53 protein-coding genes, 1 pseudogene and 1 riboswitch (1 of these 55 running past the window's edge) are annotated in these 55,439 nt (G+C 72.9%); of the genes and pseudogenes, 15 read left to right on the plus strand and 39 right to left on the minus strand.

Translation table 11 applies throughout. The annotated features are described in order from the left end of the window. Positions 1-509, minus strand: a 509-nt coding sequence (locus IG94_RS0111850) for an isochorismatase family protein (RefSeq protein ID WP_031034401.1), incomplete at its 3' end; no start/stop codon positions are given. Between the two features lie 214 nt (positions 510-723). Next, positions 724-1,377: a TetR/AcrR family transcriptional regulator gene (locus IG94_RS0111855; RefSeq protein WP_078892271.1), complete on the minus strand. Its 654-nt coding sequence runs from the start codon at positions 1,375-1,377 to the stop codon at positions 724-726. A 168-nt stretch (positions 1,378-1,545) separates the two neighbouring features. Here IG94_RS0111855 and IG94_RS0111860 point away from each other — a divergent pair, with 168 nt between their 5' ends. Beyond that, the gene (locus IG94_RS0111860; RefSeq protein ID WP_052410645.1) at positions 1,546-2,451 is read left to right on the plus strand and encodes an alpha/beta fold hydrolase; all 906 of its coding nucleotides are present in this window, start codon (positions 1,546-1,548) and stop codon (positions 2,449-2,451) included. A gap of 18 nt (positions 2,452-2,469) precedes the next feature. On the opposite strand, the gene IG94_RS0111865 is transcribed toward IG94_RS0111860, so the two are convergent. The 16 genes from IG94_RS0111865 to IG94_RS0111940 all read right to left on the minus strand — a co-directional run bounded on the left by IG94_RS0111865 (position 2,470) and on the right by IG94_RS0111940 (position 21,405). Beyond that, positions 2,470-3,306, minus strand: coding sequence for an ABC transporter ATP-binding protein (locus IG94_RS0111865; RefSeq protein WP_052410646.1), 837 nt, complete (start codon positions 3,304-3,306; stop codon positions 2,470-2,472). A gap of 4 nt (positions 3,307-3,310) precedes the next feature. Next, the gene (locus IG94_RS0111870) at positions 3,311-4,276 is read right to left on the minus strand and encodes a FecCD family ABC transporter permease (RefSeq protein WP_031034410.1); all 966 of its coding nucleotides are present in this window, start codon (positions 4,274-4,276) and stop codon (positions 3,311-3,313) included. Positions 4,277-4,332: 56 nt separating this feature from the next. Further along, positions 4,333-5,382, minus strand: coding sequence for an ABC transporter substrate-binding protein (locus IG94_RS0111875; protein ID WP_031034411.1), 1,050 nt, complete (start codon positions 5,380-5,382; stop codon positions 4,333-4,335). Positions 5,383-5,474: 92 nt separating this feature from the next. Next, positions 5,475-9,902 carry a non-ribosomal peptide synthetase gene (locus IG94_RS0111880; RefSeq protein WP_052410647.1) on the minus strand — a complete coding sequence of 1,476 codons (4,428 nt, stop codon included), beginning with the start codon at positions 9,900-9,902 and terminating at the stop codon, positions 5,475-5,477. Further along, entirely contained in the window at positions 9,889-10,146 is a 258-nt protein-coding gene (locus IG94_RS0111885) for a phosphopantetheine-binding protein (protein ID WP_031034414.1), read from the minus strand. Before IG94_RS0111885 ends, IG94_RS0111880 begins: the two co-directional genes overlap by 14 nt. A 96-nt stretch (positions 10,147-10,242) precedes the next feature. Further along, positions 10,243-11,826: a long-chain-fatty-acid--CoA ligase gene (locus IG94_RS0111890; protein WP_031034415.1), complete on the minus strand. Its 1,584-nt coding sequence runs from the start codon at positions 11,824-11,826 to the stop codon at positions 10,243-10,245. 22 nt (positions 11,827-11,848) lie between these two features. Next, on the minus strand, positions 11,849-12,397 hold the full coding sequence (gene scoD, locus IG94_RS0111895) for a (2E)-enoyl-ACP glycyltransferase (protein WP_052410648.1): 549 nt from the start codon (positions 12,395-12,397) through the stop codon (positions 11,849-11,851). Beyond that, a complete protein-coding gene (gene scoE, locus IG94_RS0111900; RefSeq protein ID WP_031034418.1) occupies positions 12,394-13,284 on the minus strand; it encodes a (3R)-3-[(carboxymethyl)amino]fatty acid oxygenase/decarboxylase in 891 nt (296 codons plus the stop codon). Before scoE ends, scoD begins: the two co-directional genes overlap by 4 nt. Before the next feature lie 44 nt (positions 13,285-13,328). Continuing rightward, positions 13,329-14,708 carry an MFS transporter gene (locus IG94_RS0111905; RefSeq protein ID WP_031034419.1) on the minus strand — a complete coding sequence of 460 codons (1,380 nt, stop codon included), beginning with the start codon at positions 14,706-14,708 and terminating at the stop codon, positions 13,329-13,331. Between the two features lie 81 nt (positions 14,709-14,789). After that, on the minus strand, positions 14,790-15,545 hold the full coding sequence (locus tag IG94_RS0111910) for an aspartyl/asparaginyl beta-hydroxylase domain-containing protein (RefSeq protein WP_031034420.1): 756 nt from the start codon (positions 15,543-15,545) through the stop codon (positions 14,790-14,792). Between the two features lie 223 nt (positions 15,546-15,768). Then, positions 15,769-16,371 (minus strand): sigma-70 family RNA polymerase sigma factor, encoded by a 603-nt coding sequence (locus IG94_RS0111915; RefSeq protein ID WP_052410649.1) that lies wholly within the window; start codon positions 16,369-16,371, stop codon positions 15,769-15,771. Positions 16,372-16,609: 238 nt separating this feature from the next. Beyond that, on the minus strand, positions 16,610-17,356 hold the full coding sequence (locus IG94_RS0111920; RefSeq protein ID WP_031034425.1) for a hypothetical protein: 747 nt from the start codon (positions 17,354-17,356) through the stop codon (positions 16,610-16,612). 134 nt (positions 17,357-17,490) lie between these two features. Then, complete coding sequence (locus IG94_RS0111925; RefSeq protein ID WP_031034429.1) at positions 17,491-18,033, minus strand: copper chaperone PCu(A)C; 543 nt, start codon at positions 18,031-18,033, stop codon at positions 17,491-17,493. Further along, on the minus strand, positions 18,030-20,324 hold the full coding sequence (locus tag IG94_RS0111930) for a heavy metal translocating P-type ATPase (protein WP_031034431.1): 2,295 nt from the start codon (positions 20,322-20,324) through the stop codon (positions 18,030-18,032). Before IG94_RS0111930 ends, IG94_RS0111925 begins: the two co-directional genes overlap by 4 nt. Beyond that, positions 20,324-20,587: a hypothetical protein gene (locus IG94_RS0111935; protein ID WP_031034433.1), complete on the minus strand. Its 264-nt coding sequence runs from the start codon at positions 20,585-20,587 to the stop codon at positions 20,324-20,326. Before IG94_RS0111935 ends, IG94_RS0111930 begins: the two co-directional genes overlap by 1 nt. Positions 20,588-20,781: 194 nt before the next feature. Then, on the minus strand, positions 20,782-21,405 hold the full coding sequence (locus IG94_RS0111940) for a TetR/AcrR family transcriptional regulator (RefSeq protein WP_052410650.1): 624 nt from the start codon (positions 21,403-21,405) through the stop codon (positions 20,782-20,784). 57 nt (positions 21,406-21,462) lie between these two features. Here IG94_RS0111940 and IG94_RS0111945 point away from each other — a divergent pair, with 57 nt between their 5' ends. Beyond that, entirely contained in the window at positions 21,463-22,422 is a 960-nt protein-coding gene (locus IG94_RS0111945) for an NADP-dependent oxidoreductase (protein ID WP_043483456.1), read from the plus strand. A 141-nt stretch (positions 22,423-22,563) separates the two neighbouring features. Here IG94_RS0111945 and IG94_RS0111950 read toward each other — a convergent pair whose 3' ends face one another. Next, positions 22,564-22,980 (minus strand): (2Fe-2S) ferredoxin domain-containing protein, encoded by a 417-nt coding sequence (locus IG94_RS0111950; RefSeq protein WP_224326104.1) that lies wholly within the window; start codon positions 22,978-22,980, stop codon positions 22,564-22,566. Between the two features lie 42 nt (positions 22,981-23,022). Then, a riboswitch (cobalamin riboswitch) is annotated at positions 23,023-23,211 on the minus strand. 107 nt (positions 23,212-23,318) lie between these two features. Here IG94_RS0111950 and rpmF point away from each other — a divergent pair. Then, on the plus strand, positions 23,319-23,489 hold the full coding sequence (gene rpmF, locus IG94_RS0111955) for a 50S ribosomal protein L32 (protein WP_031034442.1): 171 nt from the start codon (positions 23,319-23,321) through the stop codon (positions 23,487-23,489). A gap of 6 nt (positions 23,490-23,495) precedes the next feature. Further along, complete coding sequence (locus IG94_RS0111960; RefSeq protein ID WP_031034444.1) at positions 23,496-24,683, plus strand: GTP-binding protein; 1,188 nt, start codon at positions 23,496-23,498, stop codon at positions 24,681-24,683. 37 nt (positions 24,684-24,720) lie between these two features. Here the strand turns inward: IG94_RS0111960 and IG94_RS0111965 are convergent, their stop codons facing one another. Continuing rightward, the gene (locus IG94_RS0111965) at positions 24,721-25,032 is read right to left on the minus strand and encodes a hypothetical protein (RefSeq protein WP_051159975.1); all 312 of its coding nucleotides are present in this window, start codon (positions 25,030-25,032) and stop codon (positions 24,721-24,723) included. Positions 25,033-25,123: 91 nt separating this feature from the next. On the opposite strand from IG94_RS0111965, the pseudogene IG94_RS0111970 reads away from it, so the two are divergent. Next, a pseudogene (locus IG94_RS0111970) lies at positions 25,124-25,351 on the plus strand (VOC family protein); the annotation flags it as partial. A gap of 82 nt (positions 25,352-25,433) precedes the next feature. After that, positions 25,434-25,703, plus strand: a complete 270-nt coding sequence (locus IG94_RS0111975; protein WP_031034456.1) for a DUF5132 domain-containing protein — start codon at positions 25,434-25,436, stop codon at positions 25,701-25,703. An 8-nt stretch (positions 25,704-25,711) separates the two neighbouring features. Here IG94_RS0111975 and IG94_RS0111980 read toward each other — a convergent pair whose 3' ends face one another. The 4 genes from IG94_RS0111980 to IG94_RS0111995 all read right to left on the minus strand — a co-directional run bounded on the left by IG94_RS0111980 (position 25,712) and on the right by IG94_RS0111995 (position 31,383). After that, on the minus strand, positions 25,712-26,767 hold the full coding sequence (locus IG94_RS0111980) for an oligopeptide/dipeptide ABC transporter ATP-binding protein (protein ID WP_224326102.1): 1,056 nt from the start codon (positions 26,765-26,767) through the stop codon (positions 25,712-25,714). After that, positions 26,764-28,626: a dipeptide/oligopeptide/nickel ABC transporter permease/ATP-binding protein gene (locus tag IG94_RS0111985; RefSeq protein ID WP_031034460.1), complete on the minus strand. Its 1,863-nt coding sequence runs from the start codon at positions 28,624-28,626 to the stop codon at positions 26,764-26,766. Before IG94_RS0111985 ends, IG94_RS0111980 begins: the two co-directional genes overlap by 4 nt. Positions 28,627-28,747: 121 nt before the next feature. Beyond that, a complete protein-coding gene (locus tag IG94_RS0111990; RefSeq protein WP_031034462.1) occupies positions 28,748-29,734 on the minus strand; it encodes an ABC transporter permease in 987 nt (328 codons plus the stop codon). Between the two features lie 50 nt (positions 29,735-29,784). Further along, positions 29,785-31,383 (minus strand): ABC transporter substrate-binding protein, encoded by a 1,599-nt coding sequence (locus tag IG94_RS0111995; protein WP_031034464.1) that lies wholly within the window; start codon positions 31,381-31,383, stop codon positions 29,785-29,787. A gap of 444 nt (positions 31,384-31,827) precedes the next feature. Between IG94_RS0111995 and IG94_RS0112000 the strand changes: the two genes are divergently transcribed. From IG94_RS0112000 to IG94_RS0112005, 3 genes are all read left to right on the plus strand, one after another. Further along, positions 31,828-32,142 carry a DUF5132 domain-containing protein gene (locus IG94_RS0112000; RefSeq protein WP_031034466.1) on the plus strand — a complete coding sequence of 105 codons (315 nt, stop codon included), beginning with the start codon at positions 31,828-31,830 and terminating at the stop codon, positions 32,140-32,142. A 129-nt stretch (positions 32,143-32,271) separates the two neighbouring features. Next, the gene (locus IG94_RS44060; protein ID WP_263443780.1) at positions 32,272-32,394 is read left to right on the plus strand and encodes a hypothetical protein; all 123 of its coding nucleotides are present in this window, start codon (positions 32,272-32,274) and stop codon (positions 32,392-32,394) included. Further along, positions 32,391-33,200, plus strand: a complete 810-nt coding sequence (locus tag IG94_RS0112005; RefSeq protein ID WP_031034468.1) for a thioesterase II family protein — start codon at positions 32,391-32,393, stop codon at positions 33,198-33,200. The genes IG94_RS44060 and IG94_RS0112005 overlap by 4 nt, the downstream gene beginning before the upstream one ends. Here the strand turns inward: IG94_RS0112005 and IG94_RS0112010 are convergent. Continuing rightward, complete coding sequence (locus IG94_RS0112010) at positions 33,167-33,820, minus strand: hypothetical protein (protein WP_031034471.1); 654 nt, start codon at positions 33,818-33,820, stop codon at positions 33,167-33,169. The genes IG94_RS0112005 and IG94_RS0112010 overlap by 34 nt on opposite strands. A 267-nt stretch (positions 33,821-34,087) precedes the next feature. Between IG94_RS0112010 and IG94_RS0112015 the strand changes: the two genes are divergently transcribed. Further along, positions 34,088-35,311 carry a sensor histidine kinase gene (locus IG94_RS0112015; protein ID WP_248783066.1) on the plus strand — a complete coding sequence of 408 codons (1,224 nt, stop codon included), beginning with the start codon at positions 34,088-34,090 and terminating at the stop codon, positions 35,309-35,311. Further along, a complete protein-coding gene (locus IG94_RS0112020) occupies positions 35,312-35,989 on the plus strand; it encodes a response regulator transcription factor (RefSeq protein WP_031034474.1) in 678 nt (225 codons plus the stop codon). A 61-nt stretch (positions 35,990-36,050) separates the two neighbouring features. Here IG94_RS0112020 and IG94_RS43435 read toward each other — a convergent pair whose 3' ends face one another. From IG94_RS43435 to IG94_RS0112060, 8 genes are all read right to left on the minus strand, one after another. Beyond that, complete coding sequence (locus IG94_RS43435) at positions 36,051-38,438, minus strand: SWIM zinc finger family protein (protein WP_224326098.1); 2,388 nt, start codon at positions 38,436-38,438, stop codon at positions 36,051-36,053. After that, entirely contained in the window at positions 38,435-41,380 is a 2,946-nt protein-coding gene (locus tag IG94_RS0112030) for a DEAD/DEAH box helicase (RefSeq protein ID WP_031034478.1), read from the minus strand. The genes IG94_RS43435 and IG94_RS0112030 overlap by 4 nt, the downstream gene beginning before the upstream one ends. A 123-nt stretch (positions 41,381-41,503) precedes the next feature. Next, positions 41,504-42,085 carry a hypothetical protein gene (locus IG94_RS0112035; protein WP_031034481.1) on the minus strand — a complete coding sequence of 194 codons (582 nt, stop codon included), beginning with the start codon at positions 42,083-42,085 and terminating at the stop codon, positions 41,504-41,506. Continuing rightward, positions 42,082-43,230, minus strand: coding sequence for an ROK family glucokinase (locus IG94_RS0112040; RefSeq protein ID WP_031034483.1), 1,149 nt, complete (start codon positions 43,228-43,230; stop codon positions 42,082-42,084). Before IG94_RS0112040 ends, IG94_RS0112035 begins: the two co-directional genes overlap by 4 nt. 116 nt (positions 43,231-43,346) lie before the next feature. After that, the gene (locus IG94_RS0112045) at positions 43,347-44,159 is read right to left on the minus strand and encodes an ATP-binding cassette domain-containing protein (RefSeq protein WP_031034486.1); all 813 of its coding nucleotides are present in this window, start codon (positions 44,157-44,159) and stop codon (positions 43,347-43,349) included. After that, complete coding sequence (locus IG94_RS0112050) at positions 44,156-45,196, minus strand: ABC transporter permease (RefSeq protein ID WP_031034488.1); 1,041 nt, start codon at positions 45,194-45,196, stop codon at positions 44,156-44,158. The genes IG94_RS0112045 and IG94_RS0112050 overlap by 4 nt, the downstream gene beginning before the upstream one ends. Next, positions 45,193-46,197, minus strand: a complete 1,005-nt coding sequence (locus IG94_RS0112055; RefSeq protein WP_031034490.1) for a sugar ABC transporter substrate-binding protein — start codon at positions 46,195-46,197, stop codon at positions 45,193-45,195. The genes IG94_RS0112050 and IG94_RS0112055 overlap by 4 nt, the downstream gene beginning before the upstream one ends. A gap of 258 nt (positions 46,198-46,455) precedes the next feature. After that, a complete protein-coding gene (locus tag IG94_RS0112060) occupies positions 46,456-47,193 on the minus strand; it encodes a GntR family transcriptional regulator (protein WP_107060526.1) in 738 nt (245 codons plus the stop codon). 129 nt (positions 47,194-47,322) lie between these two features. Here IG94_RS0112060 and IG94_RS0112065 point away from each other — a divergent pair, with 129 nt between their 5' ends. Next, entirely contained in the window at positions 47,323-48,357 is a 1,035-nt protein-coding gene (locus IG94_RS0112065; RefSeq protein ID WP_031034494.1) for a Gfo/Idh/MocA family protein, read from the plus strand. 123 nt (positions 48,358-48,480) lie between these two features. Here the strand turns inward: IG94_RS0112065 and IG94_RS0112070 are convergent, their stop codons facing one another. The 3 genes from IG94_RS0112070 to IG94_RS0112080 all read right to left on the minus strand — a co-directional run bounded on the left by IG94_RS0112070 (position 48,481) and on the right by IG94_RS0112080 (position 50,694). Further along, positions 48,481-49,140 (minus strand): hydrolase, encoded by a 660-nt coding sequence (locus tag IG94_RS0112070; protein WP_031034496.1) that lies wholly within the window; start codon positions 49,138-49,140, stop codon positions 48,481-48,483. Positions 49,141-49,343: 203 nt separating this feature from the next. Continuing rightward, positions 49,344-49,682 carry a GNAT family N-acetyltransferase gene (locus IG94_RS0112075; protein ID WP_031034498.1) on the minus strand — a complete coding sequence of 113 codons (339 nt, stop codon included), beginning with the start codon at positions 49,680-49,682 and terminating at the stop codon, positions 49,344-49,346. A 22-nt stretch (positions 49,683-49,704) separates the two neighbouring features. Beyond that, the gene (locus tag IG94_RS0112080; protein WP_031034499.1) at positions 49,705-50,694 is read right to left on the minus strand and encodes a pirin family protein; all 990 of its coding nucleotides are present in this window, start codon (positions 50,692-50,694) and stop codon (positions 49,705-49,707) included. A gap of 125 nt (positions 50,695-50,819) precedes the next feature. Between IG94_RS0112080 and IG94_RS0112085 the strand changes: the two genes are divergently transcribed. Beyond that, positions 50,820-51,317: a carboxymuconolactone decarboxylase family protein gene (locus IG94_RS0112085; protein ID WP_031034503.1), complete on the plus strand. Its 498-nt coding sequence runs from the start codon at positions 50,820-50,822 to the stop codon at positions 51,315-51,317. Positions 51,318-51,331: 14 nt separating this feature from the next. Here IG94_RS0112085 and IG94_RS0112090 read toward each other — a convergent pair whose 3' ends face one another. Further along, a complete protein-coding gene (locus tag IG94_RS0112090; protein ID WP_031034506.1) occupies positions 51,332-51,640 on the minus strand; it encodes a GNAT family N-acetyltransferase in 309 nt (102 codons plus the stop codon). A 178-nt stretch (positions 51,641-51,818) separates the two neighbouring features. On the opposite strand from IG94_RS0112090, the gene IG94_RS0112095 reads away from it, so the two are divergent. Together IG94_RS0112095 and IG94_RS0112100 are read left to right on the plus strand one after the other, a co-directional pair. Further along, entirely contained in the window at positions 51,819-52,286 is a 468-nt protein-coding gene (locus IG94_RS0112095) for a MarR family winged helix-turn-helix transcriptional regulator (protein ID WP_031034508.1), read from the plus strand. 141 nt (positions 52,287-52,427) lie between these two features. Then, positions 52,428-53,717: a glutaminase gene (locus IG94_RS0112100; protein WP_031034510.1), complete on the plus strand. Its 1,290-nt coding sequence runs from the start codon at positions 52,428-52,430 to the stop codon at positions 53,715-53,717. A 133-nt stretch (positions 53,718-53,850) separates the two neighbouring features. Here IG94_RS0112100 and alc read toward each other — a convergent pair whose 3' ends face one another. Beyond that, a complete protein-coding gene (gene alc / locus IG94_RS0112105; protein ID WP_031034514.1) occupies positions 53,851-54,981 on the minus strand; it encodes an allantoicase in 1,131 nt (376 codons plus the stop codon). 61 nt (positions 54,982-55,042) lie between these two features. After that, positions 55,043-55,439, minus strand: the final stretch of a protein-coding gene (allB, locus tag IG94_RS0112110; protein ID WP_031034516.1) for an allantoinase AllB. Its footprint extends 941 nt past the window's final position; the window shows 397 of its 1,338 coding nt (coding positions 942-1,338); its start codon lies off the right edge, out of view — the gene reads right to left on this strand; the stop codon is at positions 55,043-55,045.

Genomic DNA, 55,439 nt, shown 5'->3' on the forward strand with positions numbered 1-55,439 from the left:
AACTCGGCCGCCACGGAGAACCAGGTCACCGGCACGGCACCGGCCTGGATCATGCGCTGCACCGCAGCGTTGTGGGCCTCCGGCGAGGGGCTCCCGGAGGCGTCGACGACGACGTGCACGCGGTAACCCTCCCGCAGGCCGCCGAGCACGGTCTGCAGCACGCACCCGTCGGTGGCGACGCCGCCGATCACCAGGTTCGGCCGGCCCTCCGCCCGGACCGCCCGGGCGAACGACGCGTCGAGGAAGGAGTTGAAGTCGACCGCCCTCTCGATCACCGGCTGGTCGCCAAGGGCCTCCAGCAGCTCCGGGTAGAGCGGACCGGACGGCTTGCCGGACTCGCCGTTGGTCACGACCAGGCCGCTCCCGTACCACTTCGCCGTCTTGGCCAGTCCGACGACGTTGTTGAGGTGCTCGGCAAGGGGATGGGACCGCAGCAGATTGGCGAAACCGACGGCGTAGTCGACCAGGACGACGGTGGTGTTGTCGGGACTGAGGGGTTCAGGGGTCATGGCGGAACTGCCTTCTCAAGGAGGGAGGTTGGACCTGGCGCGAGGCCGCGCACTTCTTAGTGACCACTTGGACACTAGTGAGGTTACGGCGATTGCCGACTAATGTCCATGTGGTTACTTAGCGACAAGCGCCGACCCGCTCACCATCGCGTGTCCCGTGGCGGCGTCCGAGCACCTGAGAGTGCCGCCCCCTCCCCCCCTGACAGTCAGGGCCTCACCCTCCGGGCGCGGAGGCCCCGTCGGCCGGGTGGACGATCGGGCGCAGCAACTCGGCCAGATGCCGGGCCAGTTCCGCCGGTTCCATCGCGGCGAGCGCTCCGGCGCGGACCACGTACCGGCTGAACGTGACGCCCAGCAGCACCGAGCCGAGCAGATCGACCCGCTCCTCGACGTCCGGTCCGGTCAGCACCACGCGATAGGCGCGCGCACTCTGCGCCTGCATCGTCAGGTACAGGTCGGTCGCGAGAGGATCGTCCGCCGCCGCGCTGCGGATCAGGGCCACCATCGGATCGGAGCTCCTCGCCGCCTCCATCCGCTCGACGAACGCCGTCGCGATGCGCTCCGGCAGCCCCTCCGCATCACCGGCCAGGACCGCGTCGAGCTCGCCCGGCCCCTGGACCGACGCGCGGAGCAACCCCTCCTTCGAGCCGAAGTGACGCATGACGAGTCCGTGCGTCACACCGGCACGGGCGGCCACACCGCGGATCGTCATACGGCTGTAGCCGCGCTCGTACAGCTCACGGCGGGCGGCATCGAGGATCGCCCGCCGACTCGCCTCGGGATCGCGCCGCCGACGGGCAGCCGACGGTTCATCCGGCGACTCCGCCGCGCGGCCGGGAGCCCGCCCGCCTTCCTCTGAGGGGTTCATCCTCGAAGTATACGACTGGTCATCAATGCGGACGCCGCGTACGCTCCTAATGACCATTTGGTCATTAGCGACTCGCCATCATGCGTTCACCCAGCTCACCGCGCTGATCCTCCATCGCGTACCGGCAGTTGTGACCACCACGGCATCTGAGAGAAACGGAGCATCGTCATGGCACAGGGGCACTCCTCGCCCGTCCTCCACCCGGCAGTTCACCGCCTCACCGGCATGGACCGCCACACGGTCACGGTCGACGGGCACCGGCTGAACGTCTTCACCGCGGGGACCGGCCCGGAGACCATCGTTCTGGTCCCCGGCATCCCCGACTCGTCGGCGGTCTACCGCGGCCAGATCCCCGGGCTTCTGGAAGCCGGGTACCGGGTCGTCGCCCCCGACCTCCTCGGGCAGGGGGACTCGGACCTGCCGGCCGAGGCGGCGAACTACACGATCGCGAAGGACCAGGAACGCCTGTGGGCGATCGTCGACGAACTCGGCGCGGAGACCTTCCATCTCGTGGGTCATGACCGCGGGGCGGCGTCGACATGGGCCATGGCCGCCCACCGCCCCGACCGGGTCAGGTCCTACGTGGCGCTGAGCATCGGCCACCCCGGCGCGCGGAGGTACGCGGCGTACGAGCAGAAGCAGTTGTCGTGGTACATGCTGCGGCTGCTGTTCTCCGACGCCGAGGACTGGTTGCGCAGCGAGGCAGAGGGCGAGGGCGGCCCCTGGTCGACGTTCCGCTGGTGGGTGGGCAACCACCCCGAGGCCGACGCCTGGATCGCCGATCTGGAGAGGCCCGGCGCGGTGCGGGCGATGCTGAACTTCTATCGGGCCAACGTCCACCCCGTGCACGCGAAGATCAGCCCGGTCCCCCGGGTTCAGGTGCCGACGCTCGGAATCTGGCCGGAGGGAGACGTCTACAGCAGCCTCGAACAGATCGCGCGCTCGGGCGAGTGGGTCGACGGCCCCTGGCGCTTCGAGCGGCTGCGGGGCGCCGGCCACTTCCTCCAGCTCGACCGCCCCGCCGCGCTGACCCGCCTGATCCTGAGCCACACCGAGGCGTACCGCGCCGAGTAGTGCTCCGGGCGCTGAGCGCTAGCCGAGGGCCCGACCCGGACGGTCCTCGTCGTGCTGCCCACTCCAGCCGTGGGCGAGGCCGTGGGCCAGGGGGTGGGCCGCGTAGGTGATGCGGATGACACCGTCGGCGTGCCGTTCGGTGCCGGCGCTGACGCCGAAGACGGCGGCGAGGAGATCCGGGGTCAGCACCTCCAGAACGGGGCCGGCCGCCGCCACCGTCCCCTCGCTCAGGACGACCAGGTGGTCGCAGAGCCGGGCGGCGAGGTCGAGGTCGTGCAGGACGGCGAGGGTGGTGACACCGGTGGCGCGGATGAGGTCGAGGAGCTCGAACCGGGCACGGATGTCGAGGTGGTTGGTGAGTTCGTCCAGCACGAGGAGTCCGGGCTCCTGGGCCAGCGCGCGGGCCAGCAGCACGCGTTGGCGTTCACCGCCGGACAGGGAGGCGTAGTCGCGGTCGGCGAAGGGCCGCACTCCGCAGCGGTCGATGGCGTCGGACACGGCCGCGTGGTCCGCCGGCCCGTCCCGGCCGAGCAGACCGTGGTGGGGGGCGCGGCCGAGGGCCACGATCTCGGCGACGGTCAGGCCGGCGGTGCTGCCGCCCGCGTCCTGGAGGACGGCGGCCGTTCGGCGGGCCGCGGCGCGGGGCGGCAGTTCCCATACGTCGTCGTCCCCCACTCTGACGGCTCCGTCCGCCGGGCGCAGCGAGCGGTAGACGGTGCGCAGCAGGGTGGACTTGCCGCTGCCGTTGGGGCCGACGAGGCCGACGATGTCGCCCTTGCGGGCCTCGAGAGTCACGCCACGCAGGACCGGGGTGCGGTCCAGCGTGACGTGGAGCCGGTCGACGACGAGTTTCATGCGGTCAGTCCAAACCCTTGTTGCGGCGCAGCAGCCACAGGAAGAAGGGGGCGCCGAGGAGAGCGGTGAGGATGCCCAGCGGCAGTTCGTTGGGGCGGTTGACGGTGCGCGAGAGCAGGTCCACGAGGACCAGGTAGAGGGCTCCCAGCAGGGCGGTCAGAGGCAGCAGGCGGCGGTGGTCGGCGCCGGTGGTGAGCCGGACCAGGTGGGGGATCATCAGGCCGACGAAGCCGATGCTGCCCGCGACGGCGATGACCGTGCCGGTCAGCAGTGCGCTGAGGACGAGCAGGACGGCCCGCAGCCGGTTGACGTCGACCCCGAGCGCGGTCGCCGACTCGTCCCCGGCCAGCAGGACGTTGAGGCGTCGGCCGAAGAGGGCCAGCAGGGTGGTCGTGACGAGCACGACCACGGTGACCGTGGGGATCTGGTCCCACTTGGCCCCGGCCACGCTGCCCAGCATCCAGAACATGACCGTGCGCAGTTCGGTCGGCGTCGCCCGCAGTTGGACGAAGCTGGTCGCGGAGAGGAAGACGTAGCCGATGGCGACGCCCGCCAGTACGAGGCGGACCGGGGCCAGCCGTCCCCGCCGCTGCCCGAGGGCGAAGACCAGCGCACCCGCCGCGACCGCGCCGAGAAAGGCCGCCGCGGACACTCCGAGGCCCGCGAGTACGGCGCCGCCGCCGAGGGTGATGACGAGGACGGCGCCCAGCGTCGCGCCGTAGGAGAAGCCCAGCACGATGGGGTCGGCGAGCGGGTTGGACACCACGGTCTGCAGTACTGCCCCGGTCACCGCCAGGCCCGCGCCGACCAGGGCCGCCAGGACCACCCGCGGCGTGCGGAAGTTCCAGACGATCTGGTCGAGCGCGGGGTCGGAGGGCGCCGTACCCGCGCCGGTGACGTGGTGGAGGACGACTCCCCACACGTCACCGAGGGGGACGTTGACCGCGCCGATGCTGATCGCCACGATCATGGTGGCGGCCAGTGCGACGGGGAGGAGGACGAACGCCAGTGCGCCTTTGAGACGGCTCAGAGGGCGTCGGGGTGCAGCATCTTCGCGATCTTCTCCACCGCCAGGTCGTTGCTGGGGCCGAGGTACATCGAGTCGGAGAGCGTCACGTACGTGCTGTTCCTGGCGGCCGGCCACTGGGGGAACTCCTTGAGCAGCTTCTCGGCGTAGGCCGCCGGGTCCGGGTCGTTGTAGCCGATGACGACGAGGGCGTCGACGTCGGTGGCGGCCACCTTCTCCTTGCTCAGGTCGGCGAAGGAGCCCTCGGAGGCGTTCTCGAAGGCGTTGGCGCCGCCGGCCTCGGCGAGGATGTCGTTGTAGATGCCCTTGGCGACGACCGAGCTGAAGTCGTTGCCGCCCATGGACATGTTGGAGAACAGCACCATGACCTTGGGCTTCTTCTCGCCCTTCGCCTTGTCCTTCACCTTGTCCGCGACGGCAGCGATCTTCTTCTCGGAGGCGGCGATCAGCTCCTCCGCCTTGTCGCTCACGTTGAAGACGTTGCCCATGTCGCGCAGCAGCCGGTAGCTGTCGGCAATGGTCATCTTCGAGGTGTCCTGGTCGCAGCCCTGCGGGGACACGTAGCTGCGGGCGCCGACGTCCTTCAGCTGGTCGCGGGTGGCGAAACCGTTCTTCTCGTCGAAGCCGTACGCGGTGGTGGACAGCACCAGGTCGGGGCGCAGGCCGATCATGGTCTCGCGCGGTACGTCGAAGGCGTCGTTCTGCTTGACGCCGCCGTCGGGGAGCTTCTCTATGGCCTCGGCGCGGCCGGGGACCTCGGAGTTCCCGTAGGTCTGCTGGTTGGCGACGATCCTGTCTCCCAGGCCCAGCGCGAGGAGCGTGGAGACCTCGGCGACGGAGGCGCCGTTCATGACGACGACGCGGCCGGGGGCCTTGTCGAAGGTCTCCTTCTGTCCGCAGTTGTCGAGGGTGACCGGGTAGCCGGTCTTCGACGCGGCAGCCTCGGCCGTCGCGTCACCCGCCTTGCCGTCGGAGGAGGAGCCGCATGCCGCCGTGAGGAGGCAGAGGGATGCGGCCAGGGCGGTGGCGACCGGCCGGTTCATCGGCATGCGGGCTCCTAGTGCGAGGGACGTGCTCTGGGCTGGCGGGTTCCGTTGCAGTAGTCGGGGGGAAGTGGCGGCGGGTTCCTGGCCGTTGCGGACTATTTCGCGGCCGGGGCGGGCAGCACACCCGCCGTCACGCAGTGGTCCAGGTGGCGGAAGAACAGGGCGCGGTCGACGGGCGGGCAGGTGATGCCGCTTCCCGCCAGCCCGGCACGCACTCGGTCCGCTCGGACGTGGCCGAGGCGCAGTTCCGTGGCAGTCGTCCGGTCGTGGGAATCGAGCCCGGTGGAGTCGGGCCCCGCGGCGTTGGGTTCGGCGGCGTCGAAGAAGGCCAGCGTCGTGGCCGCGACGTCCGCCGAGCGGGGCAGTCGCTCCCGCCAGCGCGCCAGCGGCAGGGCGCGTACGGGATACCCGTAGGCGCGTACCCAGTCGTAGACGTCCGCGAGCCGTACCCGGGGCAGGGTGGCGTGGTGGAAGACCGGGCCCGTGGCCGCCGTCTCCGGGGTGAGGGACAGGTGGACGAGGGCACGGGCGACGAAGTCCACGGGGGTCCAGATCTCGTCCTCGAACAACTCCGGGACGATGCCTTCGGGTATGCCCGCGCGCAGCACGCTCCACAGGAAGTCCCGCTCGTTGACGCCTCCCGTGCCGGCCCGTCCGATCACGCGGCCCAGTCGGTGGACGGTCACCGGCAGACCGCGCTCGGCCGCCTGCTGGAGCAGCCGTTCGGCGGCCCACTTGGACTGCTGGTAGCCGTGGCGCAGGCCCTCGTGGGGCGGCAGGAACGCCTCCGGGACCTCCGGAGCACGGCTCGCCGGCGGCGCCACGGACAGGGTGGAGACGTAGTGCAGGGGTGTCGCGTGGACGGCGGCGAGTCGCACCAGCCGCCGGGTCGACTCGACGTTGGCGGCGCGCAGGGTGGCGTAGTCGCGCATGATGCTGACGGTCGCGGCGTTGTGGAAGACGGCGTCGCAGCTCGCGGCGAGGCCGGCCAGGGTGTCCGGGGGCAGGCCGAGGCCGGGGTGGGCGAGGTCGGCGGGCAGGGCCGTCAGGCGGGCCGACGTCCGCTCGTCGAGTGTGATGCCGTGCCGGGCGAGTGCCGCGTGGACGCGGCCGGTCGCCTCGGGTACGTCGGCCGCCCGTACCGTGCACACGATCTCGGCCCCCGTGTCGGACAGCAGTTGGGCCAGCAGGTGCGCGCCCACGAATCCGGTGGCTCCGGTGAGCAGGATGCGCCGGGGTGCGTCGCGGGGAGCGCTCCTGGTGCCGGGCCGGATGTCCGGGTCGAGCCGGGCGTCGGCCAGGAGGGCCGGCGGGAGCCCTGCGGGGCCGGCGGCGCGCGGCTGTTGCCCCTGGGCGAGGAACCGGGCCAGGCCCCCGGCGGTGGGGTGCTGGAAGAGCCAGGCGACCTTCACGTCCCGGCCGAGTTCCGTGCCGAGCCGGTTGGCGGCCTGGATGGCCTGGAGGGACTGGGCGCCCAGGTCGAACACGTCGTCGTCGACCGCGACGGCGTCGATGCCGAGGATCCGGCACCAGACGCCGGTGACGGTCTGCTCCAGCGGACTTCCGGTGGTCGGTGCCCGGCGTGCGGGCGGCGCGGCGAGCGCGGCCCGGTCGATCTTGCCGGAGCCGGTGCGGGGCAGCCGTCCGACGAACTCGACGGCGGACGGGACCATCGCGGCGGGGAGTCTGGCCCGCAGGTGTTCCCGGACGTCGGCGGCGGACGGCGCCGGGCCCTCGGGCACGAGGCGGGCCACCAGGCGCCGGGTGCCGTCCGGCAGGACCTGCCCGGCGACGGCCGCCTCCCGGACCCCGGGATGGAAGAGCAGCGCGCTCTCCACCTCGGCGGGCTGCACCCGTTGCCCGCTGATCTTGAACTCGTCGTCGGCGCGGCCGAGGTGGCGCAGTTGCCCGTCCTCGCCGATGCGGACCAGGTCCCCGGTGCGGTAGGCCCGGGGGCCGTCCGGCAGGGCGGTGAGCGGGGCGAAGCGCGCGCTGTCCGGCACCTCGGGCCGGTATCCGTCGGCGAGGGCGGGGCCCAGCAGGTACAGCTCGCCGTCGAGCACGGCGGCGCGGGTGCCGGGCAGCGGCAGGCCGACGGGGACGTCTCCCGTGCCGAGGCCGGGGTCGTGCAGGCCGGCGACGGTGGCGACCACGGTGGCCTCGGTCGGCCCGTAGGTGTTCAGCAGGGCGACCGAGGTCCCGACGGCCTTCCGCCAGCGCTCGACGCGCTCCGGGAGGGCCGGCTCGCCGCCGACGACGACGGTGCGTACGGCCCGGGGCAGGGCGGCGGCTCCGGTGGAGACCGTGTGGGCGACCTCGTGCCAGTAGGCGGTGGGCAGGTCGAGCACGGTCACCCTCAGCCGGGCGCAGGCGTCGAGGAAACCGGGCACCGACTCGGTCATGTCGTCGGGCCGGATCACCAGGGTGGCGCCGGCGCAGAGGGTCAGGAAGATCTCCTCGACGCTGGCGTCGAAGTGCAGCGGGGCGAACTGCAGGACACGGTCCTCGCGGCGCAGCCCGTAGCGGTGGGTGGCCGCGGCGACGAAGTGCGCCAGGGCGCCGTGGGAGACCTGCACGCCCTTGGGACGCCCGGTGGAACCCGAGGTGTGCAGCACGTACGCGGGGTCCTCGACGGCGGGCGCGGCGAAGTGGCGGGGGCCCGGTCCCTGGGACTCGTGGCCGTCGAGGGGCCCGAGTTCGGACCGGCGCCGCGCGGTGCTGCCGGCCCCGGCGGAATCCCCCTTCGCGGACGACGTGTGGGCACCGGCCGGGGCGGGGTCCGGTTCGTGGAGGGGAAGCACGGTGTGGTCCGCGAAGTCGGCCGCACGGTCGGCGGTGGTCAGGACGAGTGCGGGAGCGGTGTCGGCCAGCAGGCGGGCGGTGCGCTCGGCGGGCGCCTTCGGGTCGAGGGGGCAGTACGCGGCGCCGGACATCAGCACGCCGAGGACGGCGGTGACGGCGTCCGTGCCCCGGGGCAGCGCGACCGCCACCACGTCGCCCCCGCCGACGCCCAGGGCGGTCACCCGGCGGGCGACGTCCCGTGCCGCGCCCAACAGCCGGGCGTAGGTGAGGCGTTCTCCGGCGTGCTCGACGGCGACGGCCCCACCCCCGCGGGTCGCGTGGTCGGCGATCAGGCTCAGCACCGGTCGGGCGGGGGCGGGCAGCGGCCCGCCGTCGAGGACGGCGACGGTCCGGTGCGCCCGCGGTCCGCCGAGCGGCCGGCCGGGGTCGGTGAGCGCCTGTTCCAGCAGGGCGAGCAGACCCTCCTGGAAGGCTGCCGTCTCCGCCTCCGTGTACAGGTCGGGGTTGGCGTCGACCGCGACGCGCAGTCCGGTGCCGTCGCCGCGGTCGTAGACGTTGACCGCGAGGTCGTCGACGGGGCCCGCGGACACGTTGTGGACGGTGCTGGGGTGCCCGGCGAACCTCAGGTCGTACTCGAACGGCATGATGTTCACGCCGGGCCCGGAGAGCCTGCGCCCGCCCCCCACCAGTTTCAGATCGCGCCGCAACCGCTCGTAGCGGTAGCGCTGGTGGGGCAGTCCGGCGCGCAGTTCGCGCGAGACGCGGGGCGCGAGGTCGCGCAGGCCGTCGTCGGGAGCCACGGGGACGCGCAGGGGCAGGATGTTGCGCACCGTCGCGGGCACGCGCAGGGAGACCGAGCCGAGGCGGCCCGTCGCCGGCAGGCTCAGCACGATCTCCGGTGCCCCGGTGAGCCGGTGCAGGTGGGCGGCCGTCACCGCGAGCAGCACCTCGGACCAGGTGACGGACAGCTCGCGGGCGCCGGTGCGCAGCCGGTGTGCCGCGGCCGGGTCGAGGTCGGTGACGTGGCGGTGGAAGGTGTGGGCGGGCAGGGCCGAGCGGTCCGCCGGGGTGGCGACCGGCGGGTGGTCGGCGTAGCGGTCGGTCCAGTAGGTCCGGTCCTGGGTGTGCCGCGCGGAGGCCAGGTAGGCGGCTTCCTCCCCGCGGACGGAGTCCAGGGTGCCGAAGCCGCTCTCCGGTACGGGGTCGCCCGCCATGAGGCAGCTGTACACCTCGGCCACCCTGCGGGCCACGAGGGAGAGGCCGAAGCCGTCGAGGGCTATGTGGTGGACGCGGTGGTACCAGAGGTGCTCCTGAGGTCCGGTGCGCAGCAGGGCGTGGCCGAAGACCGGGCCCCGCGTGAGGTCGACGGCGCGGGCCGTGTCCCGGTCCATCCAGGCCAGGGCCGCGGCGTGCGGATCGGGCTCGGCGGTGAGGTCGGCGATGTGGGTGCGCCAGTCGCCGGCCGGAGTGGGGATCTGCCGGGGGCGGCCGGTGTCGTCGGTGTCGAAGGTGGCGTTCAGGGCCTCGGTCTCGGCGACGACGCGGTGCAGGGCCCGGTCGAAGACGGCCGTGTCGACCGGACCGGCGATGCGCAGGTACTCGGCGGTGTTGTAGGCGGGGCTCTCCGTGTCGAGCTGCTGGCCGGCCCAGATGCCCTCCTGGGCGGCCAGCAACGGACGGTGCGCGGGCGGCGGTGCGGACCGGCGGTCAGGCGTCGGCACGGTTCGCCCCTTGCGTGCGTTCGGTGAGCAGCTGCCACCACTGGGCGAAGGAGGTGCGCTCGGCGAGGTCGACGAAGCTGATGTCGGCGCCCGCCGCCTGCCAGCGCTCCAGCAGGGTGACGATGCGCAGGGAGTCAAGACCCGAGTCCAAAGGGCTGTCCTCCAGGTCGACTTCGCCGGGCTCCAGGAACAGGCACTCCGCGAGGTCCGCGCGGAAGCCGTCCAGGGTGATGGGTTCGGGCATCTTGGCTCTCTCTTCAGTGACTCGTCCGGTGAGGGGCCGCGGCTCGCCGGCCCGCCCGTGTCGTGGCCGAGTCGGGCGGCCGTGCGGACGGGCCGGTCAGTTGACCTTGCGCGCGGAGTCGTTCCAGAAGCGGTCGCGCAGCTCCCGGCGCAGGATCTTGCCGCTGGGGTTGCGCGGGATACGGTCGGTGAACTCGTAGCTCGCGGGCAGTTTGAACGCCGCGAGGCGCGGGACGAGGAACGTGTGCAGGTCCCGGGGGCTGGGCCGCTCGCCTGCCGCGGGTACGACGAAGACGTGCACCTTCTCTCCCCAGCGCGCGTCGGGGACGCCGACGACGACCGCCTCTCCCACCCCGGGGTGGTGTTCCAGCACGTTCTCGATCTCGGCGGGGTAGACGTTCTCACCGGCGACGAGGATCGCGTCCTTGATCCGGTCGCGGATGAAGACGTAGCCCTCCCGGTCGACGTACCCCGCATCACCGGTGTGGACCCAGCCGTCGACGAGCGTCTCGGCCGTCTTCTCGGGCAGTCCCCAGTACTCGACCATCCGGGCGGGCGTGTGCAGGCAGACCTCCCCCACCGCCCCCGGCGGCAGTTCACGTCCCCGGTGGTCGATCACCTTGGCACGCACGCCGGGGTAGGGGCGGCCGGCGGCCTGCATGAGCGGTCCGCCGGGGACGTGGGCGGCCGGTGGCAGGCAGACGGCGGTGTTGCCGGTCTCGGTCAGCCCGTAGATCTGGGCGAACTCGCAGTCCAGGACGGTGAGGCTCTCCTCGAGGAGGGCCTCCGAGATCGGTGAGCCGCCGTAGACCGTCTTGCGCAGGGTGCTGAAGTCCTGCGCGCTCACTCCGGGTTCGTTCAGCATCATGCGGAGCATGGCGGGCACCACGCAGGCGGTGGTGATGCCGAGGTCGCGGATCAGGTCCACGGCCTGCCGGGCGGCGAAGGCCCGCATCGCCACCACGGTCGTACCGGCGTTGAAGTTCTGGGTGGCCCACCACAGCCCTCCGACGTGGAAGCCGGGAATCCCGATCAGCGCGAGGTCGCCCGCCCGCCAGTCGATCCAGTCCAGTCCCTCGCTCGCGAGGCCGTCGCGGATCGCGAAGAAGCTCCGGTGGGCGAGGACGACGCCTTTGGGCAGACCGGTGGTGCCGCTGGTGTAGAGCTGGGCGACCGGCGTGTCGGGAGTGGCCTCGAACTCCGTTTCGCCGTCAGGGTGTTGCGCACGCCAGCTGCGGATCGAGGTCACCGGTACGACGGTCTCCGGCGGCTCGGTCGGCATGCCTTCGACGATCGGGGTGAACTCGTCCTCCAGGAACAGCAGCCGGGTGCCCGAGTCCTGGAGGATGTGGCTCACCTCGGGTGCGGTGAGCCGCCAGTTGACCGGGACCAGCACGGTGCCGGTCTTGGCGCAGGCGAAGAGGACCTCGTAGTAGTGCTCCGACTCCTTGCCCAGGTAGGCCACCCGGTCGCCCTCGCCGAGGCCCGCGGTGCGCAGGGCGTGGGCCATGCGGTTGCTCTCGCGGTGCAGGTCGGCGTACGTCACGGTGCGGCCCTCGCAGATCACCGCCGTGGCCTCGGGCTGCCGTGCGGCGTGGAAGCGCGCCGTGTGGACGAGGGTGCCAGGTTCGGGGTGGTGGACCCTCGCGCTTTGCGGCCGGGGCGCTGTGGATGTCTCCATGAGAGCTCTGCCTCCGGTGTGTTCAGGTGATGTTGACGAACGCGAGGGTCGCCTCGCCGTCGCACCGACCGCCATGGGCGTCCTGGTAGCGGAAGGCGGTCCGGGCGTGGAGGAAGGGGCTGCCGCCGCCGGGGGCGCGCCGGGTCACGGAGCGGAACTCCAACTCCCCGGTGAACGCACGGGGGTCGACGGGCCGCCTGAAGTGGGACGCGAGGCGGGCGATGAGGATGTCCGGGAGCTGGTGGCGCCAGAAGTCGTCGAGGGTCCAGTCCTCGAAGCCGGTCAGCAGTCCTTCCTTCACGGACTTGGCGACCAGGTAGTACATCATCTGGTTGTAGGCGATGTTGGCTTCGACCGAATTCAGGTGGCCGGTGTCGTCGATGTAGCAGGACTCGGCGATCGTGAACGCGCAGCGGGCGGCGGCGAGTCCGCCGGCCGCCGTGGTCTCGGCGGACTTCAGGTACTTGCAGTGCGGTTTGTAGGGCTCCAGGACCCGGGCCAGCAGTTCCTCGTCGGTGGGGTACGACGGGGCGGACGGAGCGTCGGTGCGGTCGGTGGCGGAGGCGTTCACGCGGCGGGCATCCCCTCGTACAGCTTGCACTCGTCGTGGACGGTGACGCGGTGGGAGACGGTCGGTTCCGGGGTCGTGGTGTGGCGGGCGCGGTGGATGAGGCTGCGGTTGTCCCAGACCAGCAGGTCGCCCTTCTCGAAGCTCTGGAGATGGATGCCCTCGTGCTCGAAGGTGTCGTCGAGCTGGCCGGTGGCCTCGAAGAGGCGCTTGAGCAGTTCCTCGTCGAGCGGTGCGCCGTCCGCGTCCTCGATGCCGACGGTGAAGCCCTCGCTGAGGTAGAGGACCGTTTCGCCGGTCATGGGGTGGGTGAAGGCGGTGGGCCGGACGACGGGTGGGGTCCTGGTCTCGACCTCTTCGAGGATCTCGGAGATCGGGCGGTAGACGTCGTGCGGGCGGATCTTGAAGTACTTGCGCACGGAGTGCCGGCAGCGCGTTCCGGCGATCTCCTTCTTCAGCTCCCCGGGCAGCCGTTCGTACGCCCGTCCCATGTCGATGAAGTAGGTGCCGCGGTTCTGCTCCGGAACGACCTGCGGATGGATCAGGGTGATGCCGAAGGGGTCGGGCATGAACTGGTAGTCGGCGTGCCAGAACTTGCCGGTCTTCGGCACTCCGATCTGCTTGCCGTTCTCCGGCACGTTGGAGGAGACGAATATCTCCGGGACGTCCGGGTGCTGGTACATCGGTTCGTAGTAGGTCTCGGGGCGGCCGAGGCGCCGGCCGAGGGCGAGGAACTGCTCCGGGGTGAGGTCCTGGCCCTTCAGGACGGCGATCTTCTTCGTGTAGACGGTCTGCTTGAGCGTCCCGATGTCCGTGTCGGACGCGGTGGTGTGGTCGAAGTCCTCGACGGTGACGCCGAGTACGGCGCCTGGCTGGTCCGTGATCTGCATGACTGCCGGTCCTCTCGTGGAGCTCAGACGTTGGTGGGCGGTGTTCATACGACGGCGTTCGTGGTTCTGCGCAAGGTCAGGGTCAGGGTGAGCGGTACGCCGCAGCACAGGACGGCCGCGACCGCGAACACGGCTCCGCGTATGCCCGCCAACAGGGCTTCGTCCGACGGGCCTTGCCCGACGCCCGACGACAGGGCGATCAGCAGGGCGAGGCCGACCGCGCCGCCCGCCTGGAGGGCCGTGGAGGCCATGCCGGAGGCCACGCCCTGGTCGTCGGCGGCAATTCCCGACGCGGCGACGATCCACATGCCGGTCCAGGCGGCGCCCTGACCCAGTCCCAGCAGCACGATCCCCGGCAGCAGCAGTACGTACGGGCCGTCCCCGGTGAGCGCGAGCCCGAGGGCGGCGGCCCCCGCCCCGCCCAGCGCCATGCCGCCGACCAGCATGGCCCGCACCCCGACGCGGGCCACGGCCCGTGCACCGGCCTGGGTGCCCAGGGCGGTCACCACCGCCGGCACGAGGAACGCCAGGCCGGTCGCCAACGCGCCGTAGCCGCGCACGTTCTGGAAGTACAGGGTCAGGAAGTAGGGCAGCGAACTGAAGGTGGCGCTGTACAGGGCGGTGATCGCCATCGCGGCGACCAGCCTCCGGTGGGCGAAGAGCCGGGCCGGGACCAGGGGGTCGCGCGAGCGGGTCTCGACGAGGACGAAGACGCTCAGCAGCGTGACCGAGAGCGCCGCGCTCAGCAGGGCGGACGGGCCGGCCCAGCCCGCGTCGGGCGCGTGCACCAACAGGAACACGAACAGGGTGATTCCGCCGGTGGCGGCCAGCGCGCCGGTGACGTCGAACCGTCGGGCGCCACCGCGCGGACCGTCCGCGGGGAAGAGCCGCAGCCCCGCCCACGCCAGCCCCGCCGCCACGGGCACGTTGACGAAGAACACCGACGGCCAGCCGAACGCCTCCACGAGCACTCCGCCCAGCAGCGATCCGAAGCAGAGGCCGCCGGCCCCCGCGGCACCCCAGACCGCCAGGGCCCGGTTCCGGGCGGGTCCCTCGGCATAGAGCGTGTTGATCAGGGCGAGGGTGGCCGGGAACAGCAGCGAGCCGCCGACTCCCTGCAGCGCGCGGGCCGCGACCAGCATCCATGCCGACTCCGTCACTCCGCCCAGCAGTGACGACCCGGCGTAGACGAGGGCCGCCGCGACGAAGGTGCGGCGCCGGCCCAGCAGATCGGCCGTCCGGCCGCCCAGCAGCAGGAAGCCGCCCGTCGTCACGACGTAGGCGCTCACCACCCACTGCAGGTTGTGCGGTGAGAAGCCCAGACCGGCGCCGATCTCGGGCAGGGCCACGTAGACGATGTTGTAGTCGAGAGCGATGACCAGCTGGGCCAACGCCAGAACCAGAAGCGACCGTCGTGCCCGCACTGGTCGAGATCCCTCCCCTGCACAGAAAAATACCGGCGGCAAGACGACTGCCGGATGGCGCGCGGTGCCGTTGTCAGGCGGTCAGAGGTCTTCCATGAGTCGCCGGACCTCCGTGATGAGAACCGTGAGGGCCCGGCGCTCCGGAACAGTCGTCTCCGGGTGCCACAGGTCTACGAGCAGGCATGTCCGTGGCCTGTCGCCGCTGTTGCGCGCCTCATGCTCGAAGGAGTAGTCGAAGAGGAGGCACTTCCCCTCTTCCCAGGAACGGGTTTCGCCCGCCACGGTGATACTGCAGCCGTCCGGGATGTCGACGGCGAGATGCAGATTGATGCTGAAGTTCCACAGGTCGCAGTGCGGCGCGATGACCGCCCCCGGCAGCAACGTCGAGAAATGGCATTCCAGCAGAGGACATATCTTCTCGGTGCCGACGGCGAATTCTTCGAGGACCCGGTACGCCGTGGGCACGGTGTCCGCCGACTCCGCGACGAGTCCTCCGCCCCGGTAGAGGTAGAGGGCCTGCCAGTTCTCCTGCCGGGTCAGATAGTGCTCGTAGTCGGCGAACACGTCCCGGCGGCCCGACCAGGCCGCGGTCAGCTCGTCCTTGATCACCGGGTGCGCGGCCTCGAACGCCGCGACGACCGGGGCCAGTTCCGGATGCCCCGTCGGCTCGTGCCAGGGGGTCGGGGAGATTCCGGGCAGGATCCACCTGGCTCCCGCCTGGAGGGGGCGCCGTGCCGGGCCTCCCCCGGGCTCCAGCATCCGCTCCACGCGGCTGAGGGAGTCCGCGCCGTACTCCGCCCTGATCGCCTGGAAGGCGTGCTCCGTCTCGGGTGTCATGCGGCCTCTCCTGTGTCGCGCCCACCGTGGCCGGTTGCCGGGCCGGTGTCGCATCAGTAGTCGGGGGGCGAGGCCGCAGAGTTCCCGCTGCGTCCGGTCGGTTTCTGGCCGGTGCGGATACGGGTGCGGGTCGTTCCGCCGGTGCGGGGTCGTCCGGTGCGCCGTCGGGCTCCCGGCGGCACGGCCGTTGCAGGCAGGCGTGCCGCCGGGAGTTCCTCCGTGGTCAGGCCGCGACGGCGCTCAGCGCCTCGGCCTCCCGCAGCAGCCGCTCCAGACTGACGCGGGCGCGGGACACCCTGGAGCGGACCGTGCCGACGGGACAGCCGACGAAGCCGGCCGTCTCCTCGTACGACAGTCCGACGACCTGGGTCAGCAGAAACGCCTCCCGGCGTTCGCCGGGCAGGCTCTCCAGGAGTTCGAGCAGCGCCACGCCGTCGTCGAAGCCCGGCAGGCCGCGCGGCTGGGCGCGTTCCTGTGCCGCGTGCCAGTCGACGGCGTCCGCGATCCGGGGACGGGCCGAGGCGCGGCGCAGGCTGTCCACCACCGCGCGGCGGGCGATCGACAGCAGCCACGTACGGGCCGAGGACCGGCCCTCGAAGTGGTGCAGGCTGCCGAACGCCCGCACGAAGGTGTCCTGGGTCAGGTCGTGGGCGGCCTGGGGGTCGCCGCTGAGGTAGGTGACGTAGCGCAGCACGTCGCCGTGGAGCGCGCGGACGAAGCGGTCGGCGGCGTCGGGATCGCCTCCCCGGGCAGCCAGTGCCCAGGCGGTCGCCGACGCGTCCGCGGAGGCACGGCCCGCCCCGGAGGCGGGCAGGACGGAGATCATCACGTGATGTCCTTCTCGGGTCTTCCGGCGTCCGGCCGCCAAGGGGCACGGTTCACCGGGTACTTGGGTGCGTCCGTACGCGAGAGGTACGGCGATGCCCGGAGCCCCCAGGGGGCCGACCGCTCGCGGCGGCACAAGAGCGCGGCGAGACGAGGGACGGGGCCGCCGGCCGGGCGCTGCGTGCGCGCGAGGGCGGCGCAGGCTCGTGGCGAGGTGGCTCCGGGTGACTCCTGCTGTCTCAGACGACAGCGGCACCCACGGGTGGCCCGCGGAAGGTAAGGGAGGAGCACAGGAGCAGCCGCACCGTGGCGTCGACGACGGCGGTACGGCGCCTGCGGACGGACGGACGGCCCACGGGGGTCGGCAGAGCCAGCAGCAGTCGCAGCGGCGCCGCCAGCCAGGCCGCCGCCGCCCGCAGGACCCGGAAGACGGCCCGTTCACCGTGGGCCAGCCACAGCCCGCACAGCACCGCGGCCAGCAGGTGCGCGGCGAACATGCCGACCGAGGAGGCCCCGCTCATGGTGTGCACGTGGCCCAGGCCGGGCATGCCGTGGCCCGCGTGGGCGGCGCCGCCCATGTCCATCCCGCCCATGGAGCCCGTGTGCAGGGAGTGGGTGCCCAGGGAACCCGTGTGCATGGAGTGGGTGCCCAGGGACCCCGTGGGCATGGAGTGGGCGTGCGGGGAGCCGGTGCCCGTCGGGGCCGGCGGGTGGGAGAGCGGCGGCGCGGCGAGCGTCTGCGCCTTGGAGAAGGTCTCGTGCAGTACGAGCTGCGCGGCGGTCACGACCGTGACGACGAGCGGGAGTCCGCGTTCCCGCCCGGCGAGCAGCCAGCCCACCGCGCCGGTCGCAGCCGCTCCCGCGGCCAGGGTCCACCAGGGGACGGGTTCGCCCGACATGGTCGCGTGCCCGAGGGCGGCGAGCAGCACGCAGACGGCGGCGAAAACGCCGGCCCGCACCGCGCGGCACCACCCTCGGACAGTCATAGCCCGCCCATCCTCGCACCCGGCATCGGCCCGTCGTCAGGGGGTACGTACGAGCACCCGCCCCGCGACTCACCTCGAGCCGGGTGACTCACCTCACACCCGGTGCGCGGGAACTCGGTGTGCACGGGGGACGACTACTGGAAGGAGACAGCACCGGGTCGGACGACGACGGCCGACGCCTCGACGGGGCCGACGCGCCGGAACTCCAGCGTGAACGTCACGAGATCACCCACCTGCCACGGGGCCGAGGGCACCGGCACCGTCAGGTCCACCCCGTGCGGCGACATGATCAGGTTGCCGCCGGCCGCGACCGAGACGGAGTCGGTCTCCGACCGGTAGGCGGAGTTCCCCTTCCCCATCCGGTGCCGGGAGAGGGCGGCTTCGCCGGAGACGCCCCGCGCCGTGACCCGGACCAGGGTGTCGGCCGAACCGCCCTCGTTGGCGAGGTCGAAGAACGCCGCGGTCTCCGGTACCCCGGCGGACGGCAGGAGGACGAGACCATGGGTGACCTCCATATGCGCCGGGCTCCCGGCCCGGCCGGTGCCGGCCCACGCGGTGAGGCCGGCCAGCGTCAGGCTGCAGGCCGCGACCGGGACCAGGGCCGCCAGCGCCCCGTCCCGCAGCCGTCGCCGGTCGAGACGCCCGAGCGCCGGCATCCTGTCCGTGATCCTCTTCATCGCAGGCCCGCCTTCCCGCCACGCCCGCCCCGGTGTCCGCTGCCCCAGCCCGGCGAGGGCTCCCAGCTGCGCAGCCGCAGGCTGTTGGCCACCACCAACACCGAACTCGTCGACATCGCCGCGGCGGCGACCATCGGATCGAGCAGCCCCACCATCGCCAGCGGCACGGTGACGACGTTGTAGCCGAACGCCCAGACCAGGTTGACCCGGATGGTGCCCAGGGTGCGCCGGGCGAGGCGGACCGCGTCGACGAGCGCCTCGATGTCCCCGCGGGCCAGCGTCAGGTCCGCCGCGCCGATGGCCGCGTCGGTGCCGCTGCCCATGGCGATCCCCAGGTCGGCGGCGGCGAGCGCCGCGGCGTCGTTGACCCCGTCGCCGACCACCGCGACCCGGCCGCCCTCCTCCTTCAACTCCCGTACGAGGGCGGCCTTGCCCTCCGGTGTGCACCGGGCGTGCACCTCGTCGATCCGCAGCGCGGCGGCGACGGCGTCGGCGGGTGCCCTGCGGTCGCCGGTGGCCAGCACGGGACGTACGCCGAGCCTGCGCAGTCGCTCCACGGCCCGGTAGCTGTCGGGGCGCAGGAGATCACCGACGGCGATCAGCGCCTTCGGCCGGCCGTCGACCTTCACCAGGACGGGCGTGTGCGCGGCCTCCTCAGCCGCGGCCAGCGCCTTGGCCAGGGCGCGCGGCAGGCTGCCGTCCGGCGCGCCCACGTCGACCGCGTGGCCGTCGACCCGGCCGCTGACCCCGCGGCCCGGGGTCGCGGTGAAGCCCGAGACGCCGGGCAGCGGTCCGGCGGTCGGCGTGCGGCGGGCGTACGCGACGACCGCCCGTCCGATCGGATGCTCGGATCCCTGCTCGACCGCCGCCGCGAGCCGCACCACGTCGTCCTGCCCGGGCGTGCCCGGCAGCGCGGTCACCCCGGCCACCGTCATGTGTCCGGTCGTCAGCGTGCCGGTCTTGTCGAGGACGACGGTGTCCACGTGCTGGAGCGCCTCCAGTGTCTGCGGTCCGCTCACCAGCACGCCCAGCTGGGCTCCGCGGCCGGTGGCGGCCATCAGGGCGGTCGGCGTCGCCAGACCGAGGGCGCAGGGGCAGGCCACGACCAGGACGGCCACGCAGGCCGTGAGGGCCGCCTGCGGGTCGGCGCCGGCGCCCAGCCAGAATCCGAGGACGGTCACGGCGACGGCCAGGACGACGGGGACGAACACCCCGGCGACGGCGTCGGCGAGCCGCTGCGCCCGCGCCTTGCCGGCCTGGGCCTCGGTCACGAGCCGGGTGATCCGGGCCAGCCGGGTGTCCGCGCCGACCGCGGTGGCCGTGACGAGCAGCAGGCCGCCCTCGTTGACGGCGCCGCCGACCAGAGCCGAGCCGGGGGACACCTCCACGGGCTTGCTCTCGCCGGTGACCAGGGACAGGTCCACGGCCGAACTGCCCTCCGCCACCCGCCCGTCGGTCGCGACCCGTTCGCCGGGCCGCACCAGGAAGAGCTGTCCCACCCGCAACTGCTCGACGGGGATCGACCGTTCACCGTATTCGTCCCGTACCGAGACGCGCTTGGCCGCGAGTTCGGCCAGGGAGCGCAGTGCCGCGCCGGTCCCCCGCTTGGCGCGCGCCTCCAGGAAGCGCCCGGTCAGCACGAACAGCGGCACGCTCACGGCGACTTCGAGGTACAGGTGGGTCATGCCCTCGGAGGCCGAGGGCACCAGGGTGAACGACATCCGCATCCCGGGCTCGCCGGCTCCGCCGAGGAACAGGGCGTACACCGACCAGGCGAAGGAGGCCACGACCCCGAGCGAGACCAGCGTGTCCATGGTGGCCGAGGAGTGCCGCAGCCCTCGCAGCGCCCTGATGTGGAACGGCGAGGCGCTCCACACGACGACCGGGGCGGCGAGCACGAAGCACAGCCACTGCCAGTTGGGGAACTGCAGGGCCGGAACCATGGAGAGCACCAGCACCGGCACCGCCAGCAGTGCGGTGACCAGCAGCCGTTCCCGGTCACGGCGCGTCTCGGTGTCCTCCTGGTCCGTCCCTTCGGTGTCCGCGCCCCCGTCGGGCGGTACGGGCAGTTCTGCCCGGTATCCGGCCTGCTCGACCGCGGTGACGAGATCGCCGGGGGCGACGCCGGCCGGGTGGCTCACCCGGGCGAGTCCCGTGGCGAGGTTGACCGTGGCCGTGACGCCCTCCAGTCTGGCGAGTTTCTTCTCCACCCGGCGTACACAGGCCGCGCAGGTCATGCCGCCCACGGTGATGTCCGTGACCACGGGGCTCGCCGTCGTTTCGCCCGCCATCACTCGCCGCTCCCGTGCCGCATGCCCGGCATGTCCTCCATGCCTCCGCCCGTGCCGGACGGGTCGTCACCGCCTCCTCCTCCGCCGCCGGACCCGCTGGTGCCGTGCATGCCGGGCGCCACGGGACCGGCCGCCGAGCCGGCGGCGTAGGACAGCGCGAACACCAGCACGAGCAGCAGCACGAAGCCGCAGAGCGCGGAAGGGGGAAGAAGACTGCGGGCGGTCACCCCGGAGGGGCGGGGTACCTGCGGAGCGTCGGCCATGTCCGGCCTTTCCTGGTCGCTTCCTGGTCGCTTCGAACCGGCCGTACGGCGATGACTGCCGTGGCCGTGTCGCTCCAGTAGTCGGACGGACGGAGCGCCGAGTTCCGCCGGCCCGGACGTGACACCCGTCTCACCGAACCGCAGGCGGCCGACGGCCGACAGGCGACAGGCGGCGGGCAGCGGGCAGCGGGCGCTTACCGCGGGGTCGGCCGGGCGGCGGGCCGGAGGCCGTCCATGAGCAGGTTCAGCAGGCGATCGGCCCTGGCCTCCTGCTCCGGCCGGGGGAACACCGTGAAGATGCCGATGAGGGAGGCGGCGATGTCCTCGGCCGTGATGTCGGAACGGAGGTCGCCCGCCGTGCGGCCCGCGTCGAGGATCGTGGTGATGGCCGTCAGCAGCTCGGTCCGGGTCTGCGCGTGGGCGATCTCACCCGATTCGATCATCGCGCGCAGTGTGCCGAGCATGCCGTTCTTGGCCGCCGTCCAGTCCCCGAACAGGTCCATCCAGCGCCGCATCGACTCCGCCGGGGGCAGGTGGGCGAGCAGTTCGCGGGCGCCGCTCGTCAGCCGCACGATCTGGTCCTGGTAGACCGCGTCGACCAGCGACTCCCGGGTCGGGAAGTGCCGGTAGAGCGTCGCGATACCGACCCCGGCCTCACGGGCGATCGCACGCATGGACGGTTCGCCGTCCGCCGACATGAACACGCGGGTCGCCACCGCGAGCAGCTGGTCGCGGTTGCGCGCCGCGTCCGCCCGTGGTGCGCGGACACCCGTGTCACCAGAAACGGAACGCGCTCCGTTTGTGTTACGGTCACTCATGTAAACGGAGCATAGTCCGTTTCGAGGCTCCCTTCGCCCGCGAGGAGACAGGCGCACATGCAGACGCAGAGCGAACAAGCACGCACCGCCGCCGGCAGGGCGGTCCGGATGGAGTCCTTCGGCGGCCCCGAAGCCCTGGACGTCCGGGAGGTCACGGAACCGCCGCAGGCCGGCCCGGGGCAGATCCGGGTACGGGTCACCGCTGCGGGTCTGAACCCGATGGACTGGTTCATGACCGCCGACGCGGACACCGCCGCCCGGTTCGGCCTGACCCTGCCGGTCGGGTTCGGGACCGACTACGCGGGTGTGGTCGACCAGGTCGGCGACGGGGTGAGCGGTTTCGCGCCCGGTGACCGGGTGTTCGGCGGTGCCCTCTCCCGCGCGGTAGCCGACTCCGTGGTGGTCGACGCGTCCGGGACGACCGCGGCGAACGAGGCCCACCACACGCCGGACGGCGTCGACGACCGCACCGCCGCCACCCTCACGATCGCGGGCCGCACGGCAGCCGCCGCCCTCGACGCGATCGGCCCTGGCCCGGGCGACACGGTCCTGATCGGCGGCTCCGGGGGCGGCGTCGGCGTCTTCGCCGTCCAACTGGCCCGCATCGCGGGAGCGCGCGTGATCGGGACGGGTTCGGCGGCGTCGGCCGACCACTTGCGTGACCTCGGAGCCGAACCGGTCACCTACGGCGACGGCCTGGCCGAGCGGGTCCGGGCCCTTGCTCCCCACGGAGTCACCGCCGCCCTCGACCTCCACGGAACAGACACCGTGCGCGTCGCACGGGACCTCGGCGTCCCCGACAGCCGCATCTGCACCATCGCCGCACAGGTCGACGGAGTGGTCGCCGCCAACGGCGCGAACGCCGCCCCCGGCGCCCTGGAGGAGATCGCCGGCCTGATCGCGGCGGGCCTGCTGAGGGTGCCGCTCGCAGCGAGCTTCCCGATCGAGCAGATCCGCGCCGCGGTCGAGCTCCAGGCAGGTCGCCACGTGAAGGGCAAGGTGGTCATCGACCTCTGAACACCGGCCGCGGTCACCGTCCTTGGCGTACGAGGCGGGCGGCGGTGGCGGACGTGATCGAGACACGGGCGCCACGTCCGGGGTCCCCCCTCCGCCCCTCCCCCCTCCAGCTCTCCTCCCTCCGACGGTCCCGCCGTACGGTCAGGGGGCGTTGCGCCGTCGCGGCGGCGTGATGACGTACAGGTCGAGTATGTCCGGCAGAGGCGCCACGCCCGGTCCGCCCGCGCGCGCCCAGGCCGCGATGTCCTCGGTCGCGTCCGGGTCGTTGACCAGTCCGAGCCAGACCGGCCGGCCACCGGCGGCGCGGCCTGCAGCGGACGGCTGCACGACGACGACGTTGGCCTGGTCGCAGACGTCGAGGCAGTCGGAGACGCGAACCGGTGCCGCGGCGCGCAGCCGTTCCGTCTGGGCCGCGTGGTCGACGCCGGTCACCTTGGGACTGCCACAGCAGCAGTCGCGGCAGACGACGATGCGGCACGGCGCGGGGCCGGCCGCCGTTCCGGGCCTCGTTGCGGGCCTCGTGCCGGGGGCCGTGCGTCCGGTCGGCGTTGCGGGCATGCGGTGCCGTCCCTCTCTCCGGGGAGATCCGCCCCGGTGGTCCGTCGAGGTGGCGACCGCGTGAGTCTCCTGGCTCTCGGGTCGATGCTCGTCCCGGCCTTCCCGCCCGCTGCCGGGCAGTGGCCTGTCGGGATCCGCTCGCCGATCACAGTGGCGGGACCGCGCCGGATTCACACCGGCTTCCTCGTTCCGCCGTCGCCCTGTCGGCGGACATCATCCCATCGCACGGTCTTGCCCGGCAGACCCTCCCGCACGGGCCGGATCAGGACAGGCCACGTCGTAATGACATCCATTTCCATGTAGAGTCGGAGCCGCTCACCGTCACACCGGAGGTCCCCATGGCCGTGCCCAAGCGCAAGATGTCCCGCAGCAACACCCGTCACCGTCGCGCCCAGTGGAAGGCCACGACAGCCCAGTTGGTGACCGTCACGGTCGACGGGGTCGCCCACCGGGTGCCCCAGCGGCTCGCCAAGGCCTACGAGCGCGGCCTGCTCCGCCCCGAGGGCTGACACCGCATGGACCACGCCTCTTCGCCGCGCCTGCCCGTCACCGTTCTGTCGGGGTTCCTCGGCGCCGGCAAGACCACTTTGCTCAATCACGTCCTCGCCAACCGCGAGGGCCTGCGCGTCGCCGTCGTCGTCAACGACATGAGCGAGGTCAACATCGACGCCGCCCTGGTGCGCGGCGGCGACGCCGCCCTGTCGCGCACCGAGGAACGCCTGGTCGAGCTGACCAACGGATGCATCTGCTGCACCCTGCGGGACGACCTGCTGGACGAGGTGGACCGGCTGGCACGCGAGGGGCGGTTCGACTACCTCCTCATCGAGTCCTCCGGCATCTCCGAGCCCATGCCGGTGGCCGCCACCTTCGCCTTCGCCCGCGACGACGGCGCCACCCTCGGTGAACTGGCCCGGCTGGACACGATGGTCACCGTGGTCGACGCGGCCAACTTCCTGCCGGAACTGGCCGGGGGCGACGAGCTGACCGACCGGGGCCTGGACCAGTACGAGAACGACGAACGCACGGTCAGCGACCTGCTGATGGACCAGATCGAGTTCGCCGACGTCATCGTCCTGAACAAGCTCGATCTCGTCGACGCCGCCTCCGCCGAACGGCTGCGGGCCACCCTGACGCGACTCAACCCCGCCGCCCGCGTGGTGACCGCCGTGCGGGGCCGCGTACCGGTCGGCGAGGTCATGGGCACCGGCCGCTTCGATCTGGAGCGGGCGCAGCAGGCACCGGGCTGGGTCAGGGAACTCAACGGCGACCATGTGCCCGAGACGGAGGAGTACGGCATCTCCTCGACCGTCTTCCGCTCCGGCACGCCTTTCCACCCCGGACGGCTGTGGGCGTTCGTGACCGAGTCACTGGACAGCGGCGTCCACGGACAGGTCCTCAGGTCCAAGGGCTTCTTCACGCTCGCCAACCGCCCGCGGGTGACGGGGCTGTGGTCCCAGGCCGGCTCGGTGGCACGCTTCGAGCCCTCCTCGGCGCGTGACGCCGACAGCCCGTTCGCGCAGGAGCTCGTGTTCATCGGCACCCACCTGGACGCCGGGTCCCTGCGGGCGGCGCTGACCGACTGCCTCGTACGGGAGGGCGAGCGGCTCCCTCGCTCCGACCCATTCCCCGCCTGGGACACCTACGGCTTCGACGAGGCCTGCGCGCACGAACACGAGCCCCTCACCGCCGCCACGGGCCACTGAGGAACCCCGCCCCCCCCCGGCCCGACGGCAGGACCGCTCAGTGGTCGTCCCAGTGGCCGTCGTGTGCCGCGTGGCGGTGACCGTCGTGCACGTAGTCCATGTGGTCGCCGTGCGGCACCGCCACATGCCCGCAGCCCTCCCCGTGCGCATGGTCGTGACCGTCGTGCGCCCGGTGCTCGCCGGCCTCGCACTCGTCCGTGTGCCCCTGGTGGTCTCGGTGCAGGTGACCGTCGTGCACGTAGTCCACGTGATCGCCGTGCGGCACCGCCACATGCCCGCAGCCCTCCCCGTGCGCATGGTCGTGTCCGGGGTGCGGCCGGTGTTCCAAGGCTGTCGCCACGCTGATCATCTCCGCATGTTCGTGCCGCCGCGCACTACGCACGGCGCGTCCGGAACTCCTTACTATCCGTGCGCACCACGTTTCCACAGCAGACACGCTCCTGGGCAACGGCGTGACACTCGACTTCTACGAGAAGTGTGACGAGCCGATCCAGTCGCAGCACTACGCGTTCCTCGTGCCCGACGACCGGTTCGACACCGTGATCGCTCGCCTGGACGCGGTCGCGGTCACCTGCTACGCCGAGCCCGGCCGGATCAACCGCCTCTTCGGCGGCCGCGGCGCCTACTTCTGCGCGGGTACGAGAAGGTCCGGGCACTCGCACGAGTGAACTCCGGGAGACCCCTCGGCCTCGGCGCACGCGGCTCGTTACGTTGGCGTACGAGCCCAATGCGCAGTGAGGATGCACCACCATGACGCTCGCAGTACCGCCCTCCTTCCTCGTCGGTCTGGTCGCCGCGCCGCTCGCCAAGCGCGTCCTCAAGCCCTTGTTGCGCGGCGTCGTCAGGGCGTCCGTCGGTGTCGCGTACGAGATCAGGAGGGCGACCGCCGAGGCCGAGGCGCACATGCACGGCCTCGCGGCCGAGGTGGCCGCCGAGACGGCGGCCGCCTCGGCCGGCGACCGGAGTGCGGCCAGGGTGCCCAAGGCCCGCGCGGACACGGGCGCCGGAAACCAGCCCTGAGGCACGCCTCAGGCTCCGTCGGCGTCCGGACGGGCACCGTACGCGGGGTCCGCGCCGTCTCCTGCGGGATACGGGAAGTGGCAGGCGACGCGGGCTGACTCGTGCCAAGGGTCCTGTACGGCGCAGACGTCCCGGCCCGGGCGCCGGCTCGGCCCGACGGGGCACCGCGGATGGAAGCGGCATCCGGTCGGCGGCGACGCGGGGTCGGGTGCCTCTCCCGACAGCGGAAGCGGCTCCCCCGCCGGCCGGCGTCCGCCGTGCAGGCTCGGCACCGCGGACAGCAGGGTCCGGGTGTACGGGTGCCGGGTGCCGTCGGGCAGTGCGTCGGCGGGGACGGTCTCGACGATCCGGCCGAGGTACATCACGGCGACGGTGTCCGACACCCGGCGCACGGCGGCGAGGTCGTGGCTGATGAAGAGCATGGCGAAGCCCATGCGTCGCTGCAGGTCGCGGAGCATGCCGAGGAGCGCCGCCCGGACCGACCCGTCGAGGGCCGAGGTGACCTCGTCGGCGACGAGAACGGCCGGGTCCACGGCGAGCGCGCGGGCGACGGCCACGCGTTGGCGCTGGCCCCCCGAGAGCTGCCCCGGCAGCCGGCCGGCGCAGCCGGCGTCGAGACCGACCAGCTCCAGCAGTTGGGCGATGCGCCGTTCACGGCCGCGGCGGTCCAGCCGGGTGAAGGCCCCCGCCGCCTCCGCGAGCGACTGGCGCACCGTCATGCGGGGGTCCAGGGCCGTGTCCGGGTCCTGGAAGACCAGTTGGACCTGTCGCCCCCATCGGCGCCGCTCGGCCGCCCGGCGCGCCGGGTACTCCCGTCCGCCGACCGTGATCCGCCCGCCGCTCGGGCGGTCGAGGCCGACGATCGCACGGGCCAGGGTGGACTTGCCCGAACCGGACTCGCCGACCAGGCCGACCGTCCCGCCCGGGGCGACCTCCAGTGACACCCCGTCCACCGCCGTGATCGGCCCGTACGGGCCGTGGTGGCGGACCGTCACGTCGTACAGCGCCAGTCCCGCCCCTCGGCTCCCCTCGTGGGTCCGGCGCACTTCGCCCGCTGCGCTCACGTCTCGGCCTCCTCGGTCTCGGGCTGTCCGGGAGGCGCCGCCAGGGGCAGCGGTCGCCAGCAGGCGACCTCGTGCCCCGGAGCGAGCAGGGTCGGCACGGGGCCCTCCACGGCACACCGGTCCAGCCGCTGCGGGCAGCGGTCCAGGAAGGGACAGCCCGGGTCCGTGCCGACGGCGTCGGGCGGGGGTCCCTCCACGGTGGGCGGAGTGCCGTCGCGCTCGGCGGTCAGGTCGAGGACCGAGGCGACGAGCATCCGCGTGTACGGATGCCGCGCGCCGTCCGCCAGTCGGCGCGCGGGGAGGCTCTCGACGATCGTTCCGCCGTACATGACCAGGACCCGGTCGCAGGTGTCGGCCACGAGGGCGATGTCGTGGCTGATGAAGAGGATCGCGGTGGCGTCGTCGCGGCGGAGCCGGCGCAGCAGGTCCATGATCTGCCGCTGCACGGTGACGTCCAGGGCCGTCGTCGGCTCGTCCGCGATGACGAGGTCGGGGCGCAGCATCGAGGCGGCGGCGATCGCCACCCGCTGGCGCTGGCCTCCGGAGAGCTGGAAGGGGCGGGAGCGCAGCAGGCGGCGCTCGCCGGGCAGCGCGACCCGGCGGAGCTGGACCAGGGCCTGTTCGACGGCCTGGTCCCGAGGGGTTCCGTGGTGTGCGCGCACGGCCTCCGTCAGCTGCGTCTCGATCCGGAGCGCCGGGTTGAAGGCGGAGGCGGGGTTCTGGAAGACCATCGCCATTCCGGTCGCCAGCTGCCGGTGCCGTTCCCCGCGCGTCAGCGACCCGACGTCCGCGCCGAGGAACCAGTGGGCGTTCCAGGTCGCGCGGGCGCCGTCGGGCAGCAGGTCGGCGAGGGCGAGCGCGGTCAGGGACTTGCCGGAACCGGACTCGCCGACCAGGCCGACCATCTCACCGCGCCGCAGCGCGAGGCTGACGCCGCGCACGGGCCGGATCGTCCGGTCCCCTGCGGGCAGGGCGACCCGCAGGTCCTCCACCTCCAGTACGTGGTCCGGGGAGGCCGGCCGGCGGCCGGCGGGTGCCGGGGGCGGCGCGGGTCCTTCCGCGTGCCGGGGAGCGGCGTGCCGGGTGGCGGTCTTCGCCAGTACCTCGCCCAGCAGTTGGAAGGCGACCCCGGCGTAGACGATGGCGATGCCGGGTGCCACGGCGGGCAGCGGTTCGGTGTAGACGCGCTCAAGGCCCTGGCTCAGCAGCAGTCCCCAGTCGTACGAGGGGGATTGTGCGCCCAGTCCCAGGAAGCTCAGCCCCGACAGGGCCACGAGTGCCGAGCCCACGGCGACGGTGACGTTGAGCAGCAGCGGTTCGGCGACGTGGGGCAGGACGTGGCGCAGCAGGAGCCGGTGGCGGCGCAGGCCGAGCACCCGCGCGGCCGCCATGAAGTCGGTCCCCGCCACCCCGGCGGCGAGGGTCTGCGTGAGGCGCGCGAAGCCCGGTGCGCAGGCGACGGCGAGCGCGAACACCGCCCCGCGTGCTCCCGCGCCGAAGAGGGCCGCGAAGAACATCGCGATGAGCAGCGCGGGGAAGGCCAGCAGGAGGTTGACGAAGGCACCCAGCAGGCGGCGGGCGCGGCCTCCGACCACGGCGGTGAGCGCGCCGAGGGTGATGCCGGCCGCCGCCCCGAGAAGCGTGGCCGCGACCGCGGGCAGCAGGGACGGCCAGGTGGAGGCGAGCAGCCTGGCGAGCAGGTCGCGCCCGAGGTGGTCGGTGCCGAGCGGATGACGTCCGGTGGGTCCCTGCAGTACCGCCGACGGGTCCGGACGGTCGGCCGCGTGGCCCCACCACAGCGGCCCCGCGACGGCCAGTACGGCCAGCGACCCGAGCATCGCCAGGACGACCACTCCCATGGGCGTGGCCCAGCACGAGCGGGACGGGCGGGACGGGCGCGACCCGCCGTCGCCGTCGCCGCCGCGCGACGGGCGCCGGAGGGAGCGGGACGAGGGGGACGAGGGGGACGGTGCCATCGGATCACGTCTCCCGGATGACCGATCGGGGGTCGAGCAGTGCCAGGGCCAGATCGACGAGGAAGTTCGCCACGAGGACGGCCGAGCCCAGCACCAGGACCGACGCCTCGACGACCGCGTAGTCCTGGGCGACCACGGACTGCGCCATCGCCGAGCCGATGCCCGGCCAGGCGAACACCTTCTCGACCAGCACGGTCCCCGCGATCAGGGCGGGCAGGAGGCTCCCGGCGATCGTCAGCGACGCGGTCAGCGCGTTCGGCGCCACATGGCGGAGGTAGAGGGTGGCGGCGGGCAGCCGTTTCGCGCGGGCGGCCCGCACATGGTCCGCGGTCAGGACCCGCAGGGTCTCCACCCGTACGATCCGCAGGAGGACCGCGGTCGGCGCGAGCGCCAGTGCGAGCACGGGCAGCACGTAGGACTGGGGGCCGAGGTCGCCGGCCACCGGGAAGGCGCGCAGGCCGACCGCCAGGCCCGCGGTGAGCCCGGCCGCCAGCACGAAGTCCGGTACGCCCGCCACGACGGAGGTGGTGGCGGTGAGGGTCAGCTCGGTCCGGGGCCGCCGCCCGCCGCGGGTCAGGACGCCGGCGAGCATCCCGCCGGGAATGGCCACGGTGAGGACGCAGGCGAAGGCCAGGACGGCCAGCCGCAGGGTGGCCGGCAACCGCGACCTGATCAGCTCGGCCACCGGCTCGCCGGTCACCAGCGACACCCCGAGGTCCCCGTGGGCCAGCCGGCGCAGGTACCACCAGTACTGGGCCGTCAGTTCGCGGTCCAGGCCGAGCTCCCTCCGTTTCGCCGCGACGAGGTCCGGCGGGGCGTCCACGCCCAGTGCGGCCCGGACGGGATCGCCGGGCACCAGTCGGATCATCGCGAAGGAGGCGGTGACGACCAGGAGGAGCAGGACCGTCAGCCGCACCGCCCGCCGGCCGCAGAACACCGCCCACGGATGGCGCCGGGCCAGGTCGCCGAAGCGCGCGGACAGGGTCGGCATGGGGAACCTCCTTCGCTCTTCGGTCCCGGGTACGGACAGCGCCGGCCGCGTCATTCGTGCAGGCGGATGCTGGTCGGCACGATCTGGCCGCCTGGCGCGACGGCGAAGGTCGTCCGGTTGCCGTACACCGTGCTCGTGCCGTCGGCGACGGGGAGCGCGTCCGCCGAGCGGAACAGCGCGGCGGCGGCCCGGTTCCAGTCGGCGCAGCTGTCCTCGCCCGGTGCGCGCAGGGCGATGCCGACGTACCGGTCGTAGGCGCTGTTGGTGACACGGGCGAAGTTCAGCCCTCGGGACGGCGCGGGCCCGGAGAAGTACCCGACGAGCTGCGCGGGCAGCGGCGGGCCCGGCGAGCTGCCGACCACGGCGTCGAAGTCGCCGCTCTGGTACATGGCCTGCACCACCGCGTTGCCGCTCTCGCCGACGAGGTCGACGTCGGCGCCCAGCGCCCGCCAGGAGACGGCCATCAGCTCGGCGACCGACGGGAGGGTGGAGCCGAAGTCGGCGCTGCTGAGCAGCCGCAGCCGCAGCGGCCGTCCGTCCTTGGCCAGTCTGCCCCGGGCGTCCTTCGTCCAGCCCGCCGCGTCGAGGGCCGCCACCGGGTCGCCCGAGGGCAGGTTCGCGGCGGCCACGTCGGCGTGGCAGACGGAGTCCCGGGCGGTCAGGTGGCTCGCGGGCGTTCCCTTCCCGCCCATCGCCACGTTGGCGAGGCCCTCGCGGTCCAGGGCGCCCACCAGCGCCCTGCGCAGCGCCGGATCGCTCAGGGGGCGGCCGGGCCGTTCGTTGAAGAAGGTCAGCCCCACCACCGTCGGAACCTCGGCTTCGGCCAGCCCGCGGCCGGTCAGCCGCGCGCGGTCCGGGCCGCTCACCATCGCGATGTTCACTCCGCCCGTGAGCAGCAGGTTCGCCGCCGTGGACTCCTGCGGCACCACCGACACCACGATCCGCTCGGGCTGCCCGGCCGTCGCGTTGGTCGCTCCGCGCGGCCCCCACGCGTACCCCTCACGGCGGGTGAAGGTGTACGGACCACCCGAGGAGTAGCCGCTGAGGACGTACGGCCCGGTGCCCTGCGTCCTCCGGTCCAGCGCGCCGGGATCCGCCAGCCCGGCGGGACAGACGATCGGCACCAAACCGACAGTGCGCAGGACGAAGCTGTACGGCGCCGCCATCCGGACCGACACCGTCCGGGCCGCATCGTCGGCCGACACCGTGAACGGCACACCGGGCAGCACGGTTCGGACGCCGACGAGTCGGTTGCCCGGATCGCTCGCGTACCTCAGTGACCGGGCCGCCGCGGACGCGGTGAGGGCCGAACCGTCGGAGCAGGTCACGCCCTCGCGCAGGGTGAAGCTCGCCGAAGTGGAGTCGGCCTCCCACTTCTCGGCCAGGCCCGACACCGTGCGGCCGTCCGGCGCCGTGCCGACCAACGAGTCGTAGGCGTAACGCGCCAGGCCGGAGCCGAACTGCGAGTACGGGTGGAAGCTCGACGTCTCGGAGGCGGTGGCGATCGTGACGGTGCCCTCCTCGACGACGGGAGTACGGGTCGACGACACGGCGCCGCCCTCGCAACCGGCCGTCAGGGCCGACGCGGCGACGGCTGCCGCCACGGCGACCGACCGGGCCCCGGGAAACGACACGGTTCGGCGGTGCATGGCGCTCATCGTGTCACCGGACGCCGGGGCGCCGGCCGGCATTACCCGGGCCTGCCACGATCGGGCGGAATGTGTCGCTCGTGCGAGTGAGAGAACACGGAAACCGGGTTTGCCCGGGTGTTCCGGGTGTCCTGCCGTGCCCCGGGAAACGGGAGAGAGACTACGAGGAGGCGGTGCAGGGGAGTTGTCGGATTCCGGCCGCCGTGTGTCCTGAACAGAACGACACCGTAGGGCTGTTGTACTCGAATGGGTGAAGGACGCAGCAGAGTATGTACGTGTCTCGTCGCCCTCGGATACCGTCCGTGATGAAGGATTCGAGCAAGGGATCTCAAGGGATCTTCAGGGATCTTGAGTGAAGGATCCTCGAGCAAGAATGACGAGCAAGAGGTTTCCGGCGGACGAGAAGCCGGCAGAGAAATCGGCGGAAGAGAAGGACGTAACGCCATGCCGCCTGTAGTACCCCCCTTCCTGATCGGCCTGGTCGCCGCATCCCTGGTCAAGCGCCTGGGCAAACCCGTGGTCCGAGGGCTCGTGAAGACCACGGTCAGTATCGGAATCGAAGCCAAGAGGGCCGTGACCGAGGCCGGCGAGGGAATTCACGACCTGGCGGCCGAGGCGACCGCCGAGGCCCTCGCCGCCCAGATGTCCCACGGAGCAGAGCCCGCGACCGCCGCCGCCGGCGCACCGCAGGGCGCGAGCCGGACCAAGCCCGCCGGAAAGGCGCGCAGCACCGGTTCGACCCCGGCCAAGGCGCGCTGAACGCGCCGACCGGCGGACGGAATGACGGAAGAAGAAGGCACGTTGACGGAGGCAGGCCAGCAAGCGGTGACCGGAACACCTCTGTATTCCGCCGAACTTGTTCAAGAAGGCGGTACTTACAAACTCGTCGTGACCGATCGCCTGCATCACACGGTGCAGACCGCATACGTGCCCAGAAGAGTGGTGGAGCAGCTGCCCACCTTCCTCGCCAAGCTCAAGTCCCTGCAGCCGGGCGGTCTGCGACAGCGATGACGGCACCCGACGCGACGCCGACGCGCGACGCGAACCCCTGGTTCCGCGTCCGCCGGCGCACGGTGGACCCCCGGCTCCGCCTCCTGTGCCTCCCCCACGCCGGCGGGACGGCACAGCTGTTCCACGGCTGGCCCGCGCTGCTTCCGGAGGACATCGAGGTTCTCGCCGTGCGGTATCCCGGCCGGCAGGACCGGCTCGCGGAACCCTGTATCGAGGACATGGACACGATGGCCGACGCCGTCGACGGCGCACTGCGCCCCTGGCTCGACCGGCCACTGGCGCTCTTCGGCCACAGCATGGGTGCCTGCCTCGCCTACGAGCTGGCGTTGCGGCTGGAGGGCCGGGGCATCGTCCCCGAACACCTGCTGGTCTCCGCACACGCGGCCCCTCACCGGGCCGGGCGCGGCGCGGCACCGCACACGGCGGGCGACGAGGGCCTGGTCGCCCACGTCCGGAGCCTCGGAGACCTCCACTCCGACGCCTACGACATCCCGGAGCTGCGAGACCTGCTGCTGCCCGCCCTCCGCGCGGACTACCGGCTCGTCGAGGGCTACCGCCCCCGGGACCCGGCTCCGGTGAAGGCACCGATCACCGTGTACGCGGGCCGGGACGACGCGAGTTGCCCACTCGACGACGTCCTCGCGTGGTCCGACCTCACCGCTCCCGGCTCCTTCGGAACCGCCCTGTTCCCCGGGGACCACTTCTACCTCGTGGACCGGGAGGCGGACGTGGCCGCCGACGTGGCGGCGCGGCTCGCCCACGCGTCCGCGGGTCAGCCGGCCGCGCCGTCGAGCAGCCGGCTGTAGCGCAGGCGCAGGGCCCGCTCGGTGCTGGCCACCGCCGTCACCACGCCGAGCGCGGTGTTCGCCCAGCCGGAGAGGTCGACCGGCGAGGTGAAGCTCCCGACGTACTGGGCGATCTCCTCCGGCCGGGTGAGCTGCTCCGCGAGCTGGACGAGGAGGAGGAGCAGGGCCACGACGAGGACGACCGCCGAGACGGCGCCGGTCCAGCGGCTCAGCGCGGGGTGGCTGCGGTCGAAGTGGGCGCGGCGCCCTTCGGCCGAGTCACGGTCCGGGACGAGCTGGTTCTCGGTGCCTTCGTCGGTGACGTAGTGGCACCGTTTGAGCCCGAAACCGCTCGCGCGCACCTCGACGGCACCGCCCGGGACGGGGAAGACGGCGGGCAGCCGGGACTTCGCGTGGTGCCTGCCGTCCAGGTACAGGTCGGCGCGGACGTGGCCGTTGGAGTCCTGTCGGCCGTGCCTGACGTCGACCGCGTAGACCGACTGCCGGCCGTCGTCGGCCGCCAGCCGGAGATAGAACAGGGCGCGGGACAACGACTGCCACCAGCGGAACGGCTTCAGCGCCCGCCCGTCCCCCGGCGTGACCCGCTTGAGCGCCCGTTGCCGCCTGAGATCCTTGAACATGCCTCGCACTTCCTCCGGTCGTCCGTCCGGACTTCGCGGTCGTCCGTCCGGACTTGTCGGTCACTCTCCGGACTTGTCAGTCGCTCGTCCGGACTTCTCGGCCGTCCGGACATGTCGACGAGTCTGCGGGGCGCTGCGCGGCCGGCACATCGGCCCAGCGGCCCGGCCTGCCCCCGACCGCGGGCGGGCCGGCGGTTCGACCTGGGTCCAGGGCCCCTCCGACCTCGGTATGACCCGGCGGCCACGCGGTTTCGCGATACTGGCCCGGTGAACATCGACACTGGCCGCGGGAACACCGACGTCGCGCCGCGGCTCGGGTGGTGGCAGCAGACCTGGCGGCTGGCCGCGGCCGCGGCGGTGGGCGCGTCGGGCTGGTTCTCCACCGGCGTGGTACTGGGCCGGGAGAACGGGACCGGCGGCGCGGGCACCTGGTTCCTCGTCGGCGATCCGCTGGTGGCGCTCGGCTGCCTGGCGCTCCTGCTGTGGCGGCGGCGGTTCCCGGTGACGGTCGCCCTGATCCTCACCGCCGCCTCGATCCCTTCGGCCATGGCCGCGGGCCCCGCCCTGTTCGCGCTGGGCTCGGTCGCCGCCCGCCGCCGTCCGGTGGAGATCGGTGTGGTGGCGGCGGTGCATGTGGTCACCTCGCAGTTCGCGCTCTCGTTCTACCCGATCGAGAGCACGCCGGACTCGTGGTGGCTCCAGATCTCCTTGCCGGTGCTGACGGCGGGCATGGCGGTGGCGCTGGGCATGGCCGTCGGCGCGCGGCGGGTCGAGGTCCGTTCGCTGCGGGACCGTGCCGAGAGCGCGGAGCGGGAACAGACGGCGCGGGCCGCGCAGGCGCGGGCCACGGAACGCAACCGCATCGCCCGCGAGATGCACGACGTGCTCGCACACCGGATCTCCCTCGTCGCCATGCAGGCCGGGGTCCTCGACCACCGCGACAACCTCGGCGCCGAGGAGAGCCGGGTGCTGGTCCGCGGCATCGCCGAGGGCTCCCACCAGGCCCTGGAGGAACTGCGGGACGTGCTCGGCGTGCTGCGCGCCGACCCCGGCCGGCCCGAGGCGCCGCAGCCCTCCCTCGACGGGATCCCCGGCCTGGTGTCCGAGACCCGCGCGTCGGGACTGGACGTCACCCTGACCACCACCGTGACGGAGACGCCGCCCGACCTCGTCGGACGGACCTGCTACCGGGTCGTCCAGGAGGGTCTGACCAACGCCGCCAAGCACGCCCCCGGCGCCCGCGTGCGGGTCACCCTCGACGGGGCGGCGGGCGACGGGCTGGAGGTCGGCGTGCACAACTCCCCGACCGCCTACTCCTCACTCACCGCGAAGCTCGCGCCGCCACCGGCGTCGGGCTTCGGCCTGCTCGGTCTCGGCGAACGGGTCGCACTGGCCGGCGGAGAACTCAGCCACCACCCCACGCCCGGCAGCGGGTACGTCCTCACCGCCCGGCTGCCCTGGCCCCACCCCACCCACGAAAAGAGAGCATGAGTGGACACCGAGCGGGAGCCGGTACGTGTCGTCGTCGTCGACGACGAACAGCTGGTACGCATGGCCCTGCGGCTCGTCATCGACGGCGAGCCGGACCTGAGCGTCGTCGGCGAGGCGGCGGACGGGGACGCGGCGCTCACCGCGGTGGACGAGCTGCGGCCGGACGTGGTCCTGATGGACGTGCGGATGCCCGGCCGCGACGGTCTCAGCGCGACCCGGGAACTGCTCGCCCGGCCGACGCCGCCGCGGGTGCTGATCCTCACCACCTTCGACTCCGACGATCTCGTGCTCGAGGCGCTGCGCACCGGGGCGCTCGGCTTCGTCCTCAAGGACACCCCGCCGCCGCAGCTCCTCGACGCGGTGCGGACGGTCGCCGACGGCAACCCCGTGCTGTCCCCGGCGGCGACGGCCCGGGTGATCGCGGCGGCCACCGGGCCGCAGTCCTCCCACGCCCGTGACTCCTCGCGCGAGGCGGCACGCAGGCGGCTGGCCGCGCTGACCGACCGGGAACTGGAGACCGCCCGGGCCGTCGCGGACGGGCTGGGCAACCCGGAGATCGCCAAGCGGCTGCGGATCAGCGTGGCGACCGTCAAGGCGCACACGGGCAGCCTGTTCGCCAAGCTGGCGGTCGACAACCGGGTGCAGATCGCGCTCCTGGTCCGCGACGCCGACGCCTGACGCCCCGCGCCGTCGCGGGCCGCGTGCGGGGAGGGGCGTGCCTCGTCGGCGGGGCGGGGGGTCATACGTCGCCGGGGCCGCCCAGACCGGTGAGGGCGCCGACCGGGTCCGGGTCGGGGGTGCCGCGCGGCCACCAGTCCTCGCGGCCGGGCTCGGACTCGTAGGCGTACCAGAGTCCCGTCCGGCCGAGTCGGAGCTGGACGTGGCCCCGGGGGTGCGTGAGGTGGTTGCGCCAGGGGCGGAAGGCGGGGAGGTCGGCGGCGAGCAGCAGGGGGCGGGCGCGGTCGAAGCGGCCGGCCGGCGGGTCCCAGGGTTCCTCAAGGACGTCGAGACCGTCCGGGCCGCCCTGGCGCCAGGCGGCCACGGCACGCGCCAGCTCCGCCGGATCGCGGCCGGTCGCCCCGGCCAGGGACGCGTAGAGCGCGCGGGTGCCGGCGGTGAGACCGGAGCCGGGCCGGGCGGCGGCGAGACGGACGGCGTCCTGCCAGAGCGTCAGGCTCCCGACCGGGTCGCGTCCCGTGGCGAGCAGGGCGTGGGCGCGGGCGGCGGCGTCGGTGGCCAGCTGGTCCAGGGCGAAGGGGTCGGGGCCGCCCGGCGCCGCCGGGTACGAGGGGGGCTGCTCGGGGTGGGGAGGCGTGGGCAGGGGCGCCGGGAGCGGAGGCAGGGCGCGCCCTGTCAGTGCGGCACCGGCACGGACGCCGGGCAGCGGCGCGGGTCCGCGCTCCTGGGCGGCGCGGGCGGCCCGGGCCGCGTTCAGCCGGGAGAGGGCGTCGAGCAGTTCCCGTTCGCCGCGGCCGCGCAGCAGGAGGAGGACGAAGGGGTCGGCGTCCAGCAGCCGCGCCGTCTGGTAGCAGAGGGCCGCTGCGTGCTTGCAGGGGTGCCCGGAGTCGGGGCAGCTGCACTGCGGCGCCAGGTCGCCGGGGCCCGGGAGCAGGGGGACGCCGCAGTCGGCCAGAGAGTGGGGCAGCTCCTTGTCGAGCAGCGCCGCGATGTGTCCGGGGCGCTCGACGGCCGCGTCCAGGAAGCGCCGCCAGTCGTCGTCGCCGAGGGTGCGCAGGCGCACCTGCACGCGGTACGGCCGCGGGCGGCTGCCCTGTACGTAGGCGAGGACCAGGCCGGGCGTGACGGTGACGGCGTCGACGTGCCCCCGCTCGGCGTAGCCGCGCCCCCGCGCCAGTCGGGCGGCGTCCAGGGCGCCCTCCTCCAGCGCGGTCACCCACGCGTTCCCCCACCAGGTCCCGGCGAGTCCCGCGTCCGCCGGCCGGGGCGGCAGCGCGGGGAAGGTGCGCCGGTGTTCGCCATCACGGCCGGGGGCGGCCATCGTGCGGGGGGTGCGCGGGGACGCGGCCGGGGCGCTCGGCGCGGACGGAGACGGGTACGGGGACGGTGTATGCGGTGCGTGCGGGGTGCTCGGCGCGTGCGACGGGCTCGGTGCATGCGGGGCGGCGGCGTCACGGTGCGCCGCTGCGGGGTCCGGGTCCGGTGCCTTCGGGGTCCGGGTCCGGGGCGAACGCGGCTCACGCGGCAGTACGGAGTCCGGAACCCCACGCGGCGGTACGGGGTCGGGCCGCTCGCGCGGCTGTGCGGGATCCGGAGCCTCGCGGCGGGGCGTCGGGTCGTGGTCCTCCGCTTCCGCCCCGTGGCCCTCCGCTTCCGGCTCGTATTCCTCTGTTTCCGGCCCCAGCTCGTCCCACGGCCTCTTACCCGCCGGGCCGGTGTCGGGCGTGTCCCCGGGCGGGAGGGTCTTCCGCACCCGGGCACTCGCCGGTGCGTGCGTGTCCGTCGCGTCCTGGCCCGCCTCCACCGCGTCCGTCGCTCCGGCGTCCGGTTCCCCGGCACCTGAGTCCCCGGCACCCGGTTTTCCGGCCTCTGGTCTTCCGGCCGCTGGTCTTCCGGCGTCCGACTCCCCGGCGTCCGACTCCGGCGGCAGCCGGAACGCGTCCGCGGCGAAGGCGCGTACCGCGCGGGCGCGGGTTTCGGCGGTGCGGGAGTCGGACGCGACCTGCGGGCGACGGGGTGTGCCGGGGTCGCGCCGTACGCCCGCCGCCGCGTCCGCCCCGGCCCGGCGGCGCGCCGCCCGCAGTGCCTCGCGGGCCACGTCCGCCGGCCGGCTGTCGTCGCCGTGCACGGGGCGGGGGCCGCCGGGGTCGTCCTCCGCCTTCGCCGCGTCGGCACCACCGGTGTCCGTCTCCCCGTGCCGCTGTGCGGTGCGGGTACCGCGCAGTGCCGCGCGGGCGACGTCACCGGGGCGCGGCTGCCGCTCCTGGACGTGGCGCTGCGACGGCTCCGGGTCCGCGGTGCCGGTGTCTGTGCCAGTGTCGGTGTCGGTGTCGGCGGGGGCCTCCTCCGCAGGGTCGTCCAGGCGAGGCGCCGCGTCGGTGTCCGTGTCGCCGCGCAGGCGGGCCTCGCGCAGGGCGCGGCGCGCCTCGTCGGCGGGGCGGGGGGTCATGACGGCCTCCGCAGGGACACCAGGTCGGTCAGTTCACGGGAGGTCAGCTCGGTGAGGGCCGCCTCGCCGGAGCCGAGGACGGCGTCGGCCAGGGCCCGCTTGGACCCGAGCATCTCGGCGATGCGGTCCTCGACGGTGCCCTCGGTGACGAGGCGGTGGACCTGGACCGGCTGGGTCTGTCCGATGCGGTAGGCGCGGTCGGTGGCCTGTTCCTCCACGGCCGGGTTCCACCAGCGGTCGAAGTGCACGACGTGGCCCGCACGGGTGAGGTTCAGGCCGGTGCCCGCGGCCTTCAGGGACAGGATGAGGACGGGGGTCGCCCCGCTCTGGAAGCGGTCCACCATCCGCTCGCGCTCCGGCACCGGTGTACCGCCGTGGAGCAGGTCGACGGGGACGGCGCGGGCGGCGAGGTGGGAGGCGAGGAGGCGGGCCATGCCCACGTACTGCGTGAAGACGAGCGCCGAGCCGTCCTCCGCCAGCACCGTGTCGAGCAACTCGTCCAGCAGGGCGAGCTTGCCCGAGCGGGCGGCCGTCCGGTCGGCCCCGCCCGGCGGGTGCTCCTCCTTCAGGAACAGCGCGGGGTGGTCGCAGATCTGCTTCAGCGAGGTCAGGAGCTTGAGGACGAGACCCCGGCGGCCCATGCCCTCGGCCGACTCGATGGCGAGCATCGACTCCCGCACCACCGCCTCGTACAACGCGGCCTGTTCGCGGGTGAGCGGGACGGGGTGGTCCGTCTCGGTCTTCGGCGGCAGCTCGGGGACGATGCCCGGGTCGGACTTGCGGCGGCGCAGCAGGAAGGGGCGGATCAGCCGGGCCAGGCGCTCCGCGGCCTCGTCGTCCTCGCCGTTCTCCACCGCGCGCGCGTGCCGGGCGCGGAAGGACTTCAGGGGGCCGAGGAGCCCGGGGGTGGTCCAGTCGAGCAGGGCCCACAGCTCGGAGAGGTTGTTCTCCACCGGGGTGCCGGTCAGTGCCACGCGGGCCGGGGAGCCGATGGTGCGCAGGGCCTTCGCGGTCGCCGAGTACGGGTTCTTGACGTGCTGCGCCTCGTCGGCGACGACCATCCCCCAGCGCTGCCCGGCCAGTGTCCCGGCGGCGGACCGCATCGTGCCGTACGTGGTGAGGACGAAACCCGCGGTCAGGTCGTCCAGGGTGCGCTCGGCGCCGTGGAAGCGGCGGACCGGCACGCCGGGGGCGAAGCGGGTGATCTCCCGCTGCCAGTTGCCCAGCAGGGAGGCCGGGCAGACCACCAGGGTCGGTTCGGTGCGGGCCCGCCTGAGGTGCAGCGCGATCACGGTGACCGTCTTGCCGAGACCCATGTCGTCGGCGAGGCAGCCGCCCAGGCCGAGCGAGGTCATGAGGTCGAGCCAGGCCAGGCCCCGGAGTTGGTAGTCGCGGAGGGTGGCGTCCAGGCCCGGCGGCGATTCGGCGGGGCGCACTCCGGCGGTGAGCCGGTCGCGCAGGGCGGCCAGGGCTCCGACCGGCACCACGTCGACGGTCTCGCCGTCCGCCTCGGCGCTGCCGGTGAGGGCCGCGGACAGGGCGTCGACCGGGTCGAGCAGGCCGAGGTCGCGCTTGCGCGCCCGGTGGACGAGTACGGGGTCGACCAGTACCCACCGGTCGCGGAGCCGGACGACCGGGCGGTGCGCCTCCGCGAGGGTGTCCATCTCGGCTTCGGTGAGCGGATCGCCCCCGATCGCCAGCTGCCAGCGGAACTGGAGGAGGTCCTCGCTCTCGAAGAAGCCGGTGCCGTCGGTCGCGGAGCCGGGCGCGGACCGGACCACCGCGGTCGCGGTGAGGTCCTGGGCCAGGTCGCGGGGCCAGTGCACGGCGACCCCGGCGGCGGCGAGCCGGGTGGCCGCCACGCCGAGCAGGTCGGTGACCTCGTCCTCGGTGAGGGCGAGGACGTCGGGCACATCCTGCTCGGTGAGCCGGTCGAGCGGCGGCCAGATCCGCGCCGCGCGCCGCACCGCGAGGGCGGCGTCCACGCGGGCGCGGGTGCCGAACGCCGCGTCGGCCTCTCCCGACCACAGGTCCGCGGCGTCGGCCACGAGGGTGGGGTCGGCGAGGCTGTGCACCTGCACGATCGCCGCGCCCGCGCTGCGGACGCCGCCCGGAGCGGCGTCCGCGTCGAACAGGTCGTACGCCGACAGGTCCAGGCGGAGCGAGATCCGCACGCCCGCGTCCATCCCGGCGGCGACCTCCGCGGCCCACTCGTGCGCACCGGGCAGGTGCTGGGCCGCGCGGGCGGCGAACGGACGCCCCGAGACGTGCGGCGCGGCCGGGCTGCGCGGCAGGGTGTCGGCGACCGCGTCCAGGAAGGCCCGGATCAGCGCCTCCGGCTCGGGCAGCCGGATCGGGCCGGGGCTGTCCAGCGGAACCGCGTGGCCCTCCGGGGGCAGGGCCGCGGCCACGGCGCGCAGGTGCGCGACGTCGTCGGGGTCGAGCGGGCCCGCGCGCCAGGCGTCGTGACCGGTGGGGGTCAGGCCGGGCAGCAGTCGGCCGCGCGCGGTGAGCCGCAGGGCGTGCAGGGCGGCCGCGCCCCAGCAGGCGGTGGCCGGGTGGGCGGCGGGGTCGTGCCGGGCGCGGACCAGGTGCGGCAGCGCCTCGCCGATCGGCAACGACACCGCGGGCGTCGTCCGGCGCCGCGCGCCCGCGCCGTGCCGCCGTACGACGGTGAGCTCGGTGAATTCGGTGAGCTCGGTGGATTCGGTGGGATCGGCCGGCAGGGCGTGCAGGGTGTCCGCCGCGGCCCCGTGGCCGGTGGGGACCGGGCCGTCCTCGGGGTCCCAGAAGGCGACGCGGCCGTCGCGCGGGAGAGGGGCGGGCAGGAAGACGGCCGCGAGCCTGACCGGCACGTCCCCGCCCGAGGCCCCCGGCGCCGCCCGGGGCCGCTCCCCCGCCCGCGCGGCGGCCGTCGTGTCCGCCGCGGCACCGTCGCTCATACGTCCTGTCACCTCCCGCCCGTCCACCGGATCAGATGTCTTCGACTCTACGGGCGGGGTCTGACAATCGGCTCCGGCGGCCTGCCGGAGCCCGGCCGGTGCGGGTCCTGCAGGTCCTGCGGGTCAGGGAACCGTGTGCGAGACGAGGTACACCATCGGATAGTCCGGGTTGTCCAGGTCCACCACGATGTCCTGGGTCGGCGCCGGGTCCGACTGCTCGTTGACGACGCCCCACCAGGTGCTGGACTCGCGGAACTTCCAGCCGGTGACCCGCTGGGCCCGGTCGCTGATGGTGACCTTGTCCTTCTGCAGCGCGTCCCGGTCGAGGTCCAGACCGGCCAGGAAGACGTCCAGTCCGGCGGCGGTGGTCTCGAACTGGACGTAGAGCCGGCTGGTCTTCCAGTTGTTGGTCTCGTAGTACGCGATCTTGTCGGCGGGCACCGGGACCGGCACCTCGTAGATGCGGCGCTGGAGTTTGGACGGCCAGCCCCTGGTCATGCCGGTCGCCGCGTACTTCGCCTCCTTGTCCCGGCCGCTGTCGCGGCTCTGGCCCGCGGAGATCGCGAGGTAGCCGGCGGGGACGCCGATGAGCAGCACGATGGTGATCAGGGTGAGCGCGCGCCGGCGGATCATGTGCCGGCGGTCCTCGCCCGGGGGCCCGGACTCCTCCGGGGACGGCGCCTGGTGCGGCAGGATCTCCGTCACAGCGACTCCCCGGGCGTGCGGCGGGCCTCGGCGTACCGCTCGTACCGCTCGTAGCGCTCCACCCGGCGCCGCTTGGCCCGGCGGAACCGGCGGGCGACCAGCCGGGCCAGGTCGGCGGCGCCCACCATGCCGGCGTCGGGGCCGAGCTGGGCGCGGACGATGCGGGCCTCGGGACGGTAGCCGCGGCCGGTGAGCTGGCGCTTGAAGGCGTCGCGCGCGGGGCCGATCAGCAGGTCGTCGGCGGCGCTGACCCCGCCGCCGATGACGAAGCAGGACGGGTCGAGGGCCGCGGCGAGGTTGGCGATGCCGACGCCGAGCCACTGGCCGATGTCCTGGAGCAGCTCGACGCACATGGCGTCGCCCTCGCGGGCCAGCTCGGTGATCATCGGTCCGGTGATGTCGCCGATGCTGCCCTTGACGTGCTCGATGATGCCGTACGCCACCGGCGAGTCGGCGGCGGCCAGCTCGCGGGCCTCCCTGACCAGGGCGTTGCCGGAGCTGTACTGCTCCCAGCAGCCGCGGTTGCCGCAGGGGCAGCGGTGGCCGCCGGGCACCACCTGCATGTGCCCGAACTCGCCGGCGACCCCGTACTTGCCCCGCTTGACCTGGCCGCCCTCCAGGATGGCGCCGCCGATGCCGGTGCCCAGCGTGATCATGACGAGGTGGTCCTCGTCGCGGCCGGCGCCGAAGCGCCACTCGGCCCAGGCGGCGGAGTTGGCGTCGTTGTCCACCAGGACCGGGACGGCGAGGCGGCCGGCGAGGCGGTCGCGCAGCGGTTCGTTGCGCCAGGACAGGTGGGGGGCGAACAGCACGCGGTTGCGGTCGGCGTCGACCCAGCCGGCCGCGCCGATGCCGACGGCGTGCACGTCGTGCCGGTCGGAGAGGTCCAGGACCAGCTCGACGATGGTGTCCTCGACGACCTTGGGGCTCTTGGACTTGTCCGGGGTCTCGGTGCGGAGCCGTTCCAGGATGTTCCCGTCGGCGTCCACGACTCCCGCCATGACTTTCGTGCCGCCGATGTCGATGCCGACCGTCGGCACGCGGGGTGCCGTCAGGTGCGAGCGGCGTTCCCTCGTGCCCACGGTGCGCAGGACCGGGGCACGGCGGGATCCGATGGGGGCGGTGAAGTCGCGGTAGGTGCTCATCGGGTGCGATTGTGCCGCACGGCTCCGCCGGGTGCCGAATGGGACAGGGGGTGGTGTGACCGGTTCGTTGCCGGGCGCGGGTGCGCCGTGGTTACGCGCACCGTTCCCCGCGCCCCTTATCGGCGCCGCAGTTCATGGCGTAGATCGTCCAGCTCGTTCCCGCCCGCCATCTGCCCGGTGAGCTCGTCCAGCGTGATGCCCTCGCGGGTGTAGGCGCCCGTCATGGTGCCGCGTTTCAGCAGGACGAACCGGTCGCCCACCAGGTACGCGTGGTGGGGGTTGTGGGTGATGAGGACGACGCCCAGACCCTGGTCGCGGGCGGCCGCGACGTACTTCAGGACGACTCCCGACTGCTTCACACCCAGGGCCGCCGTCGGCTCGTCGAGCACCAGGACCTTCGCGCCGAAGTGCACCGCGCGGGCGATGGCCACGCACTGGCGCTCGCCGCCGGAGAGGGTGCCGATGGGCTGGTCGACGTCGCGCAGGTCGATGCCCATGCGCAGGAGTTCCGCGTGGGTGGTGCGGCGCATGTGCTCGACGTCCATGCGCCGGAACGGCCCCCTGCCCTTGCGCGGCTCGGAGCCGAGGAAGAAGTTGCGCCAGACCGGCATGAGCGGGACGACGGCGAGATCCTGGTAGACGGTGGCGATGCCGCGGTCCAGGGCCTCGCGCGGGGAGGAGAGGCGGGTCTCCTCGCCGCCCAGGGCGAGGGTGCCGCCGTCGTGCTGGTGCAGACCCGCGATGATCTTGATGAGCGTCGACTTGCCCGCACCGTTGTCGCCCAGCACGCAGGTGACGTCGCCGGCGTACACCTCCAGGGACACGCCTTCGAGGGCGCGGACGTTGCCGTAGTTCTTGCTGACGCCGGACAGCTCGACGAGCGGCGTACGGCTGCCCCCGCGCGGTGCGGCGTTCTCGGGCTGCGTCACTTGGTGGCCTCCGCGCGCTTGCGGACCCAGGCATTCAGCAGGGTCGCGAGGAGCAGCATCGCTCCGAGGAAGAACTTGAACCAGTCGGGGTTCCACTCGGCGAAGACGATGCCCTTGCTGGTCATGCCGAAGATGAGGGCGCCGACCGCCGAGCCGACGGCGCTGCCGTAGCCGCCGGTGATCAGGCAGCCGCCGATGACGGCGGCGATGATGTAGATCAGCTCGTTGCCGACGCCCTCGCCGGACTGGACGACGTCGTAGGAGAAGAGCAGGTGCTGGCCGGAGATCCAGGCGCCGAGAGCCACTCCCATGTAGAGGCCGATCTTGGTTCTGGTGACCGGGACGCCCACCGCGCGGGCGGCGTCCTTGTTGCCGCCGACCGCGAGGATCCAGTTGCCGGCGCGGGTGCGCAGCAGGATCCAGCTGGCGACGGCGACCAGGGCGAGCCACCACAGGATGGTGACCTTGAAGCCGACGCCGCCGACGGTGATCGTGGAGGCGAAGACGTCGCGGGCGGACGGGAAGCCCTCCATGTCGGCGATCGACTTGGTGGAGACGGTGCCGCCCACGAGCTTGGTGAAGCCGAGGTTCAGGCCGGTCAGCATCAGGAAGGTGCCCAGCGTGATGATGAAGCTGGGGAGTTTCGTGCGGGTGAGCATGAAGCCGTTGAAGGCGCCGATCGCCAGGGTGACCAGCAGCGACACGCCGACGCCGACCCAGACGTTCGCGGTCGCCTGATAGCTGAACATCGACGACACCAGGGCCGACGACGTCACCATGACGCCCGCGGACAGGTCGAACTCGCCGCCGATCATCAGCAGTGCCACCGGGACCGCCATGATGCCGATCGTGGAGGCGGCGTAGAGCACCGTGCTGAGGCTGGAGGCCCGCAGGAAGCTGTCGGCGAAGAAGACGAAGAACACGAAGACCGCGATCGCGCCGACGACGGAGCCCAGCTCGGGGCGGCCCATGAGTTTCCGCAGCGGAGAGGCCTGCAGAATCCTTTCGTCAGCGTCTCTCGCCCGCGTGGCGCTCATCGCGTGCCCCGCTTGGTGTAGTCGGCCAGCGCGTCGGCGTCGTCCTTGGTGACGATCTCGGGTCCGGTGAGCACCGGCCGGCCGCCGCCGAGGACGTCGGCGTTGTACTTGTTCAGCCACAGCAGGTCCACGGCCTCGTACCCCTGGAGGTAGGGCTGCTGGTCGACGGCGAAGCCGAGGGTGCCGTCCGCCAGTCCGGCGGCCACCTTGGCGTTGAGGTCGAAGGTGTCGACCTCGGCCTCGCTGCCCGCGCCCTGCTTGGCCTTGACCGCGGTGTCGGCGTAGGGGGCGCCGAGGGTGACCACGGCGTCGACGGACTTGTCGGTCTGGAGCTTGGCCTCGATGGCGGACTGCACGTCCGGCATGCTGGTGCCGTTGACGTAGAGCCGCTGGACCTTGCCGTCGAAGGACTTCTCGACCCCGTCGCAGCGCTGCTCGTGGCCGACGTTGCCCTGCTCGTGCAGGACGCACAGGGCCTGCTTGCGGCCTCGCTGGTTCAGCTCGTCGCCGACCGCCTCGCCCGCGATCGACTCGTCCTGGCCGACGTGGGTGAGGGCGCCGAACGCCTTGGACTCCTCGGACCCGGAGTTCACGGTGATCACCGGGATACCGGCCTTCCGCGCGCGGGCCAGCGCGGACTTCATCGCGTCGGGCTTGGCGAGCGTGACCACGATGCCGTCGACCCTCTTGTCGATGGCCGCGTCCACGAGCTGGGCCTGCTGCTGGGCCTCGTCGTCGTGGGAGTAGAGGAAGTTGATGTTGTCCTTGACGGCGGCCTGCTCGGCACCGCTCTGGACGATGTCCCAGAAGGTGTCTCCGTCACCCGAGTGAGTGATCATCGCGAAGGTCCAGCGCGGCGTGTTCACCGCCGCCTTCCCCTGGGCCGACGCGGCCTTGCGGGCGTCCTCGGCGCGCTTGCCGCCGGTACTGCTGCAGCCGGCCAGGGACACCGACAGTGCCCCTGCCAGTGCGATGCCCACCCATGTCCGAAACCGTGCCACGAGGCCGTGCCCTTCTTGCTGTGCCGTGCTGTGCGCGCCGGGCGCCCGGCGCCCGGCCGGGATCCGCGGATCCCAAACGCCCCATTGTCCGACACACAAGCGGAGCGCGTGCTTCCGGGGACCGGTCACGGGTCACATTGTCCGGACATGGCGAGAAACCCGCACGGCGCGGGCGACCACTCGGCTGAGCCGCAGACACCGGCCGGCCTGGCCGAGCACCTCACCAGTACGGACGCCGGTCGGTGCGGGCCGAGCCCGTCAGGACCGTACGAGCAGCTGGAACTCGAAGGAGTAGCGGGACGGCCGGTAGGTGTGCGTCCCGAACTCGACGGCGCGTCCCGTGTCGTCGAACGTCGCGCGCTCCATGGTGAGCAGCGGGGCGCCCTCGTCCTCGCCGAGCCGGTCGGCCTCGTCGGCGGTGGCGGCGCGGGCGCCGATGGTCTGGCGGGCGCTGTGCAGGGTGATGCCGACGGCACGCATGAGCCGGTACAGGCCGGTGGCCTCCAGTTGCCCGGTGTCCAGGTCGAGGAGGCCGGGCGGCAGGTAGTTGCACATGTACGCCATCGGTTCGCCGTGCGTCAGCCGCAGCCGTTCGACGCGGTGCACGTCGCTGTCCTCGGCCACCGAGAGCGCGGCGGCGACCTCCGCGGTGGCCGGGACGACGGTGTTGACCAGGACCTTCGTGGCCGGACGCTGCCCTGCCGCCTCCAGGTCGTCGAAGAGGCTGCTGAGTTCCAGCGGGCGCCTGACCTTGCTGTGCACGACCTGGGTGCCCACGCCCCGGCGGCGCACCAGGAGGCCCTTGTCGACCAGTGACTGGATGGCCTGCCGGACGGTGGGCCGGGACAGACCGAGCCGCGCGGCCAGCTCGATCTCGTTGCCCAGAAGGCTGCCGGGTGTCAGTGCGCCGTGCTCGATCGCGACCTCCAGTTGCTGCGACAGCTGGAAGTACAGCGGCACGGGGCTGCCGCGATCCACGCTGAGGTCCAGCGACACGGTCGGGTCCACTTCTGGTTTCGGCACGCGCCGAGCGTAGCTCCGCGCACTGACGACGGGAAGTTGCGCGGTCCGATTGTCCGGACATACGGATTGACAGTGCGCGGGCTGTGAGCCCACTTTGATTCCATGCGCATCGGGGTCATCGGTACGGGCCGCATCGGCACCGTTCACGCCAACACGCTCAGCCGCCATCGCGACGTCGGATCACTGATCCTCACGGACGCCGACCTCTCCCGGGCCCAGGACCTGGCCCACCGTCTGGGCGAGACCGCGGCGCCCGGAGTGGACGAGATCTTCCAGTGGGGAGTGGACGCGGTGGTGATCACCACGGCGACGCCGGCCCACGCCGAGCTGATCGGCCGGGCGGCGCGCTCGGGGCTGCCCGTGTTCTGCGAGAAGCCGATAGCTCTCGATCTGCCCGGGACCTTACAGGCGATCGCCGAGGTGGAGAGCGCGGGCACGATCCTGCAGATGGGGTTCCAGCGCCGCTTCGACACCGGCTACACGGGCGCGCGGGAGGCGGTGCGGTCCGGGCGGCTGGGCCGGCTGCACACCGTCCGCGCGGTGACCAGTGACCAGACGCCGCCACCGGCCGAGTACCTGCCGCAGTCCGGCGGCCTCTACCGGGACACGCTCATCCACGACTTCGACGTCCTGCGCTGGGTGACCGGCCGGGAGGTCGTCGACGTGTACGCCGCCGGGTCCGACGCCGGGCCGCCGATGTTCCGGGCGGCGGACGACGTGGACACCGGCACGGCCCTGCTCACCCTGGACGACGGCACGCTGGCCACGGTGACGGGGACGCGGCTGAACGGGGCGGGGTACGACGTGCGCATGGAGCTGGCCGGGGAGCTGGACCAGATCGTCGTGGGCCTGGACGACCGTACGCCGATCGCGTCGACCGAACCGACCGGGCCGCCGGCCGCGGACAAGCCGTGGACGGGCTTCGTGGAACGCTTCGGGCCCGCCTACGAGGCGGAGCTGGCCACGTTCGTACAGGTCGTACGGGGCGAGCGGCCCAACCCGTGCGACGGGCGCGAGGCGCTGCAGGCCCTGCGGATCGCCGAGGCCTGCGACCTCTCCCGCCGCGAGCGCAGGCCCGTACGGCCCGCCGAGCTTCCCGGCGCCCCCACCGGCCGGCATCCGGCCGGCGTCCACTGAGGGCACCGGCCTCACCCGGGTCGGCGATCCCGCACCGACGGGCCCCGGACCGGCGAATTCCGGTCCGACGCCCCCCGGCCCAGCACCCCCGGCCCGCCGCCTCTCCCCCCTTACTGATCCCTGTCAGGCGTCGGCGCCGGTCCGGCCGGTGGCGAGCAGCTGCGTCTCCCAGGCGAAGGCGACACCGGTGGCGCCCCCGTGCTCCGCCAGCACCTCGGCCAGGGCCGGGATGGTCTCCTCGCGGGCGTAGTCGCGCTGCCACTCACTCATCACGGCCAGCCAGGTGATGGGCACGACGCCCGCCTGGATCATGCGCCGCACGGCCATGTCGTGGCTCTCCTCCGAGGCACCGCCCGAGGCGTCGGTGACGACGTAGACGTCGAAGCCCTCGCCCGCCGCCTGTATCGCGGGCATCGCGACGCAGACCTCCGTCCAGAGACCGGCGATGATCAGCTTCTTGCGGCCGGTCGCCTTGACGGCGTCGACGACGCGCTCGTCCTGCCAGGTGTTGACGAGCGTGCGGTTGATCGGCTTCTGGTCCGGAAACACGTCCTGCAGCCCCTTGATGAGGTAGCCGCCGCGTTCCTCCAGCACGGTCGTCAGGATGGTCGGCACACCGAACCCCTTGGCGGCCTTGGCGAGGCCGACGGCGTTGTTCACGATCATCGTGGGCTCGTGGCTGTTCAGGTTGGCGAACTGGAACGGCTGGTGGTCGATCAGGACGACGACGCTCTGCTCGGGCGTCAGCAGCGCCTGCAGTCCGGACTTCGTTCCGTTGCTCATGGTGATCCCTCTCCCGGTATGCGTATCCGCTGTGACCGCGATGCTCAGAGACATCGGCAACGGGCCGCTCAGTCACTCAAGTTGATGACGTGTCACCTATATTAGCGACACTGGTTGATACGTCAACCAATCGGTCGCGAGGCTGCTCCAAAGGGCGGGGAAGGATCATTGACGGCCAGGCGCACGCCCCCCGAACGGGACGCTCAGTCGAGCTGCGCCTTCAGCCAGCGCAGCACCTCGGGCGTGACGGGGTCGGTGATGTCCGCGAACTCGTCGTGCCGCTTGAGGAACTTGGCGACGTAGGGGCAGACCGGGACGATCCGCATGCCGGACGCACGCACGTCGGCGAGCGCCTGCTGGACCAGCTGCGGGGCCAGCCCCCGGCCGGCGAACGCCTCGTCGACCTCCGTGTGGAAGAAGACCCGCTGCGCGCCCAGATCGCGGTAGGCGGTCAGTCCGGCGCGTTCTCCGTCGACCAGGATCTCGTACCGGCGCTCGGCGTCCACCCGTTCGACGACCGTGGTGCTGGAGGACTCGCTCATGGTGTGCCTTTCGTCGGGGGGTTCAGCGGGTCGGCGGGTTGCGGCGCGGCGTGAGGACGGCGTTCGGCAGAGCCGGGGCGGGAAGGCGGCCTCCGGGGTGGTCCCCGATGACGCCGAAGCGGTCGGTGGAGGCTTCCCAGTCCTCGCGGGCCCGCACGATGTCCTCGTGACTGCGGCCGACGAAGTTCCACCACATGACGATCTCCTCACCGAAGGGCGGCCCTCCGAGGAGGACGAGCCGCGCCGGGGCGTCGGTCTCGTTGGCGACCGTCAGGACGTCCGCGCCGCGGGGGACGTAGCCGAGTTCGGCGGGCCGCAGCACGGTGTCGAGCAGGCGGACGTCCCCCCTGTCCACGAGGAGGCCGTGCTCGAACGTCGCGTCCACGGGAAGGGCGAGCGTCCCGTGCGGTTCGACGACGATCTCGGCGCCGAGCAGCGGCGTGAAGCCCCGGACCGGGGAGGTCCGGCCGGCGAGGGAACCCAGGAACACCCTGATCTCGGCCCCGTCGACCCGCGCGGGTTCGGGCACGTAGTGCTGGAAGTCCCGGGCGGCGCCGCGGTGTTCCTCGGGCAGCGCGACCCACAGCTGGACGCCGTGGATGACGGTGGTGTCCGGGGTGGAGACCTCCGAGTGGGCGATGCCGTGTCCGCCGGTCATGAGGTTCATCTCGCCGGGCCGGATCAGGGCGTGGGTGCCGAGGGTGTCGCGATGCTCGATCTCTCCGCTGAACAGCCAGCTCACCGTCTGCAGTCCGGTGTGCGGATGCGGGGGCATGTTCATTCCGCCCAGTGCGGCGACCTCGTGCGGGCCGTAGTGGTCGGCGAAGCACCAGGCACCGATGAGCGAGCGCAACCGCTGGGGCAGCGTCCGCCGCACGCGCATCGCCCGCGGGCCGCCCAGGGGGACCTCACGCGCCGACAGGACGTCGACCCGGGCGGCCCCGGGCGGCCGGTCGCCCTCTACGGGCGCACCGCAGCGCAGAGCCGCGGCACCGGTTTCCGTGTTGCTCACCGAGAGCACCTCCCGCTCGATCTGGTTGTCGCATCAACTAGGATGCCACGAGGGCAGGCCGATGGCCACAGCACCCGCACGGACACAGGAGGCCACCGCGAGCGTGGCCCGAAGGAGGCCCCGACGTGAACGACCACCTCGACAGTCCCCCATCCCGCAGGGTCTTCATCGACAAGCAGAGCCCCAAGGCCTTCCACGCGCTGGTGCAGGTCTCGGAGGCGGTCCGGACGACGGCCGCCGAGGCCGGACTCGACCGGACCGCGGTGGAGCTGATCAACCTCCGGGTGTCGCAACTCAACGGCTGCGCCTACTGCCTGGACGTGCACACCGGGGCGGCCCTGCGCGCCGGTGAATCACCGCGGAGACTCGGCGTCCTGCACGCATGGCGGGACACCGGCCTGTTCACTCCCGAGGAGCGTGCGGCCCTGGCGCTCGCGGAGGCCACGACCGAGCCGGCGGACGCCGCGGCCCAGACGTCCGCCTACGAGGAGGCCCGGCGGGTCCTCTCCGAGGCGCAGATATCGGCCGCGATCTGGGTGGCGATCACCATCAACGCGTTCAACCGCGTGTCGGTCATGAGCAAGCACCCGGTACGGCCGTCCCCCGCCGCGCAAGGGAACTGAACCCCCTGGAGCCTTCAGTCGCTGACCTGACTCCGGGACTGGTACAGCAGGTCCTGGTACTCGGGGTGCCTGGCGATCCAGCCCGCGAAGAAGGGGCAGGTGGCCAGCACCCGCAGACGGGCGGCGCGGGCCTCGTCCAGGGCCGTGCGGACCAGCGCCGACCCGACTCCCGCACCCTCGTACTCCGGCCCGACCTCGGTGTGCACGAAGGCGACGAGTTCCGCCGTACGGATGTACTCCGCGACGCCCGCCACCTCGGGCCCTCCGTCGACCCGGGCCTCGTAGCGCTTCGCCTCGGGCACGTCGCTCACTTCGACCGTCATGAGTCCTCCTCGTGGGGTTCGTTCCCGCCCTGCCCGGCGGGATCCGCCGGGGGACGTCAGCCTAGTCCCGCCAAGTTGATGCATCAACTTGATGAAGGCGTGAAGAGTGCGGGTGCACCGCGGGCCTCGGCACCGTCACCACTAGATGAGCTGTCAACGATTTCGTTAGACTGACCCCATGGACGCACAGCCGCGGTGGCTCGACCCGGAGCAGAAGGCCGCCTGGGACAGCTTCATCCGCATGCAGGAGACCCTCATCGGACGGCTGTCCCGACGCATACAGGCCGACTCCTCGATGTCGGCCGCCGACTACATCGTGCTCGTCAGCCTCACCGAACGGGGCGGCGGACGGCTGCGTTTCCTGGATCTGGCCAAGCTCGTGGAGTGGGAGAAGAGCCGCATGTCCCACCAGGTCACGCGGATGGCGAAGCGCGGACTCGTGGCCAGGGAGGAATGCCCCGACGACGGGCGCGGAGCCTTCGTCGTCGCCACCCCGGCCGGCTACAAGGCCATCGAGGAGGCCGCGCCCCAGCACGTCGAGCACGTGCGCCGCCTGTTCGTCGACGCCCTGACCCCCCACCAGCTCAGCACGCTCGGCCGCCTCTCCCAGCGCGTCCTGGACCACATGGAGAAGCAGCCGGACTGACCGGGCGCGACACGACCGGGCCGGAATCTCCCTGCATCACCCGAGTACCCCCGGCGCCATGCCACGATGTTTTAGTTGACATGTAAACCATGGCAGGCAGTGCGGAACACGGCGTGAGGACATCTCCCTCATGGAGGACGAATGCGGCCCATCATTCCCGACTATCTGGCCGAAGTACTGGGAGATGTCGAGTCGGACACCTCCGGAGAGCCGGCGGGGTACATCCCCGAACTGGCGGCGGCGGACCCCGAGCGTCTCGGCGTGGCCCTGGCCATGACGGACGGCGAGGTCTACGGCGTCGGCGACATCGACGTCGAGTTCACCATCCAGTCGGTCTCCAAGCCGTTCGCCTACGCACTGGCCCTGGCCGATCGGGGATTCGACCCCGTACTCGCCAAGGTCGGTGTCGAGCCGTCCGGAGAGGCCTTCAACGAGATCTCCCTGGAGAGCGGTACCGGACGGCCCCTCAATCCCATGATCAACGCCGGCGCGATCACCGTCCACTCGCTGGCCGGCGCCAAGGACCTGGACCCGGGCGAGCGGGTGGAGCACGTGCTCCAGGGCCTCTCGGCGTTCGCGGGCCGTCGGCTGAGAACGGACGAGGCGGTGTGCGCCTCCGAGATGGAGCACGCCCACCGCAACCTCGCCATCGCGCACATGCTCCGCAGCCACGACGTCCTCACCGAGGACGCGGGAGCCGTCGTGGAGGGTTACACCCGCCAGTGCGCCGTGCTCGTCACCACGAGGGATCTGGCCATGATGGCCGCGACGCTGGCCAACCGCGGGAAGAACCCTCTGACGGGTGAGCAGGTGGTGCCGGAACCCGTGGTGCGCCAGGTGCTGAGCGTCATGTTCAGCTGCGGCATGTACGACGCCGCCGGTGACTGGGCGACCCAGGTCGGCATTCCGGCGAAGAGCGGGGTCGCCGGGGGTCTGATCGGCGCGCTCCCCGGGCAGATCGGCATCGCCACGTTCTCCCCGCGCCTGGACGCCCACGGCAACAGCGTCCGCGGCGTGTCCTTGTTCGAACGCCTCTCGTCGGACATGGGGCTGCACGTGATGGAGGTGCCTGCCACGTCGCGTTCCGTCGTGCGCTCCAGCCATGTCCTCGGCAGTGGTCCGCAGGCACTCAGGGTCCTTGAACTGCAGGGCGGCATCGGCTTCGCCGGAGCCGAGAGAGTCGTCAAGGAAGTCGTGGACGCCCCGCCCGCGGAGACCAGGGTGGCTCTGGACCTGACAAGGGTGCACTCGATCGACGACGTGGCACGGCGCATGCTGCTGGAGATCGTCCGGCGACTGACGCTGACCGGCCACGAGGTCTACCTCGTCGACCCCGAATCGGTCGTCCCCGATCCCGATCCCGGCGACGGTGGCCGCGTCGAAGTCGTGGACCATGTGGACCGCGCCGTGGCTCCGCGAACGGCGCCGTGACTGCCCTCTGCACGACCGGCCGCGGCCACCCGCGACCGCCCGCGACCTTCCCCGGGCGGCCGCTCGCCGCGGGGCGCGCCGGTGCTGTCCGGCCGGTGCGCCCCCGCGGAGCCGGCGGGCGGCGGGCGGCGGGTCAGCCGCCCAGTTCCTGGTGGCGGGCGGCGAGCCGGGCGGCGCCGTCCTCCGTCAGGGAGCCGAACAGGCGCAGCCGGGAGATGCCGCCGTCGGGGAAGATGTCCACGCGCGCGTGCGTGCCCTCGGCCGCCTCGGGCAGGACGAAGCGGTGGTTGGTGTCGGGCTGCAGCCGGGTGCGCGGGAGCACCTCGCGCCATGCGCCGCCCTCACCGTCCCTGACGGAGACCGAGGCCCAGCCGGCCGAGTTGCCCTTGAGGTACGCCGTGTCGATCTCGACGGCGCGGATGCGGGAGCGGTCCACCAGGCGGTACTGGATCCAGTCGTTGCCCCGGTCGCGGCGGCGGCGGGTCTCCCAGCCGTCGTCCATCTTGCGGGAGCGGCCCGGCTGGATGGTGTTGGTGGCCGGCGAGTAGAAGAGGTCGGAGGCGTCCTCGACCCGGCCGCCGTTCTCCAGGGCCACCACGTCGAAGGTGCCGAGGGCGGTGAGCCAGGCCGGGTCGGGCACGACCTCGCCGTACACGCGCAGGCGGGCGATGCCGCCGTCGGGGTGCTGCTTCAGGCGCAGGTGGGTGAAGCGCTGCTCGGCCGGGACGGCGAAGCCGTTGGCGGCGTGGCCGCCGACGGCGGTGCGCGGGACGAGGGTCGTCCACTTGACGTCGTCGGCGAGCAGCTCCTCGGGCGACGGGGAGCCGTCGAGCGAGGTGCCCTCGACGGAGACGGCCTGCGGGTAGTTGCCGCGGAAGTGGGCGGTGTCGACGACGATGCCGCGGATCACGCCGGGGGCGCCGAGGCGGATCAGCGCCCAGTCGTGGTCGTCCTCGGTGGGCCAGGGCTCCCCGGCCGAGGCGCCGCGGCGGCGGCGGGTCTCCCAGCCGTCCATGATCTTGCCCTTGTGGCCGAAGTGCTCGGGGTCGAACTCGGCGCGCCCGGGCACCAGCAGGTTCTCGCGCTGGGCGAAGAACTCGTCGTTGGCGGCGACGACACCGGCGCCCAGTCGCCGGTCGGCGAGGTTGGCGTGCTGGGTGAAGGGGAGGTCGGCCGTGCGGTAGTCCGCGTACGGGTCACCGCCTCCGTAGGGGCGCGCGTCGCCGGTGAAGCTGGCCAACGAGGTGTTCTGCTGGGCCGTCACGGTGATCAGGTGTTCCTTTCGGGTCGTTCGGGAGGGACTGGGTTCAGGGGGTCCGGGCGCGTCAGGCCCGGTCGAGGAGCTGTCCCTTCGGTTTGGTGAACGCGCCGTCCGCCACGATGCGCGTGCCGCGCAGCCAGGTGGACTTCACGACGCCGTACAGGGTCTTGCCCGCGTACGCGGTGACGCGGTTGCGGTGCTGGAGGGCGGCCGGGTCGACGGTGAAGGTCTCGTCCGGGGCGAGGACGGCGAAGTCCGCGTCGTGGCCGGGCGCGACGGCGCCCTTGCGGGCGTCGAGCCCCACGAGGCGGGCGGTGCGCGCCGACATCCAGCGCACGACGTCCTCCAGGCCGAGGCCGCGGGCGCGGGCCGCGGTCCACATGGCCGGCAGGCTCAGCTGGAGTCCGGCGATGCCGCCCCAGGCGGTGGCGAAGTCGTCGGTCTTCAGGTCGACGGTGGAC

It is taken from the genome of Streptomyces olivaceus, assembly GCF_000721235.1.
Lineage (GTDB): Bacteria > Actinomycetota > Actinomycetes > Streptomycetales > Streptomycetaceae > Streptomyces > Streptomyces olivaceus.

Excerpts from the sequence above, each read along its gene's own strand:
- IG94_RS0111855 (WP_078892271.1), bottom strand. The coding sequence starts at position 1,377 with ATGAACCCCTCAGAGGAAGGCGGGCGGGCTCCCGGCCGCGCGGCGGAG.
- IG94_RS0111860 (WP_052410645.1), top strand. The coding sequence starts at position 1,546 with ATGGCACAGGGGCACTCCTCGCCCGTCCTCCACCCGGCAGTTCACCGC.
- IG94_RS0111865 (WP_052410646.1), bottom strand. The coding sequence starts at position 3,306 with ATGAAACTCGTCGTCGACCGGCTCCACGTCACGCTGGACCGCACCCCG.
- IG94_RS0111870 (WP_031034410.1), bottom strand. The coding sequence starts at position 4,276 with ATGATCGTGGCGATCAGCATCGGCGCGGTCAACGTCCCCCTCGGTGAC.
- IG94_RS0111875 (WP_031034411.1), bottom strand. The coding sequence starts at position 5,382 with ATGCCGATGAACCGGCCGGTCGCCACCGCCCTGGCCGCATCCCTCTGC.
- IG94_RS0111885 (WP_031034414.1), bottom strand. The coding sequence starts at position 10,146 with ATGCCCGAACCCATCACCCTGGACGGCTTCCGCGCGGACCTCGCGGAG.
- IG94_RS0111890 (WP_031034415.1), bottom strand. The coding sequence starts at position 11,826 with ATGGAGACATCCACAGCGCCCCGGCCGCAAAGCGCGAGGGTCCACCAC.
- scoE (WP_031034418.1), bottom strand. The coding sequence starts at position 13,284 with ATGCAGATCACGGACCAGCCAGGCGCCGTACTCGGCGTCACCGTCGAG.
- IG94_RS0111910 (WP_031034420.1), bottom strand. The coding sequence starts at position 15,545 with ATGACACCCGAGACGGAGCACGCCTTCCAGGCGATCAGGGCGGAGTAC.
- IG94_RS0111915 (WP_052410649.1), bottom strand. The coding sequence starts at position 16,371 with ATGATCTCCGTCCTGCCCGCCTCCGGGGCGGGCCGTGCCTCCGCGGAC.
- IG94_RS0111920 (WP_031034425.1), bottom strand. The coding sequence starts at position 17,356 with ATGACTGTCCGAGGGTGGTGCCGCGCGGTGCGGGCCGGCGTTTTCGCC.
- IG94_RS0111925 (WP_031034429.1), bottom strand. The coding sequence starts at position 18,033 with ATGAAGAGGATCACGGACAGGATGCCGGCGCTCGGGCGTCTCGACCGG.
- IG94_RS0111930 (WP_031034431.1), bottom strand. The coding sequence starts at position 20,324 with ATGGCGGGCGAAACGACGGCGAGCCCCGTGGTCACGGACATCACCGTG.
- IG94_RS0111935 (WP_031034433.1), bottom strand. The coding sequence starts at position 20,587 with ATGGCCGACGCTCCGCAGGTACCCCGCCCCTCCGGGGTGACCGCCCGC.
- IG94_RS0111940 (WP_052410650.1), bottom strand. The coding sequence starts at position 21,405 with ATGAGTGACCGTAACACAAACGGAGCGCGTTCCGTTTCTGGTGACACG.
- IG94_RS0111945 (WP_043483456.1), top strand. The coding sequence starts at position 21,463 with ATGCAGACGCAGAGCGAACAAGCACGCACCGCCGCCGGCAGGGCGGTC.
- IG94_RS0111950 (WP_224326104.1), bottom strand. The coding sequence starts at position 22,980 with ATGCCCGCAACGCCGACCGGACGCACGGCCCCCGGCACGAGGCCCGCA.
- rpmF (WP_031034442.1), top strand. The coding sequence starts at position 23,319 with ATGGCCGTGCCCAAGCGCAAGATGTCCCGCAGCAACACCCGTCACCGT.
- IG94_RS0111960 (WP_031034444.1), top strand. The coding sequence starts at position 23,496 with ATGGACCACGCCTCTTCGCCGCGCCTGCCCGTCACCGTTCTGTCGGGG.
- IG94_RS0111965 (WP_051159975.1), bottom strand. The coding sequence starts at position 25,032 with ATGATCAGCGTGGCGACAGCCTTGGAACACCGGCCGCACCCCGGACAC.
- IG94_RS0111975 (WP_031034456.1), top strand. The coding sequence starts at position 25,434 with ATGACGCTCGCAGTACCGCCCTCCTTCCTCGTCGGTCTGGTCGCCGCG.
- IG94_RS0111985 (WP_031034460.1), bottom strand. The coding sequence starts at position 28,626 with ATGGGAGTGGTCGTCCTGGCGATGCTCGGGTCGCTGGCCGTACTGGCC.
- IG94_RS0111990 (WP_031034462.1), bottom strand. The coding sequence starts at position 29,734 with ATGCCGACCCTGTCCGCGCGCTTCGGCGACCTGGCCCGGCGCCATCCG.
- IG94_RS0111995 (WP_031034464.1), bottom strand. The coding sequence starts at position 31,383 with ATGCACCGCCGAACCGTGTCGTTTCCCGGGGCCCGGTCGGTCGCCGTG.
- IG94_RS0112000 (WP_031034466.1), top strand. The coding sequence starts at position 31,828 with ATGCCGCCTGTAGTACCCCCCTTCCTGATCGGCCTGGTCGCCGCATCC.
- IG94_RS0112005 (WP_031034468.1), top strand. The coding sequence starts at position 32,391 with ATGACGGCACCCGACGCGACGCCGACGCGCGACGCGAACCCCTGGTTC.
- IG94_RS0112010 (WP_031034471.1), bottom strand. The coding sequence starts at position 33,820 with ATGTTCAAGGATCTCAGGCGGCAACGGGCGCTCAAGCGGGTCACGCCG.
- IG94_RS43435 (WP_224326098.1), bottom strand. The coding sequence starts at position 38,438 with ATGACCCCCCGCCCCGCCGACGAGGCGCGCCGCGCCCTGCGCGAGGCC.
- IG94_RS0112030 (WP_031034478.1), bottom strand. The coding sequence starts at position 41,380 with ATGAGCGACGGTGCCGCGGCGGACACGACGGCCGCCGCGCGGGCGGGG.
- IG94_RS0112040 (WP_031034483.1), bottom strand. The coding sequence starts at position 43,230 with ATGAGCACCTACCGCGACTTCACCGCCCCCATCGGATCCCGCCGTGCC.
- IG94_RS0112050 (WP_031034488.1), bottom strand. The coding sequence starts at position 45,196 with ATGAGCGCCACGCGGGCGAGAGACGCTGACGAAAGGATTCTGCAGGCC.
- IG94_RS0112065 (WP_031034494.1), top strand. The coding sequence starts at position 47,323 with ATGCGCATCGGGGTCATCGGTACGGGCCGCATCGGCACCGTTCACGCC.
- IG94_RS0112070 (WP_031034496.1), bottom strand. The coding sequence starts at position 49,140 with ATGAGCAACGGAACGAAGTCCGGACTGCAGGCGCTGCTGACGCCCGAG.
- IG94_RS0112075 (WP_031034498.1), bottom strand. The coding sequence starts at position 49,682 with ATGAGCGAGTCCTCCAGCACCACGGTCGTCGAACGGGTGGACGCCGAG.
- IG94_RS0112090 (WP_031034506.1), bottom strand. The coding sequence starts at position 51,640 with ATGACGGTCGAAGTGAGCGACGTGCCCGAGGCGAAGCGCTACGAGGCC.
- IG94_RS0112095 (WP_031034508.1), top strand. The coding sequence starts at position 51,819 with ATGGACGCACAGCCGCGGTGGCTCGACCCGGAGCAGAAGGCCGCCTGG.
- IG94_RS0112100 (WP_031034510.1), top strand. The coding sequence starts at position 52,428 with ATGCGGCCCATCATTCCCGACTATCTGGCCGAAGTACTGGGAGATGTC.